Source organism: Streptomyces sp. NPDC005402 (assembly GCF_040606575.1).
GTDB lineage: Bacteria > Actinomycetota > Actinomycetes > Streptomycetales > Streptomycetaceae > Streptomyces.
Genome location: NZ_JBEXFB010000023.1, coordinates 127,192 through 169,520, shown reverse-complemented (window position 1 = coordinate 169,520; position 42,329 = coordinate 127,192). Strand labels below are relative to the sequence as shown.

The 42,329-nt window shown below is 68.7% G+C and carries 34 protein-coding genes and 12 pseudogenes (1 of these 46 running past the window's edge); 23 read left to right on the top strand and 23 right to left on the bottom strand.

Going from position 1 to position 42,329, the window contains the following annotated elements; genetic code table 11:
• The first annotated feature begins 400 nt into the window (after positions 1-400).
• The 3 genes and pseudogenes from ABZT02_RS35640 to ABZT02_RS35630 all read left to right on the top strand — a co-directional run bounded on the left by ABZT02_RS35640 (position 401) and on the right by ABZT02_RS35630 (position 1,432).
• The gene (locus tag ABZT02_RS35640; RefSeq protein ID WP_356025150.1) at positions 401-610 is read left to right on the top strand and encodes a DUF6207 family protein; all 210 of its coding nucleotides are present in this window, start codon (positions 401-403) and stop codon (positions 608-610) included.
• Positions 611-1,012: 402 nt separating this feature from the next.
• A pseudogene (locus tag ABZT02_RS35635) lies at positions 1,013-1,099 on the top strand (hypothetical protein); the annotation flags it as partial.
• Positions 1,097-1,432, top strand: a complete 336-nt coding sequence (locus ABZT02_RS35630; protein ID WP_356025166.1) for a winged helix-turn-helix domain-containing protein — start codon at positions 1,097-1,099, stop codon at positions 1,430-1,432. The pseudogene ABZT02_RS35635 and the gene ABZT02_RS35630, both read left to right, overlap by 3 nt.
• A 437-nt stretch (positions 1,433-1,869) precedes the next feature.
• Here the strand turns inward: ABZT02_RS35630 and ABZT02_RS35625 are convergent, their stop codons facing one another.
• A complete protein-coding gene (locus ABZT02_RS35625; protein ID WP_356025148.1) occupies positions 1,870-2,262 on the bottom strand; it encodes an ester cyclase in 393 nt (130 codons plus the stop codon).
• Positions 2,263-2,388: 126 nt separating this feature from the next.
• Between ABZT02_RS35625 and ABZT02_RS35620 the strand changes: the two genes are divergently transcribed.
• The 5 genes and pseudogenes from ABZT02_RS35620 to ABZT02_RS35600 all read left to right on the top strand — a co-directional run bounded on the left by ABZT02_RS35620 (position 2,389) and on the right by ABZT02_RS35600 (position 7,768).
• Positions 2,389-2,967, top strand: coding sequence for a PadR family transcriptional regulator (locus ABZT02_RS35620; protein WP_356025146.1), 579 nt, complete (start codon positions 2,389-2,391; stop codon positions 2,965-2,967).
• Positions 2,968-2,987: 20 nt separating this feature from the next.
• A complete protein-coding gene (locus ABZT02_RS35615) occupies positions 2,988-3,968 on the top strand; it encodes an NADPH:quinone reductase (RefSeq protein WP_356025144.1) in 981 nt (326 codons plus the stop codon).
• A gap of 302 nt (positions 3,969-4,270) precedes the next feature.
• Positions 4,271-5,449: a Cmx/CmrA family chloramphenicol efflux MFS transporter gene (locus ABZT02_RS35610; protein WP_356025142.1), complete on the top strand. Its 1,179-nt coding sequence runs from the start codon at positions 4,271-4,273 to the stop codon at positions 5,447-5,449.
• Positions 5,446-5,838 (top strand): annotated as a pseudogene (locus ABZT02_RS35605) (leucine zipper domain-containing protein); the annotation flags it as partial. The gene ABZT02_RS35610 and the pseudogene ABZT02_RS35605, both read left to right, overlap by 4 nt.
• 520 nt (positions 5,839-6,358) lie before the next feature.
• Positions 6,359-7,768, top strand: coding sequence for an FG-GAP repeat protein (locus tag ABZT02_RS35600; RefSeq protein ID WP_356025140.1), 1,410 nt, complete (start codon positions 6,359-6,361; stop codon positions 7,766-7,768).
• Positions 7,769-7,923: 155 nt separating this feature from the next.
• Here ABZT02_RS35600 and ABZT02_RS35595 read toward each other — a convergent pair whose 3' ends face one another.
• Positions 7,924-8,232 carry a toxin Doc gene (locus ABZT02_RS35595; RefSeq protein WP_356025164.1) on the bottom strand — a complete coding sequence of 103 codons (309 nt, stop codon included), beginning with the start codon at positions 8,230-8,232 and terminating at the stop codon, positions 7,924-7,926.
• Between ABZT02_RS35595 and ABZT02_RS35590 the strand changes: the two are divergent.
• Together ABZT02_RS35590 and ABZT02_RS35585 are read left to right on the top strand one after the other, a co-directional pair.
• A pseudogene (locus ABZT02_RS35590) lies at positions 8,205-8,285 on the top strand (hypothetical protein); the annotation flags it as partial. The gene ABZT02_RS35595 and the pseudogene ABZT02_RS35590 sit on opposite strands and share 28 nt — an antisense overlap.
• 284 nt (positions 8,286-8,569) lie before the next feature.
• A complete protein-coding gene (locus ABZT02_RS35585; protein WP_356025138.1) occupies positions 8,570-9,079 on the top strand; it encodes a hypothetical protein in 510 nt (169 codons plus the stop codon).
• Between the two features lie 208 nt (positions 9,080-9,287).
• On the opposite strand, the pseudogene ABZT02_RS35580 reads toward ABZT02_RS35585, so the two are convergent.
• Both ABZT02_RS35580 and ABZT02_RS35575 read right to left on the bottom strand, forming a co-directional pair.
• Positions 9,288-9,446, bottom strand: a pseudogene (locus tag ABZT02_RS35580) (ISAs1 family transposase); the annotation flags it as partial.
• Between the two features lie 411 nt (positions 9,447-9,857).
• A complete protein-coding gene (locus tag ABZT02_RS35575; RefSeq protein ID WP_356025136.1) occupies positions 9,858-10,796 on the bottom strand; it encodes a LysR family transcriptional regulator in 939 nt (312 codons plus the stop codon).
• Between ABZT02_RS35575 and ABZT02_RS35570 the strand changes: the two are divergent.
• Positions 10,767-11,678: pseudogene (locus ABZT02_RS35570) on the top strand (zinc-binding dehydrogenase); the annotation flags it as partial. The gene ABZT02_RS35575 and the pseudogene ABZT02_RS35570 overlap by 30 nt on opposite strands.
• A gap of 89 nt (positions 11,679-11,767) precedes the next feature.
• On the opposite strand, the pseudogene ABZT02_RS35565 reads toward ABZT02_RS35570, so the two are convergent.
• The 7 genes and pseudogenes from ABZT02_RS35565 to ABZT02_RS35535 all read right to left on the bottom strand — a co-directional run.
• Positions 11,768-12,889 (bottom strand): annotated as a pseudogene (locus ABZT02_RS35565) (transposase); the annotation flags it as partial.
• 203 nt (positions 12,890-13,092) lie between these two features.
• The gene (locus ABZT02_RS35560; RefSeq protein WP_356025134.1) at positions 13,093-13,764 is read right to left on the bottom strand and encodes a response regulator transcription factor; all 672 of its coding nucleotides are present in this window, start codon (positions 13,762-13,764) and stop codon (positions 13,093-13,095) included.
• Positions 13,761-15,131 carry a histidine kinase gene (locus ABZT02_RS35555; protein WP_356025133.1) on the bottom strand — a complete coding sequence of 457 codons (1,371 nt, stop codon included), beginning with the start codon at positions 15,129-15,131 and terminating at the stop codon, positions 13,761-13,763. The genes ABZT02_RS35560 and ABZT02_RS35555 overlap by 4 nt, the downstream gene beginning before the upstream one ends.
• A gap of 137 nt (positions 15,132-15,268) precedes the next feature.
• Positions 15,269-17,407, bottom strand: a complete 2,139-nt coding sequence (locus ABZT02_RS35550) for an MMPL family transporter (protein WP_356025132.1) — start codon at positions 17,405-17,407, stop codon at positions 15,269-15,271.
• Between the two features lie 319 nt (positions 17,408-17,726).
• Positions 17,727-17,828: pseudogene (locus ABZT02_RS35545) on the bottom strand (TerB family tellurite resistance protein); the annotation flags it as partial.
• Positions 17,829-17,940: 112 nt separating this feature from the next.
• The gene (locus tag ABZT02_RS35540) at positions 17,941-18,297 is read right to left on the bottom strand and encodes a hypothetical protein (protein WP_356025172.1); all 357 of its coding nucleotides are present in this window, start codon (positions 18,295-18,297) and stop codon (positions 17,941-17,943) included.
• The gene (locus tag ABZT02_RS35535) at positions 18,191-18,706 is read right to left on the bottom strand and encodes a transposase family protein (RefSeq protein ID WP_356025130.1); all 516 of its coding nucleotides are present in this window, start codon (positions 18,704-18,706) and stop codon (positions 18,191-18,193) included. Before ABZT02_RS35535 ends, ABZT02_RS35540 begins: the two co-directional genes overlap by 107 nt.
• 517 nt (positions 18,707-19,223) lie before the next feature.
• On the opposite strand from ABZT02_RS35535, the gene ABZT02_RS35530 reads away from it, so the two are divergent.
• Positions 19,224-20,726, top strand: a complete 1,503-nt coding sequence (locus tag ABZT02_RS35530) for an alpha/beta hydrolase (RefSeq protein ID WP_356025128.1) — start codon at positions 19,224-19,226, stop codon at positions 20,724-20,726.
• A gap of 357 nt (positions 20,727-21,083) precedes the next feature.
• Positions 21,084-21,227: pseudogene (locus tag ABZT02_RS35525) on the top strand (IS701 family transposase); the annotation flags it as partial.
• Positions 21,228-21,285: 58 nt separating this feature from the next.
• Here the strand turns inward: ABZT02_RS35525 and ABZT02_RS35520 are convergent.
• Both ABZT02_RS35520 and ABZT02_RS35515 read right to left on the bottom strand, forming a co-directional pair.
• Positions 21,286-21,711 (bottom strand): annotated as a pseudogene (locus ABZT02_RS35520) (hypothetical protein); the annotation flags it as partial.
• Positions 21,708-21,962 carry a hypothetical protein gene (locus tag ABZT02_RS35515; RefSeq protein WP_356025126.1) on the bottom strand — a complete coding sequence of 85 codons (255 nt, stop codon included), beginning with the start codon at positions 21,960-21,962 and terminating at the stop codon, positions 21,708-21,710. The pseudogene ABZT02_RS35520 and the gene ABZT02_RS35515, both read right to left, overlap by 4 nt.
• 255 nt (positions 21,963-22,217) lie before the next feature.
• Between ABZT02_RS35515 and ABZT02_RS35510 the strand changes: the two genes are divergently transcribed.
• Positions 22,218-22,652 carry a hypothetical protein gene (locus tag ABZT02_RS35510; RefSeq protein WP_356025124.1) on the top strand — a complete coding sequence of 145 codons (435 nt, stop codon included), beginning with the start codon at positions 22,218-22,220 and terminating at the stop codon, positions 22,650-22,652.
• A 96-nt stretch (positions 22,653-22,748) separates the two neighbouring features.
• Here the strand turns inward: ABZT02_RS35510 and ABZT02_RS35505 are convergent, their stop codons facing one another.
• The 4 genes from ABZT02_RS35505 to ABZT02_RS35490 form a co-directional block, all read right to left on the bottom strand.
• On the bottom strand, positions 22,749-24,884 hold the full coding sequence (locus ABZT02_RS35505; protein ID WP_356025122.1) for a hypothetical protein: 2,136 nt from the start codon (positions 24,882-24,884) through the stop codon (positions 22,749-22,751).
• Between the two features lie 72 nt (positions 24,885-24,956).
• The gene (locus ABZT02_RS35500; protein ID WP_356025120.1) at positions 24,957-26,855 is read right to left on the bottom strand and encodes a M6 family metalloprotease domain-containing protein; all 1,899 of its coding nucleotides are present in this window, start codon (positions 26,853-26,855) and stop codon (positions 24,957-24,959) included.
• Between the two features lie 107 nt (positions 26,856-26,962).
• The gene (locus tag ABZT02_RS35495) at positions 26,963-27,577 is read right to left on the bottom strand and encodes a response regulator transcription factor (protein WP_356025118.1); all 615 of its coding nucleotides are present in this window, start codon (positions 27,575-27,577) and stop codon (positions 26,963-26,965) included.
• 454 nt (positions 27,578-28,031) lie between these two features.
• The gene (locus ABZT02_RS35490; protein WP_356025116.1) at positions 28,032-28,499 is read right to left on the bottom strand and encodes a hypothetical protein; all 468 of its coding nucleotides are present in this window, start codon (positions 28,497-28,499) and stop codon (positions 28,032-28,034) included.
• A gap of 86 nt (positions 28,500-28,585) precedes the next feature.
• On the opposite strand from ABZT02_RS35490, the gene ABZT02_RS35485 reads away from it, so the two are divergent.
• The 3 genes from ABZT02_RS35485 to ABZT02_RS35475 all read left to right on the top strand — a co-directional run bounded on the left by ABZT02_RS35485 (position 28,586) and on the right by ABZT02_RS35475 (position 30,805).
• A complete protein-coding gene (locus tag ABZT02_RS35485; RefSeq protein ID WP_356025114.1) occupies positions 28,586-28,726 on the top strand; it encodes a hypothetical protein in 141 nt (46 codons plus the stop codon).
• A 508-nt stretch (positions 28,727-29,234) separates the two neighbouring features.
• Positions 29,235-29,969: a MerR family transcriptional regulator gene (locus ABZT02_RS35480; RefSeq protein ID WP_356025111.1), complete on the top strand. Its 735-nt coding sequence runs from the start codon at positions 29,235-29,237 to the stop codon at positions 29,967-29,969.
• Positions 29,966-30,805 carry a hypothetical protein gene (locus ABZT02_RS35475; RefSeq protein WP_356025109.1) on the top strand — a complete coding sequence of 280 codons (840 nt, stop codon included), beginning with the start codon at positions 29,966-29,968 and terminating at the stop codon, positions 30,803-30,805. Before ABZT02_RS35480 ends, ABZT02_RS35475 begins: the two co-directional genes overlap by 4 nt.
• A gap of 472 nt (positions 30,806-31,277) precedes the next feature.
• Here ABZT02_RS35475 and ABZT02_RS35470 read toward each other — a convergent pair whose 3' ends face one another.
• Together ABZT02_RS35470 and ABZT02_RS35465 are read right to left on the bottom strand one after the other, a co-directional pair.
• Positions 31,278-31,658, bottom strand: a complete 381-nt coding sequence (locus tag ABZT02_RS35470; RefSeq protein ID WP_356025106.1) for a hypothetical protein — start codon at positions 31,656-31,658, stop codon at positions 31,278-31,280.
• Complete coding sequence (locus tag ABZT02_RS35465; protein WP_356025104.1) at positions 31,646-32,503, bottom strand: NucA/NucB deoxyribonuclease domain-containing protein; 858 nt, start codon at positions 32,501-32,503, stop codon at positions 31,646-31,648. Before ABZT02_RS35465 ends, ABZT02_RS35470 begins: the two co-directional genes overlap by 13 nt.
• Before the next feature lie 995 nt (positions 32,504-33,498).
• Between ABZT02_RS35465 and ABZT02_RS35460 the strand changes: the two genes are divergently transcribed.
• Positions 33,499-33,690 (top strand): helix-turn-helix domain-containing protein, encoded by a 192-nt coding sequence (locus ABZT02_RS35460; RefSeq protein ID WP_356025162.1) that lies wholly within the window; start codon positions 33,499-33,501, stop codon positions 33,688-33,690.
• 114 nt (positions 33,691-33,804) lie between these two features.
• The gene (locus ABZT02_RS35455) at positions 33,805-34,383 is read left to right on the top strand and encodes an IS630 family transposase (RefSeq protein ID WP_356025101.1); all 579 of its coding nucleotides are present in this window, start codon (positions 33,805-33,807) and stop codon (positions 34,381-34,383) included.
• A 7-nt stretch (positions 34,384-34,390) separates the two neighbouring features.
• Here ABZT02_RS35455 and ABZT02_RS35450 read toward each other — a convergent pair whose 3' ends face one another.
• The gene (locus ABZT02_RS35450; protein WP_356025099.1) at positions 34,391-35,269 is read right to left on the bottom strand and encodes an NAD-dependent epimerase/dehydratase family protein; all 879 of its coding nucleotides are present in this window, start codon (positions 35,267-35,269) and stop codon (positions 34,391-34,393) included.
• 83 nt (positions 35,270-35,352) lie between these two features.
• Between ABZT02_RS35450 and ABZT02_RS35445 the strand changes: the two genes are divergently transcribed.
• Positions 35,353-36,294, top strand: coding sequence for a helix-turn-helix domain-containing protein (locus tag ABZT02_RS35445; RefSeq protein ID WP_356025097.1), 942 nt, complete (start codon positions 35,353-35,355; stop codon positions 36,292-36,294).
• 272 nt (positions 36,295-36,566) lie between these two features.
• Here the strand turns inward: ABZT02_RS35445 and ABZT02_RS35440 are convergent.
• The 3 genes and pseudogenes from ABZT02_RS35440 to ABZT02_RS35430 all read right to left on the bottom strand — a co-directional run.
• A pseudogene (locus tag ABZT02_RS35440) lies at positions 36,567-36,695 on the bottom strand (IS5/IS1182 family transposase); the annotation flags it as partial.
• 113 nt (positions 36,696-36,808) lie between these two features.
• Positions 36,809-38,590, bottom strand: coding sequence for a reverse transcriptase domain-containing protein (locus tag ABZT02_RS35435; RefSeq protein ID WP_356025094.1), 1,782 nt, complete (start codon positions 38,588-38,590; stop codon positions 36,809-36,811).
• Positions 38,591-39,123: 533 nt separating this feature from the next.
• Positions 39,124-39,675, bottom strand: a pseudogene (locus ABZT02_RS35430) (IS5 family transposase); the annotation flags it as partial.
• A 2-nt stretch (positions 39,676-39,677) separates the two neighbouring features.
• Here ABZT02_RS35430 and ABZT02_RS35425 point away from each other — a divergent pair.
• The 3 genes and pseudogenes from ABZT02_RS35425 to ABZT02_RS35415 form a co-directional block, all read left to right on the top strand.
• Complete coding sequence (locus tag ABZT02_RS35425) at positions 39,678-40,028, top strand: SDR family NAD(P)-dependent oxidoreductase (RefSeq protein ID WP_356025092.1); 351 nt, start codon at positions 39,678-39,680, stop codon at positions 40,026-40,028.
• 584 nt (positions 40,029-40,612) lie between these two features.
• Positions 40,613-41,680, top strand: a complete 1,068-nt coding sequence (locus tag ABZT02_RS35420; protein ID WP_356025089.1) for an alkene reductase — start codon at positions 40,613-40,615, stop codon at positions 41,678-41,680.
• A gap of 310 nt (positions 41,681-41,990) precedes the next feature.
• Positions 41,991-42,329 (top strand): annotated as a pseudogene (locus tag ABZT02_RS35415) (TetR/AcrR family transcriptional regulator) (it continues 253 nt past the right edge of the window).

The following is a 42,329-nucleotide window of genomic DNA, read 5'->3' as shown; positions in this document are numbered from 1 at the left end:
TGACCTTCCGATCAAGATCAGGTTCAGGCGAAGACCACCCAGAGGGTCACTTTTGATCCGCCGTCAGAGGGTCAGAATTCAGGCGTCGCCGAGACCGTCGGCGGCCCTGGCGCGCCTACCCGGCCCGGCGCGCAACAACGTCGAGGGCACCCCGATCCCCGGCAGCGTCCACGCCCGCCCATTCCTGCCCTTCCACTCCTCAATTCCAGCCTGGGCATGGGCGAAGGGGGTCGCAACGAGGATGTCAGCGGCCCGACCACGCCATAGCCCTGTGGTGACCTGGGCGGACTCCGGGACGCTGTGAAGGCCAGCGCAACACCTGGCGCAACCCGGGGCCCACTCGGTCGGGTGAAGACGACGGGATCGGAGAACTTCTGCGGGCCCCGGCGCAAAACCGGGCATGTGGGAGATCACTGACGCGCACGTAGCAGAGCCGGGCCTGGCCGTAGTGGAGATCGCGGCCACCGATGACGAAACCGCCTTCGCCCTTCAGGAATTGCTCGCCGCGCGGTGTGCGATCGCACCGGCGGACCGTACAACCCGGGAACCCCGCAAGCCCGGTGTACGGCTGCGCTGCTCCCTGGACCTGCGCCAGGAGCCCGGCTCGTAACCCTGCGGGCGGCCGTGTCCCGCTGACCAGCCGTGGTCGGGCTCATGGTCGGGCCGGTGGTCGGGTGTGCTCGCGCCGCTCGGTTTGCGGGCGGACAGCCCGGGTGGATGGCATGGGGCTGTGACGTTGCAGCCCCAACCGCCTGTCGTCAATCTCCGCCGCCGTCCTCACCCTGGAGCGTCAACCCTGAAGACGCTCAGTGCTTGAGACTGGTGCGCTGATATCCCTCGCGGGATTCGGACGCAACGCCAGCCAGTCGATACCTGTTGCCAGAGGAAGACGTTCCCGATGAGCACCACTGTCAGCAGCGACAGCAGAGGCAGGAGCAGGTCCTACGACATCTCCTCGACGCATTACTGACCTTTTCGGGTTGCGTTCGGGTGGTGACGGTTCGCACGAGGCGACAGGACTTCAGGCATCGCCAAGGACCTGCGGGTGAGCGAGCGTTCGGTGGAGCTCTGGAGCCGCAACTGGCGTGAACGCGGCATGGAGGGTCTGAAGTCGCAGGGGCCCGCGAAACTGCCGAAGCTGTCAGACGAACGGTTCGTCCTGCTGGAAACGGAGCTGCCCAAAGGGCCGGCCGCGCATGGCTGGGAAGATCAGCGGTGGACGCTGGAAGGCGTCCAAACGGTGATCGGCCGCCAGTTCGAGGTCAGTTGCTCGATCGCGGGAGTGTGGCGGCTGCTGCACCGTCACGGCTGGTCCTGGCAGAGGCCGGCCCGTCGCGCGCTGGAACGCGACGCCCATGCGGTCGAGCTCTGGAAGAAGGACGTGTGGCCGCAGGTGGAAGGACCGCGGCGGCGCTCGGGACCTACATCGTAGCTCCGCAGCCATTGCGGATGATGAAGGTTTACGAGGCGCGGTCAATGACCGCCTGTACACAAGGGTGTGGGTGCCGTAAGAAGACGCCGTGGGTGTGGACGGCGCGCCGGATGCGGGGGATGAGCTCCGGCAGGATCGTCGCCCGGGTAGAGGCACTGGTGGGCTGTCGGTATTCGAGGGTTGCAGTATTCGCCGTAGGGCGAGCAGTTCCGTACCCGGCTCGGTCACGTCGGCGGTGACAAGGTGTAAAGCTCTCGCCGAACGGGCGCTGTCTGCGCGAAGACGCCGGAGCAAGAAGAAGACCGGAGCGCGGGCGGCCGGCGCGGGTTCACCGCAAGAGGCTGGTGCGGGCCTTCGCCCTCTGCCACCGCGCCATACGGCCCCCTCCCTGCAGCGGCAATCCCGCGCGGCAGAAGGCTCACCCGGCGCTACGAGGTTCACGGCGCCGGTACGGCACCGATCTGCTGCATCACCCCGAGGAGATCGGGCTGGCCCCGTTCGCCGACGATCCGGCCCTCGGCCAGGTAGTAGAAGTTCATGGCCTGCACCGAGATCTGGTTGCTGCTCGCCGGGATCCCGAAGAATTCACCGTCGTGGGTTCCCCGCATGGTGAACCGCGCGGCCACGGTGTCGCCTTCGGTGACCGTCTCCTCCAGCGTCCACTGGACGTCGGGGAAGGCGCTGCGCATCATCCCGATGACTTCCATGTACCCCTCGGGCCCTCGCAGTGGTTCCGGGTGGCTTGGCGCGTGGAACACCGCGTCCGGAGAAATGACCTCGCGGGCGAGATCCTCGTTGCCCGTGTTGATGAACTCGACGAAACGGTTCATCACTGACTCGGTGGACTGCGATGGCATCTTGCTGTGCCTCTCCAGAGACGTTTGGGCGGGTACTTGGGAGCGTAACATCGAATCGATGTTCACATCGATTCGATGTTCGCGTGCGAAGATGGACTCATGCTGGAACTCGCGATACTCGGCTTCCTCGCCGAGGGGCCCCTGCCCGGACACGAGCTGCGCCGCCGCATCTCACAGCTGACCGGCTATACGCGGCCGGTCAGTGACGGCAGCCTGTATCCGGCGATCAATCGCCTGACCAGGGCGGGCTTGATCGAGCGGCGCGCCGACCCGGCCGCGGGGGCGGCCCGGTACGTGCTCAGCCTGACCGCGGCCGGGCGGGCCGAAATGCTTCAGCGCCTGCGCAAGCCCGCCGACCACGAGATCACCGACTTCACCCGGTTCTACGTCGTCCTGGCCTTCCTCTCCCACCTGCCCGACGTGGCCGAACAGCACGCGGTGCTGCGCAGACGGCTGGAATTCCTGGAAGAACCGGCGAGCTTCTTCTACTACAACGAGCGGCCCCTGCGTGCCGAGGAGATCGCCGACCCCTACCGGCGGGGCATGCTGCTCACCGCCCGCGCCACCAGCCGCGCCGAACGGACCTGGCTGCGCGAGACCCTCGGGGAGGAACCGCCCGCATTCGACACCGCACGCACCGACAGCGATCCGCATGCGCCCGCCGCTCCCGCGAGCTGACTGTCCACGGAGGTACCCCCATGCTTGCATCCTGGTACGACGCCCAGGGCCCCGCCGCCGATGTCCTGCACGTCGGTGAACTCCCTGATCCCGTCCCCGGCCCCGGCGAGGTCCGCGTCCGCGTCACCGTCTCGGGCGTCAACCCCGGCGACACCAAGAAACGGCGCGGCTGGCTCGGCTCGTCCATGCCCTTCCCGCGGGTGATCCCGCACAGCGACGCCGCCGGAGTCATCGACGCCGTGGGCGCCGGAGTCGACGTCCACCGCATCGGACAACGGGTCTGGGTATACGGCGCCCAGTCCTACCGCCCCTTCGGCACCGCCGCCCAGTACACCGTCGTACCCGACCACCAGGCCGCACCCCTGCCCGACCACCTCAGTGACGAGCTGGGCGCGAGCCTCGGTATCCCCGGCATCACCGCCCACCGCACCGTCTTCGCCGACGGCCCGGTCGACGGCCAACTGGTCCTGGTCCACGGAGTTCTCGGCGGCGTCGGCTCCCTGGCCGCCCAGCTCGCCCACTGGGCCGGCGCCACCGTGATCGCCACCGTCCGCCGCACCGCGGACCTCGACCGCGTCGACCCGGCCGTCGCCCACGCCATCGCCCTGGACACTGACGAGCCCGCCGCTGCCATCCGCTCGTACGCGCCGCGGGGCGTCGACCGGATCATCGAGGTCGCGCTGTCCGACAACGCCGATCTCGACAACGCCGTCGCCGCCCAGGGGGCCGTCATCGCCGCCTACGCCACCCGCGCGGACCGCACTGAGATCCCCTTCTGGCCTCTGCTGTTCAACAACGTCACCCTGCGGCTGCTCGGCAGCGACGACTTCCCCGCCGAGGCCAAGCGCCAGGCCGCCCGCGACCTCACCTCCGCCGCCGCCGTCGGCGCCCTTACTTTCGCCGTCGGCGACTGTTACCCGCTGGACGACATCGCCAAGGCCCACGACCACGTCGACGCCGGCGGTGGCCGCGGCCGCATCCTGGTCACCCTCCCCCAGTAGCGCAGACTCGGAACGCTGCCCTGCTCAACTGCCTAGCCGTTGCGGGACATGACGTTGGTGACACAGGCCGATGTCAGTGAAACCAAGATGCTTCGACGGGTATCGGTCGGGTACCGTGCGGGCCATGTCGAGTCCTGAGTCAGACAAGGTGGGGGCTTTCGGTCACGCCGTCAGCCCCCTGAACCACTGAGCACGTAGCCCTGTCGTCGCGCCGCATTCTGCGGCCGGGCGAGTGTGCCCTTGGGGCTGGCCGCGGTGACGAGATGACCTTCTCGTGCTTCTCCTCACCTCGGAGCCACTCGATGCCTCTCCCGCTGTACCTGCTTGCCATGGCTGTTTTCGCCATGGGCACCTCGGAATTCATGCTCGCCGGCCTCTTGCCGGACATCGCCTCAGACCTCGATGTCACAGTCGGGACAGCCGGAACGCTCACCTCGGCCTTCGCGGTCGGCATGATCGTCGGCGCCCTCCTTGTGGCCGCGCTAGCCCGCAACTGGCCCAGGCGCTCCAGCCTTCTCGGGTTCATCCTCACTTTCGCGGCAGCTCATGCCGTGGGCGCCATCACCACAAGCTTCCCGGTCCTGCTCGCCACCCGGGTCGTCGCCGCGCTCGCGAACGCAGGGTTCCTTGCCGTCGCTCTGACGGCTGCCGCCACGCTGGTCTCACCCGACAAGAAGGGACGTGCGCTTGCAGTGCTGCTGTCAGGCACGACAGTGGCCACGATCGCCGGTGTCCCTGGCGGCGCGGTGCTCGGCACGTTACTCGGCTGGCGGGCCACCTTCTGGGCTGTCGCCGCCCTCTGCCTGCCGGCGGCTCTCGGCATCCTGAAGGGAATCCCGGCAGGACGTGATGAGGATGAGGCGACTGACAGGCCGGCGTTGCGAGCGGAGCTCGCCCAGCTCACACGGCCGCGCTTGATTCTGGTGATGCTGCTCGGAGCGCTGGTGAACTCGGCAACCTTCGGCAGCCTCACCTTCCTCGCCCCCGTGGTGACCGACAGCGCCGGGTTGAGCGAGTTGTGGATCTCTGTCGCTCTGGTGCTCTTCGGCGCCGGATCCTTCGTGGGCGTCACCGTCGCTGGCCAGTTGTCCGACCGGCGTCCTGGTCCAGTCATCGCCGTCGGCGGCCCGTTGCTGCTCATCGGCTGGCCAGCCCTGGCGATGCTGGCCAACGAGCCGGTCGCCCTGTTCATCCTCGTGTTCGTGCAGGGCGCACTGTCGTTCGCGCTGGGCAGCACGCTGATTACGCGGGTCCTCTACGAGGCCGCAGGAGCCCCCACCATGGCCGGCTCGTATGCGACCGCGGCGCTCAACGTGGGCGCCGCCGTCGGCCCCGTCATCGCTGCGGCCACCCTCAGCACCGAAGCCGGGGACCTCGGGCCGCTCTGGGCAAGCGGACTCCTCGTCGCGGCCGCGCTGCTCATCGCGTTCCCACTCCTCACCACCATCACGGCCGGCCGGAACACCGAGGTGGTCCGGTGACACATGCGAACGCCCCCTTGAACATCGAGGGAGGCCGAAGGCTCGTGGAGCGCTGCCGCGCCCGTCCGATCGCGCACGTCGCCGCCGAGGCCGGTGTCTCCCGCGCCTGTTTGTCCAAGTGGAAGAACCGGTACGGCACGCACGGCGAAGTAGGGCTGCAGGACCGCCCAAGCGTCCCGCGATCCTCACCGACCCAGACCCCACCCGATGTCGTCGAACGGATCGAGCGGTTGCGGGGGGACAACAAGTGGTCCGCCCGCCGGATCACCCTCGAACTCGCAGGCCAGGGCGTGCGGATCAGCGAGCGCACCGTAGGCCGGTGGCTGCCGCGCCTTGGCATCAACCACCGCCGGTTCCTCGACCCCGACGGCTCGGCCAACAGGCGCCCGTGGTGAACGGGTTCTGGTGGCTCATGCAGGGAGACACCCGAATCGGCGAGCTACGGCAGTACGCAGTTGATCAGCCGACGTTCCTCTGCCACTTCGTCCCCGGCCCCGGGTGGGAAGTAGTCCAAAGTCACTTCGAAAGCGAATGAGCGGCGTGAGCCCGCGCTGGAACCGTAGGACAAGCTCAGCAACCCTGCCGTGTAGCACCCTTGGTGCGCCTGGCCGACGGCAGCGGGTGTCAACGCTCTCCGGAGCCCAGAGACCCGCCCCAGCCACTCACGAGCAGCAGCCAGCAACACCACCCTGCAACCGAGCAGCACAAACGGCAGCGCCCCGGACGAGGGAGCAGTCCGGGGCGTTTCGACACCTCTCCGCAAACGGCATCGAGCACTCCGAGTGCCGCACCAGCGGTCTGGTATGCGGCAAGCCTCGCTCATGCCATCGTGCGGCAACTGCCGTACAACCCCTCGGCATCTCATGGGTCTTGTTCACGAGGAGTTCGTCTCACTGGAGGTTGAACGACATGGTCTCGAAGCGGATCGCACTGGGCCTGGCGGCCGTCACCACATTGGCGGCGTCGGCCTGGGCCGCCGCGGCTGAGCCGCAGGCCTCCGCGGCCGTACCGACCGGTCCGCGGGCCGACTTCGATCGCGACGGCAGAGCGGACATCGCCATCGGTGCCCCTGGCGGACGGGTGGGAGGCGGGGCGGGGGCCGGATACGTGTCGATCGTGTACGGCAACGGCGAGACCGCTACGTTCAGCCAGAACACGGCGGGTGTGCCCGGAGCGGCCGAGGCGAATGACAAGTTCGGGCAGACAGTGGTGCCCGTGGACCTCGACGGCGATGCGTACACCGATCTTGTGGTCGGGGCACCCGGCGAGCGGATCGGCCAGGTGCAGGCCGGCATGCTCATCGTGTTGTGGGGCGGGCCGGACGGACTCGGCCAGGCCACCGCCGTGGACACCGGCGCGAGGGGCGGCGGCGCAGTGGGAGCGGTGGTCGCGGCCGGCGACTTCGACGGCGGCCGACGGGTCGACCTCGTGGTGGAAGCGCCCGGGGTTGTGCGCCTGCTGAGCGGGATCGGCCGGGACGGCAAGCCCGCCAAGGATTCCTCGTTCTCGCTGTACGACGCCGAGGGTGCCGCCGTGATTGTGCGCGACCTGTCCTCCGGAGACGTCAACGGGGACGGGGCCGCCGACCTGGTTGTGACCGTCACCGACTACGAGGAGGGAGACTCCTGGCGCAGTGCTCTCTACCTGGGCGGCACGTCAGGTCTCACCCGGGTGGGCATCCTCAACGCGGCGAACGGCAAGCGCCTCAACGGTCAGCACACCGCCATCGGGGACGTGAACGGCGACGGCTACGGCGACATCGTGGTCGGCCACGGTGAGGAATGGAACACCGACTCCGGCCGACCGGAGGTCATGGGCGGCGCGGTCGGTGTCGCCTACGGCGGCCCGCAGGGCCTGAGCGACACCCTCGCCCCGGTCTGGGTCAACCAGGACTCCGCCGGCGTGCCCGGTGTCAGCGAACCGGCTGACGGTATGGGAACCGGCCTGGCGGTGGCAGACACCGACGGCGACGGCTACGCGGACGTGCTGGCGGGAGTGCCCGGCGAGGACTTCGACGGCCTCACCGACCCGGGCTCCGTCCTGCTGCTCAAGGGCGGTCCGAAGGGGCTGACCGGCAGTGGTGCCAAGGTGTTCTCCCAGAACTCCGCGGGCGTGCCCGGCGTGGCGGAGAAGGGCGACGGCTTCGGCGAGAGCGCCGCGCTGGGCGGTCGGTTGGTCGTCGGCGCCCCGCAGGAGAACGCCGGCGACGGCTCGGCATGGGCCCTCAACCTCTCGGGGAACTCGACCGCCTACAGCCCCGGCTCCTTCGGCGCCCCGGCCGCGAAAGCCGGGTTCGGCGGCGCCGTGGCCGGCGGCTGACCGGGCGCAGCGACCACCAGGCGGTCCGGGAGAGCGTAGTGGTGGCGCGAGTGGCGCCGACCAGCGCATCCACCGAACGGTGGCCTGATGTCAGACAGCGACTACGACCGCGTACGCCTCGGTATCGAGGCCATGTCCGGGGCGCTGCACGTGAGTCAGATGCGCCAGGAGCGGATGCGGTCGGCCGCGTCGTACCCGTCGACGCGGCCAGCGTCGACGTCGCGGGCGAGGGCGAGGGCGATCAGAGCGCCATATGGCGGGTCGACGGCCTCGCCCGCGGCGTTCATGTATGCCGTGACGACCCCGGCGCCGTACAGGGCGTTGCGGGCCGGGAGAGGGCGCAGCCGGATGATGGCGTGCATCAGGGCTGCTGCGCGCCGGGCATTGTCGACGGTGACCCCGACCTGCGGGGTGTTGACGCGGTGGCGGGCGACGGCTGCCACGAGGTTGGAGAAGTCGTGCACCGAGGGCTGCGTGGGCAGCACGTCCGGATACGACCCCGGAGCCCGGCAAGCCCGGTGTACGGCTGCGCTGCTCCCTGGACCTGCGCCAGGAGCCCGCTCGTAGCACTGCGGACGCGACGATGCCCCGCTGCCAGCCGTGGTCGGGGCCATGGTCAGGGCTGGCGGCATGCCTGATGCAGCCGCCGGCACACACGCCTGCGGGGATTCAGGCGGTCCGTCGAGGTCGGCGATCGCACTCCAGTACAGGAGAATCATTCGCCAAAGCGTGCAACCGTATGACCCTCACATATGTCTCATACTGTGACCACCAGTCCCCGACGTCTCATAAGGGGGCGTCATGTACACCCGCCATCGCCTCGTGGCCATCACCGCGAGCGCACTCCTCCTGGCCGGCACCGCGGCGTCGACCTCTGCCGCCGCCACGTCCCCGGCACCGTCCACGAGTCTCGTGGTCAACGCTAGAATCGCCGGCCACTGCTCCTTCGACCGGGTCGTCATCGACGTGAAGGGCAAACTGCCGCCGACCACCGTCACGCGTGTAAAGGAACTCCGCTACGACAGCTCGGGGAAGAAGGTCCCGCTTGCTGGGAAGCACTTCCTGGAGAGCAAGCTCTCCCCAGCCGCAGCCCACAACAACGCGGGCAGGAACGTCTACAAGGGCCCGCGCCTGATCAAGCTGAATCTGCCGAAACTCAAGGGCTTCGCACTGACCGGCGACTTCGAGGGCGTCGTCACCTTCGGGGCCGCGTTCCACAGCAAACCCTCCTACACGACAAAGCAGCTGCACCGCCCCGAGCGCTTCGTCCTCGACATCGCCCACCGCAACACCTGCCGCTCCTCGCACTGAGGTGCATCGACGGATGCTGGGGCCGCGCACCGCCTCACACGATGGGCGGCCCCGGGTGTACCTCGTCAGCGGCGTGGCCAGCTCGTGGGAGATACGGCGGGCACCCCATCGGGGATGCCGTCGGCGCAGCTCGCGGATCTGGGCCTCCACCTCGGCGGACAGGCGTGTCGGACAGGGCCCCGGCGTTTGCCTGGCTCGTTCGGTTTGATCACGTGATGCCGTAGAGGGTGAGGACGCGGGGGCGGTCGGTGGGGGCTCGGCGTCCGGCGGCGGTGTTGACGTATCCGGCGAGCTTGAGTGCGCTGCGGATCAGGTCACGGACGGCAGCGAGTACGGCGGGCGCGTTGCGGGTTCTGACGTGGGACTTGCTTCCACGAATGGCTTCAGGGCCCTACCTGGCTGTGGACCTCCCGCCCGGCACGGATCCGACAGCAGCACTCCTGAAGATCCTGGAACCATCCGCTCAGACGGGCGCTTCCACAGTTGGTCACGCGACCAGAGACCGGGCGGTTGCCGTCCACGGCACCGCTCGAGCCGATGATCACGCTCGCTTCAGATGGTGGGTGAGCTGTTGGAACGTGCTCCGAGCCTGAGGGCCGGTTTCGTCGCCCAGAGGGTACTGGAGAGCGTGTTCGGCCAGGTGACCGAGCTTGGTGGAGGAGGGGCCGACCGCTGTCCTCGACGCGGACACGCGGGTACGACCGATACGCTTCTACACCTGAGAAGTGCTTCTTTCCACTGAACGATCTGGATCCTCGACAAGTCCTATCGTTCCAGGTCAGGAGCACTTCTCACGTTCGTGATGAAGTCTCGGACAGACCACCTTGTGAAAGCCCGAGACTAATGCCGAGGTACCCGTGATGGTGCGCGCCCTCGGCGGGCTACGGCACCGAATCTGACGGTCGGCGGCACGTATCAGGTGGTCGAGGCAATTGCTCGGGTAACGGCCCTGATCGCCGGGGCTCACCCCGGGCGGCAGCACCGGCGAGAGCCGCGAGGGCACCGTTGTCACCCCGAAGCCACCGGCGACCAGCTGAAGCTTCGTCAGCCAGTCGCGCGCGCAGTGGACGATGTCCGGCCGTCCGGGCAGGCCAGGCCAGACGCCGAGCAGTGGCTCGGCGTTCGACGCCGGGGCGGCAATCCACGGGGCGTCGATCAATTCGTCAACGTGCACCGCGGTGCGGCCGGCGAATTCTCCGGTCGAAGGCACCGCCACGACAAGTTCGGTGTCCATAACGGTCTCGACGTGCAGGCGCGGCGACTCGCCGTCCAAAGGCCGGTGGGGCGGGCGGGACGTCAGCACGGCAAGGTCGATCGAGCCCGCGCGCAGTGCCCGGACCAGGGAGGGCGTGGTGCCCTCGGTAGTCGTGACCGTGATCTGCGGGTCGGTCGCCGCGAGGCGGGTGAGTGAGAGGGGCAGGATGGCCGCGCCCGCGCTCAGGAACAGTCCGAGCCGCACCAGTTCGGTACGCGAGACGGTGCCGGTGAGGTCGCGCTCGGCCGCCGTCAGACAGTCCAGGATCGTGCGAGCGTGGCGCAACAAAGTCAGACCCGCGAGGGTGAGCCCCACTCCGTCAGGGCGGCGTTCGAACAGGGCGGTGCCCGCGCTTCGTTCGAGGGCGGCGGCCTGGCGTGAGACCGCCGACTGTGTGTAGCCGAGCCGGGTGGCTGCTGCGGTGAAGCTGCCGGACTCGGCGATCTGGGACGGGTCGTCCACGTGGGCCCGGACGCCACCCGGCTGCGCCCCGGCGACCTGGTGTGGTGCGACTCGACGGTGCGCTCTCGGGATGACGCCCTGACGCCCGACATCACGCTCCAAGGCTGGAGTTCCCGCGGCGAGGGCGGCGCGCGCCTCGCCCGGTACCTGCACGACAGGTCGTTCGCCGAGCTCATGCGGGTCCCGACGGAGAACGTCTTCCCGCTCCCCGCAGCGGCGGGGGACGACCCGGCCCGCTGGGCCGCGCTCTGCGTGCACGTCATCCCTTACGGCGGGCTGCTGGCCGGCGGGCTCGCAGCCGGTGAGACGCTGCTCGTCAACGGGGCCACCGGCAACCTCGGCAGCAGTGCGGTTGCGGTGGCGCTTGCCATGGGGGCGGGCCGCGTGGTCGCCCCAGGCCGCAACCAGGCCGCGCTCGACCTCCTCGCCGATCGGTTCGGTCCGCTCGTGCGCCCGGTTCCGCTCACCGGGGACGAGGCCGGCGACCGCGCGGCGATGTCCGCAGCGGCCGACGGCCCGATCGACATGGTGATCGACCTGCTACCGCCGAGCGCACCCAGCTCGGCAGCGCGCACGGCAGCCATGACCGTGCGCGAATACGGCCGCGTCGTTCTCATGGGCGGCGTCGGCATGCTCGGCGGCGACGACCTCGCCCTCCCGTACCCATGGATCATGCGCAACTCAATCACCGTGCGCGGCCAGTGGATGTACCCGCGTACAGCGAACGTCGGCATCATCCGGCTCCTCACCTCGGGCACCCTGGACCTCGCTGCCGAACGGGTCCGGTCGTTCGGCCTCAACGCCGTCAACGAGGCCGTCACGTACGCCGCCTCACATGGTGGCCCGTTCGACCGCACCACCCTCACCCCACCGGCTCACTGACAAGACCGACTGATCCCCACCTGTCAGCACCACGCCCCCGCCCTCACCAGCGCAGGCCGCCATGCTGCTGCGCACAGGTCTGTTGGCCCTTCGACGGGGGCGTGTGCGCGGTGGCGGACCTCCAGATGCTGCAAGGAGCCCTCGCCGTAGGGAGTGTCGGTGAGAAAGACCTGGTGGCGCATGCCTTCTTCCATGTCGAACAGTGATAGCTGGGCGCCCGGGTGCGGACGCCCTCGCCGCACGATGACCCACGTGCCGTCCGGGTAGTCGGCCAGGTCGATCACGCCGGTCAGCTCGGCGACTTCCGCGCCCTCGCGCAGGGTGCCGTCCTGTTCGAGTGCGGGATGCCAGACCTGCTCGGGCAGGGCTCGGATCGTGCGGCGGACCGGCTCGGTGACGGGGTATCCGACGGAGAAGCAGGTGCGGATCCCGCGCGAGTGGAGGGTGCGTATATGGCGCAGGAAGGCTTTCGCTCCTCCGGCGCTGTCCGCGCGGATGAGGATGGGTGTGCCGTGGCGGTGGGCCTCGGGGATCTGGGCGAGCGCCTGGTCGAGGACGGTGACGTGGTCGGCGGCGGTGTTGGCACCGGCGTTGCCGGGCCTGAGAACTCCGGCCAGGGCTTCGCCGGTGTTGTCCAGGAAGCACAGCAGCGGGTGGTAGCCGAAGCCGGGCTTGCAGGTCGCCGCTGCCTGCTCCTTCTCGGAGTGGGAGGTGACCAGGGTGGTGTCGAGGTCCAGGACAAGACCGGTCAGGTCGCGTCCACCCGCGCGGGCAGCGGGTATCCCTGCCGTGGTCTCTGCGGCTTGCAGCCAGGCGACATCCCGGGCGGTGGCTCTGGTCGCGCGCAGGCGCGCGAGTGCAGCCGAATCGATGCCGGCAAGCTGCCGCCAGGCGGTCGGAGTGGAGGCGACAGGGCCGAGACTCTCGGCTTGGTCGCGCAGCAGGGCCAGGTCCGCTATCGCCTCGCCGCCGTCGGCGAGCATGATCGCGAGATCTACCGCGATCCAGCCGGGGTCGTGCCCGGTGCCACGCGGTCGCGGTGGACGCAGTGAGTCCGTGGAGGCGCTGGTCAGGCTGGTGACATCGGAGAGATCGGCCAGCAAGCGGGATCCGGCGTGGCTGACCAGCCCGTGGCCATCGGCCGACACGACGAGCTTGGGACGCGACCGGGTAGGGAGCACGCAGAAAGTACCTTCCTGCCGCGATGACAGAGACCTTCGACAAGCCTCATCTTCCCAGCTCAGAAGGCAACTTTCGCTTTTCCGCTCAAGACCTCGGACACCCCCGTAAGCGAAACGCTCAGACTGGTGCGCACCGAGAGACAGAGCAATGCCCGTGCAACCAAAGGGAGTTGAGGGACCATACAACCGACCCCCGGAAAGCAATCTGAACCCGCCCCGAAGTCGGCCCGAACTCAGACAGTCCCAGGTATCACAAGCCCCGACTCGTACGCCACGATCACCAGCTGTGCCCGGTCCCGCGCCCCCAACTTGCCCATGATCCGGCTGACATGGGTCTTCGCGGTCAGCGGGCTGAGTCCCAACGCGTCGGCGATCTCGGGGTTGTTGAGACCGCGCGCGACCAGCGCGAGCACCTGCCGTTCCCGTTCGGACAGCTCGCTCGGCCCGCCCACCGCGGATGTCGTCCCGGCGTTCGGCGCGCTCAGAAAGCGGGCGATCAGCCGCGAGGTGGGACCGGGCGAGAGGAGGGACTCCCCCGCGGCCACCGTCCGGATGGCGTCGAGGAGTTCGGTCGGCCTGATGTCCTTCACGAGGAAGCCGGACGCCCCGGCCCGCAGTGCCTCGACGATGTGCTCGTCGGTCTCGTACGTCGTCAGGACGAGCACCTTCACCCCCGCGAAATCCTCGTCGGCGGCGATAAGCCGGGTCGCCTCGATCCCGTCGAGGTCGGGCATGCGGATGTCCATCACGATGAGATCGGCCCGCGCCGACCGGGCCAGCGCCACGGCCTCCCGCCCGGTGCCCGCCTCGGCGACGACCTCCATGTCGCCTGCCGACGAGACGAGCATCGCGAAGGAGGCCCGTACGAGGTTCTGGTCGTCGGCCAGCAGTACGCGGATGGTCATCGAACCTCGTCCTCCCGGGACAGCGGCAGTGTGGCGGTCACCTCGAAGCCCTCGGCGGGCCCCGGGCCGGCGTCCAGGGTGCCGCCCACGCTACGGGCCCGCTCCCGCATTCCGATGAGCCCGAACCCCGGCGTGCCGTCGGACGGGCCCACGCCGCCCCCGGAGCCGTCGTCCCCGCCCGTCCCGTCGTCCCTGACACTCACCCGCAGTGCGCCGTCCGCGGTCCACAGACCCACTCGCACGGTGAGGTCCTCGCGGCCGCCGTGACGTACGGCGTTGGTGAGCGCCTCCTGCACGATCCGGTACGCGGCGGCGCCCACGGAGGGCGGGATGTCGTCCGCGCGGACGGACAGTTCGACCTTGGCCCCGGCCACCCGTCCGGTCTCCGCGAGACCGGCCAGTCCGTCGATCCCGGGCAGCGGCCCCCGCATGTCCTCGGCCCCGGCGACAGAACCGGACACGGAACCGGCCCCCGCTCCCAGATCCGAGCCCGCACCCGCACCCGTGTCATCCGCCCGCAGCACCTCCAGCGTCGTACGCAGTTCCCCCCGGGCGACCCGGCAGGTCCCCGCGATGTCGTCCAGGGCCTGGGCGACGGCCTTGCGGTTGAGGCGTTCGGGGTCGGCCGTGAGAACGTGGGCCGCCACGGACGTCTGCACGCCGATGAGCGTGATGCTGTGGGCGAGCAGGTCGTGCAGGTCACGAGCGATCCGCAGCCGTTCCTCGGCGACGCGGCGCCTGGCCTCCTCCTCCCGGGTGTGTTCGGCACGTTCGGCCCGCTCGATGATGGAGGCGACGTACAAGCGGTAGTAGCGGACGGCGATACCGATGAACAGGACCGCGATGATCCAGCCGGAGATCTCCAGGGACTCCAGCGCCTCCATCGGGTTGACGAGGCCGTTGCCGATCGCTGTCAGGCCGAGGACGGCGACACCGGTGAGCAGCGTGCGCCGTACGGCGCCCGTCGCCGCGACGGTGTAGAGCGCCAGGACGGTCGCTGGGATGGGTGGGGCGGGGTTGTAGTCGAGGGCCTGGTACGGAGCCACACAGGCCGCCATCCCGAGCAGGGCCGCCACCGGACGGCGGCGCCGCCATACGAGGGGCACGTGCCCGGCGAGCAGCAGCGTCCAACCGAGCGGGCCTGGCCGGATCCCTTCGCCGCCCATCCGGGCGAGGGCTACGGCGAGCACGGCGACGCCCAGCGCGAGGACCGCGTCGTTGCGGGTGCGGTGCGGCGGTGCGGTCAGCGGTTCGCGGTTGATGGCGGACATGATGCGCTCGGCGCGACGCGACCGCCCGCCGCCACCGGCTGCCGTCTCCGCCGCCGACCGGTCGCGTACCCCTGTGGTCGTTTCCCGTTCTTCCACGGCTCCAGCTTCCGGTACTCGTGCGGGAACCCGGGCGCCCCTACGGAAGGAGAGGCGCCTGGGCGGGCCCGCCGGATCAAGGTGCACGATCAGCGTGCTCGATCAGAGCGTTCGACCGAGGCCTTCGGACAGCGTGCTCAGGGTGCACTGACGGTTTCCGGCTGCCGGGGCGGCTCGGTCGGTCCGCCCCTTCCGCTCGACCCGGCCGGTTCGGCCGGCCCGGGCTGCCGTGAGAGCACGCCCGGCCACCACACCTTCCGGCCCAGGGCGACGCTGGCACTGGTCACCAGGTACGTCCGTACGAGGAAGGTGTCGAGCAGGACGCCGACGGCGATCACGAAGCCGAGCTGGACCAGCTGCACCAGGCCCATGTTCGTCAGCACGGCGAAGGTCGCGGCGAGGACGAGTCCGGCGGAGGCGATGACGCCGCCGGTGGTGCGCAGTGCGGTGAGTGCCGCCGTGGCCGGTTCCGCTCCTGCCAGGGACTCCTCCCTCATCCGGTGCATGAGGAAGATGCCGTAGTCGACGCCGAGGGCGACCAGGAACACGAAGGACAGCAGTCCGAGCCCCGGATCGGTGCCCTTGAGGCCGAGGAGCGGTTCGAAGACCAGTCCGCCGATCCCGAGGGAGGCGCCCCAGACCGCGACGACCGCGACCACCAGGAGCAGCGGTGCGACCAGACTCCGCAGCAGCCCGATCAGGATGAGCATCACGAAGACGAGGACGAGCGGTACGACGATCTTCGTGTCCCGGGCGTTGGTGACCTCCAGGTCGATCTGCTGGGCGCTGTCCCCGCCGACGTAGGAACCCTTCAGTTCCTTCCGCAGGGACCTGATGGTGGCGGTCTCCCCCGCCGACTGGGGTGCGCTCTTCGCGAAGACGGAGATCTCGGTCCAGCCGTCTCCCGTACGCCCCTTCTCCGCGCTGCCGACGCCCGGTGTGCCGCGGACGGTCGCGAGGGTCTCGTCGGCGCGCCCCTGCGGGGTGATCACGTCGATGGGCTGGCTGCCGCTCTCGGGAAAGGACTTGGCGAGGGTCTCCATCGCGACGACGGACTCCGGCTTCTTGACGAAGGAGTCCTCCTGCTTGAGCGATCCCGGCAGGTTGAGTGAGCCGAGGGCGAGGGCGCCGAGCAGTACGGCACCGCTCGCGAGTACGGTCAGCGGCCTGCGTCCGGCAGAGCTCCCCATCGCCGAGAACAGGCTGCGCCGCTGCTTGGGCGTGCTCCCGAAGGCGGGCACGAGCGGCCAGAACACCCGCCGTCCGACCAGTACGAGGAGGGCGGGGAGCAGGGTCAGCATCGCGATCAGCGCGCACAGCACGCCGACGGCGCCGAGCGGGCCCATGCCCCGGCTGCTGTTGAGGTCGGCGGCGAGCAGGCACAGCAGTCCGGCGGCGACGGTGCCGGAGGAGGCGAGCACGGCGGGCCCGCAGCCGCGCAGGGCGGCGATCATGGCCTCGTACGGGCGCTCGATGCGCCGCAGTTCCTCCCGGTAGCGCGAGACGAGCAGCAGCGCGTAGTCCGTGCCCGCCCCGAACACGAGGATCGTCATCACCCCCGAACTCTGCCCCGAGACGGTCGTGCCGAAGGCCTGGTTGAGGCCGTAGGCGACACCCATCGACATGTAGTCGGCGATCCCGGCGACGACGAGGGGCACGAGCCACAGCACGGGGCTGCGGTAGATCAGGATCAGCAGTATGGCGACGACGGCGACGGTGGTGTAGAGCAGCGGTCCGCCGAGCGAGTCGTAGACCGCGCCGGAGTCGGTGCCCAGTGCGCCGGTGCCGCCCACATCGACGCTCAACCCGCCTTCGCCTTGGGCGACTTTGCGAACGTCGGTTACGAGCTGGTCCTGCTTCTCCTCGTCCGCCCCGGGCTCGTTGCTGGCGACCGGGTACATCAGGGTCGTGCCGTCCTTGGACGGAATCCCGTCGGGAACACCGCCGATCAGCTTGTGCTGCCCGGCGATCTCCGCGACCTGACCGGCGGCGGTCTTCCGGTCGGCGGCGCTGAGCCCGCCGTCCCGGTGGTAGACGAGCACCATCTCGGTGGTCTCGCCCCCGGGCAGCTTGTCCTCGATCTTCGCCGCCTGCGTCGAGTCGGCGCTCGCCGGCAGGTAGTCGGTGACCTTGTCGTGCTGCACGCTGCCGAGCTTCGCCGCGAACGGCCCGACGAGCGCAATCACCGCAATCCACAGCCCGAGCACCGCCCATGGAACGGCTCGCCCGCGCCCCGGCCCCAGCCTCGTCGTAGTGCTTGTCTCTCCGGCCCTCATCGACCGATCTCCCTCCGGGTGGCGTCTGCTTCGGTCCCCAGACTTCCGTCGAGAACCACGGCTTTCGTCGGACGGGAGGGCGAGGTGACGCGTACTGCCGGGGGTGACTGCGGCTGCGGATTACTCCCTGGGGAGCAAGCGGCGGACGGCACGCCGCCCCGGAAGGGACGCGGGGCTGTTTCGATCTGCGGCTACCGCCGCGATGGGGGTCCCCCCGCTCGAGCGAAGCCGAGAGTGGGGGAGCGATCAGCCCTCACCGACCCGCAACAGAATCAGTCCCCCGCCGGGAAGGCGCGAGGGGCCCGGGCCCACCCGGGGCTCATGACGGCGTCCGCGCCGCCGTGAGCAATCGCGTCACATCATCCGCACAGATCGTCAGCGCAGCGCCCACTGCAGCGAGGGTCTCCCGTGCGGCAGGCGTCGGATCTTGGTCCGGGCAGTCCCTTGATGGAGAAGCTGGCGTGGGAAGTTCTGGAGTGGTCCATGTCCAGCATGTCCTTGGCGCTCGCCGCTGGTTTGAGACTGTGGTCGTCTTACCGCCAAGGTGCCTGTTGTTGCGCGGAGGCGGCGTCTGCGCGTGCCATGGACAGGAGGTGGAGGAGTCGGCCGGCCGCTTGGGTGTTCCACCAGCAGTGGGCTTCGGGTGAGAACGCGGACTTGGGGACGTTGTCGAGTGCTTCTTGGTACACGGTGGGTGAGTCGTGCCATTCGGTGTCGTCGATCACTCGCAGGGAGCGGCGCGAGAGACCGTCGAGGAGGATCCGACCCTTGCGCTGGGCGTATTCATCCGCGCCGACCACGCGAGGTGCCGCGACAGGAGGATCCGGCAGCGGGGCGATCAGCCTCAGCAGGGTGTTCCGACTGACCGGTGCCCCGAAGACGTCCGTCATCCGGGCACCGGCCCGACCCGCGAGCGCGAGACCGACCGAGACCAACGTCGATCGCAGTCGCTCCGTCCGTCGGCCGAACCGGCGAGTGAGCCCCGGAACCTGCTCGGCAGGTCTTGCGAGGACAGGAACTCTCCGCACAGACGAACCGACGCACCGACGCACCGACGCACCGACGCACCCATAACGACACCACGACGAACTTGCCCGCCGTCGGCAGATCACGAGGGAACCGCAGATAGGAGCCATGTATTCGCCCGGACGAGCGCCCGCAGCCCGGACAGGACGCCCGCCCAGCCGTGCTCCGGGTCTCCACCTGGACAAACGCATCGGTCACGTCGACCGACTCCACAGACACGCCTTCCACCGAGGAGAACAGCAGCTCGTCCAGCTGCGGCCGTACTTCGTTCATGGCGCGACACTGTCGACCACGCAGCATTCCGGCCGGGCGATTTTCGGGCGACCTCAACTTCCGTCACACGAAGATCGACAGTTACGCTGCGTACGCGACCACAAGAAGTGGACCAGAGCCAAAGTTTCTACGGCAGATGTTCAGCTCGATGGGAGGCGCTCGATTCACCCCGGGGGCGATGTTCACGAGCTTGCACAGCACCCCGAGGCGCCCTGATCCGACCGTCACGTAGGGCCGCCACACGCCCGCCGCCGCACACCCAGCCGCCCGGCGGCCGGCACACGCTGGACCGGACCGCAAGAGGAGTCGCGTGAGCACGGGGCGGTCCAAATTTCTGGGCACGTTCGCGAGCCAAGCTGTCGGAGGCGGCTTGTACCCTGCACTCATTCGACGATCGGACGATCACGGGTACGGGCATGCGGGCACGGGGCCCTGAGCGTCCAGGGGTGGGAGCGCGGGGATTTCAATGAGTGACGCACATCCGATACGAAGCCGCAGACCGAGCCTCTCGGTCGGTATGCGCATCATCGCCGGGGTCGTCCTCGCCGCGATCGGGATCGTCGGCGCCTGGCTCCAGCACGACGCTCCCGGCCGGAGTGCAGAGCCGCGTACGGAATTCACCGCGAACAACCCGCCCGCCGGTCTGCCCACCGCGCTCACCACCGGCCAGCACCTCCACTGGTCCCGCTGCACCTCGCCGCCCACCGCGCGCACGGGCTACGACTGCGCCGCCATGAAGGCCCCCCTCGACTACCGGAAACCAGACGGCAGGACGATCGACGTCGCCCTGATCCGCCGCAAGGCCACCGGCCCGAACGCCCGGCGCATCGGCTCGCTCGTCCTCAACTTCGGCGGCCCCGGCGTGTCCGGCGTGAGCGGACTGCCCGAATACCTCAACCAGTACAGACCGCTCCTCGACCGCTACGACCTGGTCTCCTTCGACCCGCGCGGCGTTGGCGCGACCATCCCCGTGCGCTGCGGGAAGACTGCGGACGACACGAGCTACGACGGGGCCGACGCCTGCGCCGAGCACTCCGGGGCGCTCCTCCCGTACATCGGCACGTCGCACACCGCGCGCGACATCGACCTGATGCGCTACCTCCTCGGTGACGAGCGGCTGCACTACTTCGGCGTCTCTTACGGAACGGCGCTCGGCGCGGTCTACGCCCACCTGTACCCGTCGAACGTCGGACGGCTCGTTCTCGAAGCGTCCGTCGATCCGACCGAGGACCTCGACGAGGAGCAGTTGTCGCAGGTCAAGGCGGTCCAGGCGGCGTTCGACCGGTTCGCTGCGCACTGCGCGGCCCGCATCCGCCACTGCCCGACCGGCGACGGGCCCGAGGAGGCCGCGCGACGCATGGCGCGCCTGGCCGACCGCCTGGAGAAGAAACCCGCCCCGGCCGGCGACGGAAGGAACCTCGACGCCGACGACCTCGCATACGCCGTCAGCGACCATCTCGACCTCGGGACCGATGGCTGGTCGCCGCTCGCCAAGGCCCTCACTGCGCTGATCGACCACAACGACGGCCGTCCGCTGAGTAAGGGCGCGGACGACATTGGCTCCGCCGACCACGCGGCGACCCCGCGCGACAGCAGCCGTGCCGCCCAGATCGCGATTACCTGCGCGGACTCCAGCCTGCGCCCCGGCTTCGAACGCCTCGACAGGGACGGGGCCCGCATCAAAGCCGCCTCATCCGTCTTCGGCGCGGCCTGGTCCACCGGCGTCTACCTCTGTTACGACTGGCCGTTCGACGGCGAGCGCGCCACGCCCCAGGTGAACGCCGACGGCGCGGCCCCCGTCCTCGTGGTCGGCGGCACCGGCGACCCGACTACCCCATACCCCGGCGCCCGCCACATGGCCCGCGCCCTGGGCGACGGTGTCGGCGTGCTCCTGACGGCCGAGGAGGAGGGCCACGGCACATACCCGCAGAACCGCTGCGTCAGGGAGGCGGTCGACAAATACCTCCGCGCGGGCCGCACCCCGGCTCCGGGGACGGTGTGCCGGGGCAGCATGTCCTGATACTCCAGTCAGAAATCGTGTCCTGAGCTGGTTCTTCTTCGGTAGTGGGAGCGGCGGGCGGTGGCTTGGTGGTGTCTGCGCCAGTGGGACCGGTTCAGTGCGTGCAGTTGTCGGTCCTGGCGGGGTCTGGGGTGGGGCAGGAGAGTGTCCAGTAGGCGCCGGATCTCTGCCACGGTGAGGGGGATGAGGCTGGTGGTGTCGTTTCTGCTGCCCCCTTTGCGGTGTCCAGGGCCCGGGCTGCGAGGACAGCGAGGAAGGCATGGGCGAGCATGGCCAGGGTGATGTGGCGATACCAGCCCACAAGTACTGCAACGGTGCTTGCCGTGACTGTTGGCCAGCTCGTTCGCTGGTGTGGTTATGGGTGGGGACCTTGCTGAAGTCAGGTTGTGGGCCGGAGAGTTGGACGTACTGCATGAGCGGTTCGTGCACCGGTCCAACCGGGAGGAGCCGCGCCAGTCGGCCCTGGCTTATATGCGGGGGCTTGTTGCGCCGCTGGAGCGTGGCAGGCGCCGGTGTGCACTGGGCTGCGGTGCTGGTGAGCCACCTGCGGGATGTTCTCGTAGAGGAACCGCAGCTCGGTGACGCCTGACCCATCACGTTTTTCGATGGTCGCGTTAGTGGAGCGTGAGGTACTTTCCGCGGTCCGCAATGTGGCGTGGAGGGTCCAGTAGGACTGCTCGATGGTCAGGTGGGCGCGGATCGGGCCGCGATTGCCGCCAGTTGGGATGTGGCTTTCTGGGCTTGGGCGCAGCGTCACCCGCCAGGTGCCGTCCAGGCGCGGGTGCCCGGTGAGGTGGTGCACGGCGCGCCACCGCCATGCCCACTCGTCGAAGACCAGGACGAGGTAGCCGAGGAGGGTGGGAACGTATGCGAAGGCGTACTTGAGCTCCTGTTCGGGATGGACTCCAAGAACGTAGAGGAGCGCTCCGTACAGAGTGGAAGCGGTGGCGGCGCCCCAGCGGATCGACTGCGCGGACGAGCTCATCGCGGGACTCCATAGCCCAAGTAGTCCAAGGCTGCAGTGACCAACTGTCGGGCGTCGTCCTTGGTCCACTTCTGACCTGGGGCGAAGAGCTTCTTGATGCCGTTCGGCTCGACCATGGCATCCGGGTTGGCGCTGAACGACCAGAAGTTGAACTGACCCTTGAGATGCATGAGAGCCCCCTGGAAGGCGAGGTCCAGGGAAAGGGCGTTCTTCAAAGTCGGGTCCGGGACGTTGTAGATGAGGCACTCCATGAAGTACGACGGGACGTACTTACGAAAAGATCAGTAGTACGGCGGCGCGGACGACAGGAGGGGCGGCCGCTGCGAAAGCGGTGCAGGACCGCCCGTTCGGCCATCAACAATTGAACGCGCTATAACCGCAGTTCGGAATGACCGGCGGCTCTGCGGCATCGCGCGGGATCCACGATGCGGGGCTGATTTAGGACGGAGGTCACCGCGCTCAGCGGCGACCGCATCCTGTTCTACAGCAAGTCCAAAGGCCGTGGCGTGGTCGCCGCCATCGACGACGGCAATAACGTCGGAGACGTCCGCGTGATCCCCGAGGGAAGCTTCGCCGAGGACTGGACGGAGATCGCCGGCCTGAGCGGTGACCGCATCCTGTTCTACAGCGCGACCAGGGGCGGCGGGGTCGTCGCCGCCATCGACGACGACAACAACATCGGAGACGTCACCCTCATCCCCAACGGCAGCATGGCCACGGACTGGACGCAGATCACCGCCGTGAGCGGCGACCGCATCCTGTTCTACGGAAAGTCCAGAGGCCGAGGTGTCGTCGCCGCCATCGACGACGACAACCGTCTCGGGGACGTTCGTGTCATACCCGAGGGCAGCTTCGCCAAGGACTGGACGGAGGTCAGCGCGCTGCGTCCGCAGGAGAGCCGTCTCGCAGCGGGCCGCGCGGCGGAATCGCGCCTCGCCTGACCCTCCCGGTACACCTCGGTGTCCTGTGCCGACGCAACGGCACAGGACACCGGTATGACGTACACCGGCATGACGTCCCGCACGCCGGCAGGCCCGTCACGCCAGCAACTGCGCGAACCCCGGCGCCGTCTCCCCGTACCGCACGTTCCAGCCCTCGACGACGGCCGCCTCCAGAACGCCCGTGTCCACGTCCTCCAGAAGACGCGGCGACGGCTGCCCCGGCGAGTTCTCGTAGTTGAACGCGATGACGTCCAGGAACACCGGGCGCTTCAGCCCCCTGCTGTTCAGCCTCAGCAGCAACGACTGGGCGAGTGCGGGATACGGCGTGAACTCGGGGTTGCGGAGCCAGTCGGCGAGGTCCACCTCCGGCACGCTGGAGTCGACGGCCACCTCTGCCAGCGCGTCCATGAACGCGCTGGGCGACGCCTGCGCCTGGAGCAGCCTGCTCAGCTCGCCGCGTCCGACGGCGTCGAGGTCCGGCGGCTGGGCGATCAGCCTGAACGCCTGCCTCAGCCAGGCCCGTTCGGCGATCCGGCGCGTGTTGAGGTCGCTCCACGGCGGTTCGGGCGTCGGCCTGCGGAACGGCGCGGGCATCCGCTGGTACCGCTGCGCGATCCGGGCCAGACAGTCACCGAGCTTCGCCACGTCGTCGGGGTGGATGCCCTCCACCCACCCCGGTGCCGTGAACACGGCCGTGGCGGACGCCGTCGTCCCGCCGCCGCTCACCGTCACCACCGCGGGCGTCTCGTATCGCTCCCCGCCGCGGGAGGTGAGCACCAGCTCGGCCGTCTCCGGCTCGATCGTGTAGTCGAGCGTGAACACCGCCCCGTCCACGGGCACGTCGACCGTCCCGCCCGGCGCGGCCACCGGGACACCTCCTACGCTCCAGCTGACCGTGGGCTGCGGGTCGACGGGGACACCGCTGCCGCCGAAGCCGGTGCTGCGCACGCCGAAGGCGGCGGTCGTGGCCGTGGCGAACGTCCCGCGGCGGACGGGATCGCCGCACGGCGTCCTGGTCTCCTGGAGGTCACCGACGGGACCCATCACGCCGTCGGTCTGGAGCCCCCGGACGATCTCGGCCGCGCTCGCCGCGCCGGCCGTGACCGACACGTCCACCCAGTGCCGGTCCGGATCGGCGGCCACGGTGCGCACGACGAGCGGTGTCGTCGCGACGGTGACGTCGGTGTCCGGTGAATGCGTCGGTACGGCCCCTCGATACCACACGCGCGGGCCCTTGTTGGCGATGTCGACGACCGAGTGGACGACCACTCCCTCCCGCGAGAGGCTCGCCCCCAGCGGGTCCATGCCGGCGTCCCAGCCCTCGGGTACGCGGTACTCGACGTAGACGCGGCCCACCCCGTTGGCCGGCTCGCCGGGCGGGTGCAGCAGGAGCAGGCACCTGCCGTTCGACGCGGACGCCGGTACGAGACGCGCGGTGACCGGCGCGCCCGACTGCGGGAAGGGCGCCTCGACCACCCGGCCGGCCAGCGCGTCCGGCATGAACAGATGCAGGTTCGCGCGCGCGAGGTGCGGGCCCATCGCGACGGCGCCCGGGTACGGCCAGCCGGGGACCGCCGGCCCGGTGAAGGTCGGCTCACCGGAGTAGGTCGGCCCCGTGCCGAGGAAGCGGCCGGCGAAGGTGGCCGACGACATGAGGTCGTACGGCGAGCCGTACTCCTGGCCCACGATGATGTCGGCGTCGCCCGGCGCCCAGTCGGTGCCGTTGTTGTCGAGCCCGAAGGAGTGGTCCAGGCCGAGGACATGACCGACCTCGTGGCACATGAAGGTGTGGTCGCTCGCCATCACCGGCAGCACGGCGACCGGCAGTCCGTCGACGCCGCTCGCGCCGCCGTCGAAGCTCTGCGTGATCGTGGGCGGCTGACCCGGGGTCCCCGCCAGGGGGTTGGGCATGGTCCGCTGTCCCGGGTGGGTGAGGACGATCAGGCCGTTGAGGCCCGGCCACTCCGGGGGATCGGGGAACCGGGCGCGCAGCGCGTCGACGGCGGCGCGGGCCTGGGCCGCGCGGGAGGTGTCGGTCCCGATCGTCATGTCGACCCACGGGAACATCGTCGAGTCGACGAAGTCGAGATGTCCCCGGGTGGTGTTCTCCCAGAACCGCAGCACGGCGTGGTCGCCGGTCATGAGCACCGCGATGCAGGCGGGGTCGGGGATGACGGGCACGGTGGTGTCGTGCCGGGCCCGGATGATGCCGAGGCGGACGGACTTGGCCATGATGTTCGGCTCCTTGTCGGGACTGCCGACGCGGGTGCGGCCGGTGGGAGTGCGCTGCGGCCCGGGGCGCGCTCAGGAACCGGTCCTGACCCTCAGGTCCCAGTGGCGCAGAGTGCCGGCGGCGGGCTGAGCCGCGTCCGTGATGCGCAGCGCCCAGGGGCCCGCCACGCCGGTCCCCACGAGTGAGGCGAGCAAGGAGGGCGGCTGGGAGTCCAGCGAGAGCCGCAGGTTCTTGGTGGCTCCGCCCGTGCGGTTGTGCAGCACCGCCCGCCGTCCGGTCGGCGAAAGCAACACCACACGCAGGTCCCCGATGTGGGGATGCTCGATGTCGATCACGACCTTCAGCTCACGCACGGTACCCGCGCCCTGGAGCGTGATGGCGTCGGTCAGACCACCGGGGTCCTCCTGCGGGATCGGCGCGTCCGGCGACGACTCTCCCGTGATGAGGGCCTGAGCGGCGTCGTCGTGCGCCCCGGCGTGGAAGGTGATCACCGGGCCCGGCTCGCCGATCTCGGAGATGGTGAGGCCTGACTCGCTGCCGTCCCACCACAGGGACGCGGGTCGGCTGCTGTGCGAGAGGGCCGTGCCGGGGCTGGGGCCGTAGAGGTCCGAGCCGTCTCCCTGGTTGCGGTTGGTCTCCAGGTCCAGATGGCCGTCGGCCTGTACGAGCGCGCACTGGTAGTGCTTGAGCAGCGTACCCTGCTGGAACTCGTTGGAGCCGTTGATGTCGCAGTGGTAGACGGCGAGGCCGCTGGCGGAGAGGGCCGAGTCGAAGCCGCGGCGGCTGCGATTCTCGACGATGAAGTACTCGACGTTCGAGCGCTGCGGGTTGTCGTAGACGTAGACCTTGTCGTACGCCCCGTGTTCGACGGCGAAGTCGCCCTCGGCCGCGAGGTCGACCTCCTCACCGCACCAGTCGACCAGCCGCCGCAGATACGCGCACACGGCCGACGGCGTACGGCCCCTGCCCAGATGGTCGCCCGCGGCCATCACGCAGTAGTTCCCGAGGCCCGCGCTGGTGAAGTCGTCGCCCTCGCGTTCGATCGTCCCGTAGTCGTACAGGTCGGGCCAGCGGCACAGGAGGTGCCCGCTCTCGTGGCAGTAGGTGCCGATGCTCAGATCGGCGGCGTTACGCCCCATGGCGGTGACGGTGTACAGCTCGGTCCGGGTGCCGTCGACGACCCGGCGGTGTACCCAGTTGTGCGGCCACAAGTCGCCCACGTACTCGGTGCGGCCCGCGTACATGATGTTCAACGAGTCGACGATGCCGCGCCCTTGGGAGTCGAACCGGCCGAAGTCCACTCCGTCGTCGACCGCCGCCTGGATCGCGTCCGGGACGAGGAGCCCTTCCGTGTTCGCGTACGCCAGCTTGGACCGGGGCAGCCGGTACGGCCCCACGACCTCGTTGGTGAAGTCGAGCCGGCCCGTCGACATCGTCTTGAAGAACTCGTTCACCGAACCGCGGTTTCCGTTGGCGTGGTAGTTCGGGCTGTTCAGCATGGCGATCACGTCGTCGGGCGTGACATCCGAGTCGGTGCCGGGGAAGGTGACGAGAATGGTCAGGCCGGCCACGTTCCCCTCGCTGACCCGGTCGCCGGGCAGCAGCCCGCGATTGGCGCCGAAGGTGAAGCCGACGTCGGAGGGCATACCTCCCCTCTTCTCCGGCGGCACCATCTTCGCGAAGCGGTCCCCCACCACGTTTCTGCGGTACTCCGAGCCCTCCTTCAGATGCCGGCGCAGTCCTTCGGGCGGCCGGTCCGAGAGGCGTACGCCCGTGGAGCCGAAGCGCCGCCGAGGGCCCTCGCCGACCGGCTTCGCGTAGCAGTAGCCGTCGTACTCGGGGTCGTACACGACCGTGTAGCCGTCCAGCGTCTCGTACCGCGCGTATTTGTCGTCGCCGAAGGTGACGAGCTGTACGTCGCCGCCTTTGTGCTGGGTGAAGGTGAGGGTTTCACCGAAGATGGCACTCATCGCGCACTCCTCCCGTACGACAAGGGAGCGAAGGGCCGCCGACTTCAGTTTCCGCCCCGACGCGATGCGCTGAAAGGGCAGAACCACCCCGGGCGGCAGGGGCAGAACTACCCCTTGACGATGTCGTGGGAGAGGGCGAAGCGGGTGAGATCGGCGCGCCGCCGGGACCCGATCTTGTCCCTGAGCCGGTCCAGATGGGAGTGCACGGTGTTCTCGCTGATGCCCAGGCGGACGGCGATGCCGTGATCCGTCTCCCCGACCGCCACCAGTTCCAGGATCTCCCGCTCGCGTTTCGTGACCCGGCAGGGCGGGTCGAGACACGGGCGCGGGCCGACCGCGAGGACGGCGGAGATGTAACGGCAGCCGGCGACGACGAGTCTGATCGCCGCCAGCAGTTCCAGCTCGCCGGCCTGCCGGCTCAGACAGCCCCGGGCTCCGGCGCGGATGGGCTCCGCGATGTCGGCGGGGGGCGCGGCGTACACCACCATGACCCGCACGCCGCGCGCGGCGAGCCGCGAGACGGTCGCCGACAGGGCGCCCGGCGGCTCCTGGAGGTCCAGGAGGAGCAGGTCACCGCTCTCCAGCTCCCCCTCGGCCTGCGCGACGGACCGCGCCCCGACGGCGAACTCCAGGTCGGGCGCGGAGTCGATGACACGGGCCAGCCCGTACCGATAGGCGGGGCAGTCACCGACCACGGCGACACGGCTCACGTCGGTACTCATGGGGCCCTCGAGAAAGCTGGTACCGGATGCACTTCCAGTGTTCATCCCCCGCGTGGTTCCGGCACGCCGAGCGCGGGCAGCGACACCGGGCCGCAGCCCGGGCCGAGGGGCACCCGCAGCTCAGGGGGCGGCTGCCTTGTCGTGCTCCGCGTCGACCCGTGCCGTGACGCCGGTCCCGACGAGGGTGCGGGTCGCGTCGACCGTGGTGTTCGGTGCCGCCGATCTCCACGATGGCGTCACCTTCGAGGATGGTCACGCTCTCGGGGCAGCTGTGGGTGTGCGGGGCGATGCCGACGCCGCCGTCGAAGAGGGTCTGACCGGTGATGGGCGAGCGAGGCGCCCGCGACATGGTGCGAACCCGCGCCGAGCTGGAGGTGGTCGTCGCCGGGCTGGCCACAGGCGCGCGACGTCCTCGCCGCCGCCACCGGCCGCGACGTCACGGGCGAGGCACTGGCTACGCCTCCGCGTCGTCGGAGGAACCCGCCGCCGTACAAGCGCGGTTGGGGGTGGCGCGAGCAGCCGCACACGTCGAGGAACGGCTCGGGACCTCGCCTCGCACCCGGTCGAACGCGACGGCCCCCGTCACCGCGAGGAACGCGGCGGCCACGGCCACCCACAGCTTGTCCGAGTGGGTCGTGGAGAGGTACACCGTCGTCGCCCCGAAGAGCCCGCACACCCCCAACGCCTCGACGACCGACACATGGCTCGCGGAGTCGGTCGTCGAGGTCAGCCCCAGTCCCGACAGGACGGCGCTCACCAACGCGGCATGGCTGAGGGCGCTCATCTGCGGATGCACGAGGGCGAAGGCCGTGGTGAAGAGGGTGAGGATAAGCGCGGTCACCAGGGTGTTGAGACAGGCGCGTCCCAGCCCGCCTCCGAGGAGCAACAGTCCGGCGACGACGACGAGCGCGGCGACGGCCATGACCGTCAGAGAGGTCGTGCTGCCGATCGTCGCGGCCCCTCTCGTCGCGTCCAGGTACCCCAGGTCCCAGGTAGCCGTACCCGGCCATGCAGGCCAGCGCCGCCGAGGCCCACGACGAGGTGATCGCCTTCCTGACGGCTTCCACGGACGCGCGGCGCAGCTGCACCACGAGGTCGGCGGCGAGGCCGGTGAAGGTGGCTCAGGCGAGGACGAGGAAGACCGCGTGATACGTGCCCGCCGCATTGAGGTGATGAGGCCTGGGATTGTTCCAGTTAAGGCCCGGACGGTCGTCCAGGAGCCAGGAGAGGACCACGGCACCGCCGAGGGCGGCGCCCGTCAGGGCGGCAGCCGTGACGGCCCCTCGCGACCGGGAAGCCCGGACGGCGGGTCCCCGAACGTCAAGAATAGCCAAAGGGCGGCATACCCGAAGCCGAAGATCGCGAGAGGCCAGGCGGCGAGGCGCCAATGAGTCATCGAGAGCCTCCGGGATCCGACTTTGTCAGCGCGAGCGCGTTCTTTTGAGCGGACAAGTCCTGTCGCTCTTACGGACTTTCCGTACCGAGTTCTTCCGATTGACGCCCGGATCGGGTGACAGAACGGGCTTCACGACATGCGTCACTTCGTGCGCTGGCGAAGGCGTACGACTCCGGTGTGTAGACACGCTCGAATCGTGTTGCGCCCGACGATGCTTTCGCCGCTTGACCTTGACGCAACGGCAGGGTTTCTACTGGCGGCATGCGAATCGGAGAGATCGCCGCGCTCGTGGGGCTCACCACCCGGGCGATCCGGCACTACCACCATGTCGGGCTGCTTCCGGAACCGGAGCGGCGCCCGAACGGCTACCGGGCCTACAGCGTCCGCGACGCCGTCCTGCTCGCCAGGGTGCGCCGGCTCACCGAACTTGGCCTCAGCCTCGATGAAGTGCGCGACGCCCTCGCCGACGATGCCGGGCGCGAACTGACCGAGATATTGGCAGAACTCGACGCCGACCTGGCCCGCCAGGAAGCCGACATCAGGGAGCGCCGCCGCCGACTCGGCGCCCTGCTTGCCGAGCCGCCCGGCGCGACCGGGCCCGTCTCACCCGCCCTCGCCGCACTGCTGGCACAGGCCCCCCGAACAGACTCGCCGAGCGCGGCCAAAGACCGCGAGTACCTCACGCTGATGGACGCCACCAGCACCGGTAACCAAGAGATGCTCGGGCTACTCGGGACGCTGGTCGCCGATCCCGCGGTTGTCGAACTGTATGAGCGCCTCGACGGGCTCGCCGATGCCCCCACCGACGATCCGAGGATCGCGCCCCTGGTAGCTGATCTGATGGCAGCCGTCCCCGAGGAGCTGTTCGCCGCGGTCCCCAAGGACGGGGTGGTCGTGACCGGGTTCAAGGAGGCGCTGCTCGCCGAGTACACCCCAGCGCAGGCGGAAGTCGTGGGTCGGCTCATGGAGGCTTTCGTGGAAAGGGGCCGGGGATGAGCGGCCGGCCAAGGGGCGTACGGGCGGCGCGGATCGCGGTAGCCGCCGTGCTCCCGGGGGAACTGGCCCTGGCGGCCTGCCTGGTGGCCGGGGCCCGGCCACCCGGGTGGGCGCTGGCGGGCGCCGAGACGCTGGTGTTCGCAGCGCTGCTGCTGGAAGCCTGGGTGCTGCGCTCGCTGTATGTCGCCGCGCGCGCCCGCGGCGCGGACCGCCGGGGGGCGCGGCGGTCCGCCGTACGGGAGGCGGTGCCGGTGACGGTCCGCCGCCTGGTCCTCCACGAGCTGCGCGCCCTCGCCTCCCTGGGGCGGTGGGTGCGGCGCGGCACGCACGGGGTGCGCCCCGGGGACCTGGCTGCCGCGTACACCGGGCCCCAGACCGCGATGATGTACGGGCTGCTCTTCGTGATGGTGATCGAGACAGTGGGGCTGGCCCTCCTCATCCCTTGGCCGGCGGTTCACCGGGTAATCCTGGTACTCGACCTGTACGGCGTCGTCCTCGTGCTGGCCCTGCACGCCGCCTGCGTCACCCGACCGCACGTCGTACGCCCCGACGGCTCTCTGCGGATCCGCTACGGAGCCCTCTTCGACCTCGCCGTACCGCCGGACGCCGTCGCCTCGGTCCGGGTCGACCGGCGCTACCCCGAAGGCGGCCTGATCACCCTCTCCGAGGACGGGGTCCTCGACCTGATCGTGGGCAGCCAGACCTCGGTGACCCTGGAGCTGAACCGGCCACTCCCCTTCACCCGCCCGCTCGGCGCAACGGGAAAGGCCCACACCATCCGCTTCCACGCCGACGACCCGCGCGCACTGGTCAGCGCACTCCGTCAGCTCTCCTGAGCACAGAGATCGGTTCCGACCACACAGGCGAAGCAGCAGACGACTTCGCCGCGGTCGATGAGGCCCTGGATGGAGGGTGGCCAGTCCCGTTCCAGGCTGGTAGTGATGGCGGCGTGGACGTCGGCGCATACCCTGCTCGGTGACGTGTTCGACGTCGCCGCCCGGGTAGTACAGGCGCACCCCGTTGCGGCTGGCGTCGCACAGGATTGCGTGGGCCTTCTGCATGAGCGTCGGCGAGCACCTGGGCGCCGTGCTTGGCGCCGAGACCGGTGAAGCTGAGAATCACGGCAGCGCCCGGGGGCCGAGAAAGAGGCTTCTCGTCGAGCTCCGGGACCAGAGCGCGTCCGAGTCGCGGCCTGGCTCACCTGATCACGGAATTCCATTCCCCGGCACAGCTTGACTTCTTCGTTGGGCAGCCAGTGAGTGCAAGCCGCTCTGTACTACGCGGGCCAGAACTGGAGGACGTGTTCCTCTACCTCGTACGCAGCAACGAGGAGGCGTCCCTTCCAGCGGTAGGGGGTTCGAGGTCGGGCCGGCTGAACAGGTGCTCCGGCGGCGGTTCCTGGAACATGTCGTCGGGGTCAGTGCCGGTTGTGAAACTGGCCGGGGCGTCGGTGGCGGTACAGGTGAAGGCTTCAATGTGGGTCCACTCCCCCGGCAGCGGCTCGGGTTCCTGGTCGTAGACGAGAAAGCTGATCTTGACCGGCTCCCACTCGGTGGAGCCTGCCGTGATGGTGAGACAGCTCTCGCTGTCGGTGGCAGTGACGCGGGTACGGGAGGACATGGAGGGCAGGGCGATGCCGTCGGGTTCTCCCATTCCGATGACGTAGAAGGCGTGGTTCAGGGTGGCCATTGAACGTAGAACTTGTCTCCGGGCAGGATGTGGTAGCGGCCGAAGAAGGTTCGGATGATGCCGCCCTGCCGGCGGTCCTCCTGCAACGGCACCCACTTGATGGACCGGTTGGGTGGGTTGTAAGTGTTGCCGCCCTGCGTGGTCTCGGCAAACGGGTACTCGTCGCAGGAGGGCTTGGTGCCGTCGTCGCTGGGGTCGACGGTCCACCAGATGTCGCTCGGCTTGGGCTGGACGCTCGGGCCACAGACTTCGCTTCGGTTCTGGTCGGCCTGGGCCTTGGCGGCCCGGGTGAGAGGAACGCTGGAGCCGGGGTAGCCGATGTGGAGTCCGGCGCCTTGGACCTTGCGGATATTGTCGCCGATCCCGGGCATGTTGGCCATGTCGGACAGCTTGGTCCAGTCCTTCTCGACCGAGATGCGGGTCGAGTAGACGCAGCCTGCGCCGTATTGACGGTCCTCGTCGTCGCAGCGGTAGGTGGATCCGACGTAGGCGGCTTCCCCGCTGGTGTAGCCCGCCTTCTTGAAGTCGAACTCGTAGCGGGTGGGGGCGGAGCGCGGGTGACCCCGGCTGACGGTGAAGGTGTGGTTCGCCGCACCGGTGCTGGCCGAGCCCAGGGTGAACGGGGAGGCGAGGCCGCCGCCGACGTGGACCTGGCAGCCGGATCCGCAGGAGGGGTGGAAGGTGGTGATGATGCCGCTGGCGTTGCCGGTTTTGCTGGCCTTGCCAACGGTGATCTTCTCGGACCACTTGAAGCTCTTGAGGTTCAGGTGGACCTCATGCCACACAGTGAATTTGGCGGTCCCGACGGTGCGGCCGTTCTTCTTCACACTGACCGTGATGGGCATGTGGTAGCAGTCCATCGTGCGGTTGACCGCAGTGGTCATGGGGTTGGGCTGCTTGCAGTACCCGGCCGGTTCGCCTGCCCGCGGCGTGACCGCCCTGTGAGGTTGTCGGCGCTGAAGTCGGACTTCGCCGTGCTGGTGGTGACGGTGATCTCGCTGGTTCCGCCGCGAGGAGCGGAGGCGGCGATGGTGCCGGTGGCAGCGATGGTCAGGGTCGCGGCCGTAGCGATCAGTTTGCTTCTGGTGAATGTTTCTCCCCCACTCCGACCGGCCACGTCGGCAACGGCACGATCCAGGCGAGGCCAGTTGCCACCACACCGCGCCGACACGGCTACACCCCTGGGCAGAGTGGATGACTCGGCACCGGAGCTACCACTTCCGGTTTCCCCGCGTCCAGCCAGCGTCCAGAATCCAGTGCCCATCCAGCCGTGGGAGCCATGTACCGCAAGTTCAACCGCGCCGAACTGGAACATCCGCGCAGGTCAGGGGCATCCGCGCTACCGACACCGAGGCCGAACTCACGAGCAGCAAATTCAGTCCGTTCAGGCAAAGTTGACGATCCGACAGGACAAAATGAACGTTTTCGCAGGTCAGAGGCCTACACGGGTGGGGCGGGTGGGACTCGAACCCACGGCCGACGGATCATGAGTCCTGTGAGGATCTCGGCGGGCCTCGCCGATCAACGTCGATCCAAGACGTTTTTGCAGGTCAACCTAGTGGCTCGTCACGCAGTACTGGCCAGGTAATCGGCCTGCTGGTCGTTGGGCAGCAGACTGTCTCCAAGATCTGATCTTGGAGGCGGTCGTGGGGCGTCGACCCAGTGTGTTCATCCGGCCGGTCAGCTTGAGGAGGGCCGGAAGCTGCTGAGGATCAGCCGCACGGCGAAGGACCCGGTGAAACTCCGTCGGGCGATCGTGGTGCTGATGTCCGCCCAAGGTCAGACCGTCAAGGACATCACCGTGCTGATGTAGGTCAGCGAGGACTACGTCCGCGACGTCATCCACGCCTTCAACGAGCAGGGGCTGGTCTCGTTGGACCCAAAATGGAGCGGGGGACGCCCCAAGACGATCAGTGACGAGGTGCGCGAGCACATCCGCCTGATCGCTCGGACGTCCCCCGCCGACTGGAAGATCACCGCGTTCTCCACCTGGAGCCTGAGCAAGCTCGCCGACCACCTCATCAAGCAGTAGGTGACCGCGGCCATCAGCCGGGAGACCCTGCGCCGGATCCTGCGCGCCGGCAAGGTCTCCTGAAAGACCACCACCACGTGGAAGGCTTCCACCGACCCGGAGTTCATCGCCAAGATGCACCGCGTCCTGGCGCTGTACGACACCCCGCCCGTCGACGGGCGGGTGATATGCGTCGATGAGTTCGGGCCGCTGAACCTGACCCCCCGCAGGGGCAAGGCGTGGGGGCTGGTGAGGCGTCCTCGCAGGCTGCGGGCCACCTACAACCGAATGCTCGCCGCCCTCGATCTGGCCACCGGCAAGCTGTACTACCGCATCCGCCCACGCAAGCGGTGGCGCGAGTTCCTCGACCTCCTCAAGGCTCTGCGTGCCCGCTGGCCCGGTCAGAAGCTGTGTGTGGTGCTGGACAACTTCTCCCCGCACAAGCACGCCAAGGTCCGCACCTGGGCAGCCGACCACGAGGTCGAGTTGGTCTTCCTGCCGACCTACGGCTCCTGGCTGAACTGGATCGAGGCCGAGTTCGCGGCCCTGCGCTACTTCGCACTCAACGGCACCGACCATCGCAGCCACGACGAGCAGAACGCCACCATCGCCGCCTACATCCGCTGGCGCAACACCCGCGCGGAGCCAAAGACGAACTTCGCGCCCGACTCGCCGATCCGGGCATGGACCGAATACCCGGCCAAGGCCGCGTGACAAGCCGTTAGATCACTTCCCGGAGCACGTCGTTCACCGGGGTGGCGCTTACGCCAAGGGTCTTCTCAGTCTCAGAGTAGTCGACGACGAACGGCTCGCCGGGCTTGGTGAGTACTTCGTGCATCTCCGCCCAGAACGGTTCCGTGAACGCGAGCAGGGTCAGGTCGCGTTCGGTCATCTCTTCCATCCGCGGTTCCGGTGCCCCCGCGAGTTCGGCCAGTCGCACTGCCAGTTCCCGCACCGACAGGGTCGCGGTGGGTGCGTGCCAGGCCCGGCCGTACGCCTGCTCGTTGCGGCTCGCGGCGACCAGCGTGCGTGCGGTGTCGCCGACCGCCGAGTAACTGTGCGGCACGTCGAGCTCTTGCGGCACCAGGACCAGCTTGCCTTCCATCACCTGCCGCTGCACCATGAGGCTGAACACTGAGACGGCGCCGGCGCCGTAGAACTGGGCGGCCCGCACCTCGGTGACCTTCACCCCTGAGGCCGCAGCCTCCTCCCATACCCGCGCCCTGGCCCGCCCCTTGGGGCCAGTTGCGGCCAGGGGGAGGTCGGGCGTGATCGGCCCACTTACCGGCCCATAGGCGTAGAGATTGCCGAGCATGACGTACGTGACCCCGGTCCGCTTCACCGCACTGAGGAGCGACGCCGACAAGATCGGAAACTGCTCAGGCCAGAGGTGGTACGGCGGCGCGGCAGTGGTGAAGAGCGTGTCCGCCCCCTCTACCAGCTCGGTGAGCCGGTCGGTGTCGGTCGCGTCCGCTGTGACCTTGTCGATGAGCGGGTGGTCGGGCCCGCCGCCGGTTCGGCTGATCATTCGCACCCGCTCGCCGTCCTCGGCCAGCAGCAGAGCGGTCTTCGACGCGGCGGCCCCGCGGCCCACGATCACATGAGATTTCATGTTGACAACGGTGCCGCTCCACGGCCTCCTAGGATAGTGGCCAGAATGCCAACCCTCCGGAGGATCTGGCCATGCACCGCGTCGCCGCAGTCATCGTGCCGCCCGTGCTCAGCTTCGACGTCTCGATTCCGCTCATGGTGTTCAACAGCGTCCCGCACTATGACGTGCGCGTCTGTACGGCGCGGCCCGGCCCGATGCCAACCGTCAACGGCCCCGCCATCGTGGTGCCGGACGGCCTGGACGCGGTGGAGGGCGCTGACACGGTCATCGCTGTCGGCAGCGGCGGCGAGCAGGCTCCCACGGAAGCCCTCGACGCCCTACGGAAAGCCGCGGCCACCGGCGCGCGGATCGCCTCCCTGTGTACGGGCGCTTTCGTACTGGCCCAAGCAGGCCTGCTCGACGGACTACGCGCCACGACCCACTGGGGACTGGCCGGCGACCTCGCCACTCGCTTCCCGTCCATCGCTGTGCAGCCCGACCTCCTCTTTGTCGAGGACGGCGGCATCTTCACCTCGGCGGGCGCAGCCGCCGCCATCGATCTGTGCCTGCATCTGGTCAGAATCGACTACGGCGCGGCGGTCGCCAACACGGCCGCGCGGCTCGCCGTCGTCCCTCCCGTACGCCCGGGCGGGCAGTCCCAGTTCATCGAGACACCGCTACCGCCGGAGCGCGGCACCTCTCTCGCCCTCACTCGCGTCTGGGCGCTCGAACACCTCGATCGCCCGCTCACCCTGGCCGACCTGGCCGATCACGCCAAGATGAGCGTGCGCACCCTCAGCCGGCGCTTCCACGCAGAGACTGGGCTGAGCCCGCTCCAATGGTTGCTGCACCAGCGCATCGACCGGGCCAGAGAGCTGCTGGAGACCACCGAGTTGCCCATGGATCAGGTAGCCCAGAAGAGCGGTCTGGGCAGCGCGGACTCCCTCCGCAAGCACATGGTCGGCCGGGTGGGCCTCACTCCCACGGCCTATCGCGCGAGCTTCAACCGAGCGCCCACTGGTGCCTCCCGCTGATGTTGGAAGCATGACCACGCTGCGGTAGGGCACCCCGTCCGCACTACGAGGGCCACGATCTGTTGCACCGTGCGCCTTCATGATCCGTCGACCAGAGCACTCCTACAGGGGGTCGACGTCCACGACCATCTCCGAGATCAGATCTTGAAGACCGTCTGCCGGCCGACGCGCAGCGGGTCGATTACCCGGCCAAGGCCGCGTGACAAGCCACTAGTTCCTTGCGGCGTCCTCTGAAGATCTTCCCGGTCGCGGCATCGACGGCGGCGGGAGCCTTACTGGCCACAACAAAGCCTCTGGACGTGGCGGTGGGTGATCAGACAGACGGCGAGTCCGAGGAAGGCTTCGTGGATGTCATCGCGTCGTTCCCAGCGGATGCGCAGCCAACGGAAGCCGTGCAGCCAGGAGGTTGGGTCGGCCGCGCGGCGAGGTGCTCACCATGAGGGCGACTCCTGTTCCGCGCGGCCTCCCGCCGAACCGGACATGACGGTTTCCCGGTCATCCGGCTCTCCAGTGACTACTGCGTGAGTGGCCTGGCTGGCCGTTCCGAATGAATACGGTCGTGGCAAGTGTCGCAGGCCAGGACGGTTTTGCGCCGTCGGTGAAGCATGACGCGCGCCCAATCGGAAGGCTGCCATCCGGCATGCGCAAGATCGGCGAGAGCGCGGACGTGGTGAACTTGCACGTTGCCCTTACTTCCGCAGATCTCGCAGGTATCCGCTAGGAGCCTCGCGATGAGTTCCTTCTGCGGATAGTCCACCCGTACCGGCTCACGATCGGCGAGTTCCGCCGCCCGCTGCCGTTGGAGAGGAATTCCACCGAATTGTGCCACCAGCGGCTTCCTGTTCTTCCGCTCGATACGGGCCTCGAAGCAGACTCGGGGCCCGTTGGGCGTGTCGATTCTGGCCTTGTGCTTGGCGGCCATCTTCGACACTGACGAGCGATGCTTGGCTGCAAGAGTCTTGAGCATAGAAGTCTCCATGACCCATTGCAGCCGGTGCAGCCGGAAGACATCCCCGGCAAGCAGGTAGTACTGGACGACACCCCGATAAACGGTCCCGTAGGTTGCCACGATTGCATGATCGCTGCTATTGGTCAGGGCCGTCGTCTTCGCGGGTTTTCCGCGATCCATATAAGGGGCGCACTTGGCTTTGATCACGTCCTGTGGGACACGGAGTGCTATCTGGCCGTTGATTCGACGGTAACGGCCAGTCTTCTTCGTGTCGTTGTGCTGGGTCGTGATCTCGTAGCCGAGAAACCTCGCTGCCCGGGTGCGGGCGTGAGTGATCAGCGTTTTATCCCGGGACAGTTCCAGCCTGAGTTCGTCACGCAGGAACTGGGCCAGGCGTTGTTTGATCTGCTCGGCCTCGGCTTTCGGTCCGGTGAAACCGAGGAGGTGATCATCCGCATAGCGTATATAGCGCAGCCTGCGGTATCCCGGATCGCCGGGATCCGCGCTCGGCAGGCTGACCATCTGCTGACGCAGCGCACGGGCCTGGACCCGGTCGCCGCGCCGGCGTGCTTTCGCCAGCAGATTCTGCAACTCCAGATATGCCGGGTTGCGGGCCCGGCGCTTCCCTCGGGTGTACTCCGGAATCAGAACTGTCTCGACGAACTCATCCAACTTGTGCAGGTAGATGTTGGACAGGATCGGGGAGGCCACTCCGCCTTGCGGCGCTCCGGAGAGCGTGGCGCCCCATCTCCAGTCCTCCAGGTATCCGGCCTTGAGCATGTTGCACACCAGCCGCAGGAACCGCTGGTCATGGATCTTCTCGCCGAGGATCGACAGCAGGACCTCGTGGTCCAGGCTGCTGAAACAGTCGGCGATGTCCCCTTCGATGAACCAAGACGTCCCGGTCCAGGTGTGGTCCACCTCCCGCAGAGCGGTATGGCAGCCCCGGCGGGGACGAAACCCATGAGAGTGGTCGGAGAACGTCGGCTCGTAATACGCCTCCAATAACAGGCGGACCACTTCACCGACGAGTTTGTCCGACCAGGTCGGTAGCCCCAGCGGACGCGTCTTCCCATTCTTCTTCGGGATATAAATGCGCCGGACCGGGCGGAAGCGGTAGCGCTCGTGGCGCATCGCCTCGGTGATCCGGTCAATCTTCCGCTGTGACATGCCGTCCACGGTTTCCGACGTGACCCCGGGCGTCATCGCACCATGGTTGGCGTAGATGCGCCCGTAGGCCAGCAGATACAACTGCGGGTTGAACAGCTGCCGATACAGTTCATCACACGGCAGGCCACGCCTGCCGCGTTCACGCAGGACACCCAGCACCGTTTTGGCGTTCTGCATTCCGCATACCTCCCGGGTTCAAGTGTCCGAATCACCTGGCCCCCTTCGCCCGATGCGGACGGCTTTCCCGTCCTCCTTGGCCGGTCGTGACTCCGGCGACTACTACGGGGCCTCCGTCGCCATAGGACTCGCATCCCGTAGGCGATCCCACGTTCGTCTCTGCTGTACGTTCTAGCGCGACACAGGCGTCCCACTCATCTCCTTGAATGTCCTCGCTGGACATCGCTCCGCACCCCGGAAGTGCCCCGGCCAACAATCGAAGGTGGAGCAGAGCGCGGCGCCGGTTTCAGCTGTCAATTCCGGCGGATGGGAACTTGCATCTTCTGGAGATTGGGATTCAAACAATCCAGTCTTCGCCATATCGCGCGGGCCGCCCAGCGCACCGTCCCTGACAACTGAGCCCGGTCGCTGGTTTTCTGACATGCTGTTGTCCCCTTCACCTTTCGGATCCAGGTAAGTCATCCGGCCCAGGAACCTCCTTCCGAGTTCCTCCCGGCTCAGCCGGGGATACAAACAGAGCGCCTCGTGGCGCACATGGTCCGCTCGACGACCCACCGAAACGTGCCCAGACCAGTGCCGTGCGGCTGTCCTCGTTCGGGGATTGCGGGTTGGATGCCGCGTTGCCGCAGCCGCCGGTACTTGTCGTGGTCGTAGCCGCGGTCGGCGAAGAGCATGTCGGGCCGCCTGCGCGGCCGGCCCACGACTCCGGCCACCGCCGGGATTTTGTCCAGCAGGGGCAGGAGTTGGGTGACGTCGTTGCGGTTGCCACCGGTCAGCGACACGGCGAGCGGAATCCCTTGGCCGTCGGTTATGAGGTGCTGTTTGCTGCCCGGGCGTGCGCGGTCGACCGGGCTGGGTCCGCTTTTGAACCCCGGCGTGCGGCCCGGACGTGGGAGGAGTCGATCACCGCCCGCGACCAGTCCAGCTGGTTCTTCGAACGCAGCTCTGTTCAGCAGAAGCCGGTGCAGCTGGTCCCAGACTCCCGCTTCGTTCCAGGCTGCCAGGCGGCGCCAGCAGGTCCTGCCCGAGCCGAAGCCCAGCTCTTGCGGGAGGTACTCCCACTGGATGCCGGTGTGCAGGACATGACATGCTCTCGGTCGCCTCGTGGGCGGCGTACCCCGTAGCCGCGACGTACGGCGCGTCGAAGGCAGCCGCGTGGAGCTACACCAACGCCGCCAGGCAGCAGCTCAAGACACAGGGGACCGAAGTCGTCGCCGTCCACGTCGGGCCGGGCGACACCGACATGCAGGCCGGCTTCGACGTCCCCAAGACCCCGCCGGCCGACGTGGCCCGCAGCGCCCTGGACGCGCTGGAGGCAGGCCGGCCCGAGGCCGTCGTCGACGAGATCAGCCGCAACGTGAAGTCCACGCTGCACGACGACCAGGCCCTGCTGTACCCGGCCCTCGAGGCGCAGTTCGCCGCGCAACTGGGCGACTGACCCACCAGAGGGCCGGCGTCAAGGTCGAGTCCGCAGCACTCAGGTCGAGAGCAGCCGAGTGTCGGTGTCGCGCCAGGCGCGATGCTGGCGCTGCAGGTAGGCGTCGAGGGTCGCCGGCCACCGGCCGATACTGCTTGACCTTGTTGATCCGCTTGATCCTGGGCGGCAGGTCGAAGTACAGCAGGGTGATCCCGAATCCGATTTCCGACTGGCCATGCGCTCGGTGTAGTTGAGTCTCCACGCCGAGGACATCGTCATCACCCTCCTCGGTATAGTCACAACGACTTCACCGGCCGACGCGCGCAGAGCCGCATGTTCGATCTGCTCGTGGACGCCCTCTGGTGCCCGAACCCCACGAGGGACCGGGCCTGCAGCAATCTAGGCATTCCCGGCTGCCTCCCCCCTCAGGAACTCCTGAAGCACCCCCAGCACGTCCTGGACCCCTTCCTTCGCCGTCCAGCACCCAGCAAAACATTATATTCGTAATATAATTTACCCATGCTCATGGCGGATGCCTCATCGGACTCACAGCCCGGAACGCAGGTCTGCCGGATCTCCGCCACCAACAACCTGAGGAATCACGCATGCTCGACAGCCTGTGGACCCCGACCGTCGCCGGAAAGATCTCCCTGCCGCACCGTCTGGCGATGTCCCCCCTGACCCGCAGCCGGGCCACCCCGGAAGGCGTGCCGACCGAGCTGAACGCCGAGTACTACGCCCAGCACGCCTCACACGCCCTCATCATCACCAAGGGCACCCAGCCCTCCGCCGACGGACAGGGCTACCCGGTAACCCCGGGCATCTACACCGACGAGCACATCGCCGGCTGGCGCAAGGTCACCGACGCCGTCCACAAGGCCGACGGACGCATCGTCATCCAGCTCATGCACGTCGGGCGCATCTCCCACCCCGACAACACCCCCCACCACCGGCAGCCGGTGGCCCCCTCCGCCATCAAGCCGGCAGACCAGATGTTCACCGCCTCCGGGATGCAGAAGATGCCGGAGCCGCGCGAGCTGACCACCGAAGAGGTCGCCGCGACGGTCGACGACTTCCGCCGCGCCGCCGCGGCCGCCATCGCCGCAGGCGCCGACGGCGTCGAGATCCACGGCGCCAACGGCTACCTGGTTCACCAGTTCCTGGCCACCAACACCAACCAGCGCACCAACCAGTACGGCGGCTCCCTCGACAACCGCATCCGCTTCGCGGTGCAGGTCGCCACCGCCGTGGCCGACGAGATCGGAGCCGACCGCACCGGCATCCGGCTCTCCCCCGGCAACCCCTTCCAGCTCGGCGACCTCACCGAGGACGACACCCACGAGCTCTACCCGGCACTCGTACGCGCCCTCGCCCCCCTCGGCCTCGCCTACCTGCACCTCGCCCACGGCGGCGACGAGGAACTCCTGGGCACGCTGCGCGAGCTGTGGCCGAACACGCTGATCCTCAACCGCGCCGGCACCGACATCGCCACCCGGGCCAAGGACATCGAGAACGGCATCGCCGACGTCGTCACCGTGGGCTCGATGGCACTCGCCAACCCCGACCTGGTCGAGCGCGTACGAGCCGGCGCACCCCTGAACACCCCCGACCCCGCCACCTTCTACGGCGGCGGCGCGGCCGGCTACACCGACTACCCCACCTACGCCGCCTGACCAGAACGCCCGGCGCCCGAGGTGTTCACCTTCCTCGGGCGCTTCGGCGTACACATGGCGCAGCCAGGCAGCTGAACATGCGCTCACGATGCGAGCGGTGCGGCGGCGATGACCACGCGGTCCCGCCTCGCGGCTCCCAGTCCGGACTCGCCGCACCGGAGGTGGACCCGGCCCACATCCCCTCACGAGGGCATCCGCGTCGCGGCCTCCTCAAATGAATCACCTGTCGACCATAATATTACGTGCGTCAGGTCACAGATTAGGATGGGATACGAGGCAAACGGCCTGGCGGAGTTGATGGAGGAACCCTGTGGCGCGCTACACCAAGGAGCACAAGCAGGTGACGCGGCAGCGGATCATCGAGCGGGCCGGCCACCGGTTCAAGCAGGACGGCATCGACGGCTCGGGCATCTCCACGCTGATGTCGGACGCCGGACTCACCAACGGGGCCTTCTACGCCCACTTCGAGTCCAAGGACGACCTCGTCGCCCACGTCGTCGCCGAGCAGCTGCGCGCGCAGGTGGAGCAGTTCGGCGCGCTGCGGCCCGGCCGCGAGGGCCTTGAGGATCTCATCCGCTCGTACTCTGTCGCCCGAGCACCGGGACAACCCCGGCAACGGTTGTCCGAACGCCGCCCTGCTGGACGAGAT

Coding starts and splice junctions, on each gene's coding strand:
- ABZT02_RS35500 (WP_356025120.1), bottom strand. CDS start 26,855: ATGAGTGCCATCTTCGGTGAAACCCTCACCTTCACCCAGCACAAAGGC.
- ABZT02_RS35425 (WP_356025092.1), top strand. CDS start 39,678: ATGCTCTCGGTCGCCTCGTGGGCGGCGTACCCCGTAGCCGCGACGTAC.
- ABZT02_RS35600 (WP_356025140.1), top strand. CDS start 6,359: ATGGTCTCGAAGCGGATCGCACTGGGCCTGGCGGCCGTCACCACATTG.
- ABZT02_RS35535 (WP_356025130.1), bottom strand. CDS start 18,706: ATGAACGAAGTACGGCCGCAGCTGGACGAGCTGCTGTTCTCCTCGGTG.
- ABZT02_RS35515 (WP_356025126.1), bottom strand. CDS start 21,962: ATGGAGTGCCTCATCTACAACGTCCCGGACCCGACTTTGAAGAACGCC.
- ABZT02_RS35435 (WP_356025094.1), bottom strand. CDS start 38,590: ATGCAGAACGCCAAAACGGTGCTGGGTGTCCTGCGTGAACGCGGCAGG.
- ABZT02_RS35540 (WP_356025172.1), bottom strand. CDS start 18,297: ATGACGGACGTCTTCGGGGCACCGGTCAGTCGGAACACCCTGCTGAGG.
- ABZT02_RS35640 (WP_356025150.1), top strand. CDS start 401: ATGTGGGAGATCACTGACGCGCACGTAGCAGAGCCGGGCCTGGCCGTA.
- ABZT02_RS35630 (WP_356025166.1), top strand. CDS start 1,097: ATGGAGGGTCTGAAGTCGCAGGGGCCCGCGAAACTGCCGAAGCTGTCA.
- ABZT02_RS35455 (WP_356025101.1), top strand. CDS start 33,805: ATGCACCGCGTCCTGGCGCTGTACGACACCCCGCCCGTCGACGGGCGG.
- ABZT02_RS35490 (WP_356025116.1), bottom strand. CDS start 28,499: ATGGCCGTCGCCGCGCTCGTCGTCGTCGCCGGACTGTTGCTCCTCGGA.
- ABZT02_RS35625 (WP_356025148.1), bottom strand. CDS start 2,262: ATGAACCGTTTCGTCGAGTTCATCAACACGGGCAACGAGGATCTCGCC.
- ABZT02_RS35610 (WP_356025142.1), top strand. CDS start 4,271: ATGCCTCTCCCGCTGTACCTGCTTGCCATGGCTGTTTTCGCCATGGGC.
- ABZT02_RS35550 (WP_356025132.1), bottom strand. CDS start 17,407: ATGAGGGCCGGAGAGACAAGCACTACGACGAGGCTGGGGCCGGGGCGC.
- ABZT02_RS35465 (WP_356025104.1), bottom strand. CDS start 32,503: ATGCCCATCACGGTCAGTGTGAAGAAGAACGGCCGCACCGTCGGGACC.
- ABZT02_RS35475 (WP_356025109.1), top strand. CDS start 29,966: ATGAGCGGCCGGCCAAGGGGCGTACGGGCGGCGCGGATCGCGGTAGCC.
- ABZT02_RS35470 (WP_356025106.1), bottom strand. CDS start 31,658: ATGGCCACCCTGAACCACGCCTTCTACGTCATCGGAATGGGAGAACCC.
- ABZT02_RS35480 (WP_356025111.1), top strand. CDS start 29,235: ATGCGAATCGGAGAGATCGCCGCGCTCGTGGGGCTCACCACCCGGGCG.
- ABZT02_RS35505 (WP_356025122.1), bottom strand. CDS start 24,884: ATGGCCAAGTCCGTCCGCCTCGGCATCATCCGGGCCCGGCACGACACC.
- ABZT02_RS35485 (WP_356025114.1), top strand. CDS start 28,586: ATGCAGGCCAGCGCCGCCGAGGCCCACGACGAGGTGATCGCCTTCCTG.
- ABZT02_RS35585 (WP_356025138.1), top strand. CDS start 8,570: ATGTACACCCGCCATCGCCTCGTGGCCATCACCGCGAGCGCACTCCTC.
- ABZT02_RS35445 (WP_356025097.1), top strand. CDS start 35,353: ATGCACCGCGTCGCCGCAGTCATCGTGCCGCCCGTGCTCAGCTTCGAC.
- ABZT02_RS35420 (WP_356025089.1), top strand. CDS start 40,613: ATGCTCGACAGCCTGTGGACCCCGACCGTCGCCGGAAAGATCTCCCTG.
- ABZT02_RS35495 (WP_356025118.1), bottom strand. CDS start 27,577: ATGAGTACCGACGTGAGCCGTGTCGCCGTGGTCGGTGACTGCCCCGCC.
- ABZT02_RS35615 (WP_356025144.1), top strand. CDS start 2,988: ATGCTTGCATCCTGGTACGACGCCCAGGGCCCCGCCGCCGATGTCCTG.
- ABZT02_RS35620 (WP_356025146.1), top strand. CDS start 2,389: ATGCTGGAACTCGCGATACTCGGCTTCCTCGCCGAGGGGCCCCTGCCC.
- ABZT02_RS35560 (WP_356025134.1), bottom strand. CDS start 13,764: ATGACCATCCGCGTACTGCTGGCCGACGACCAGAACCTCGTACGGGCC.
- ABZT02_RS35530 (WP_356025128.1), top strand. CDS start 19,224: ATGCGCATCATCGCCGGGGTCGTCCTCGCCGCGATCGGGATCGTCGGC.